Source organism: Marinobacter orientalis (assembly GCF_004792665.1).
Taxonomy (GTDB): Bacteria; Pseudomonadota; Gammaproteobacteria; order Pseudomonadales; family Oleiphilaceae; genus Marinobacter; species Marinobacter orientalis.
Window position 1 is genome coordinate 453751 of record NZ_SRZX01000001.1, and the last position, 57671, is coordinate 511421.

At 55.2% G+C, this 57671-nt stretch carries 56 protein-coding genes, 1 tRNA gene and 2 pseudogenes (2 of these 59 only partly in view); 27 read left to right on the forward strand and 32 right to left on the reverse strand.

Translation table 11 applies throughout. The features are described from left to right. The 5 genes from sufD to DIT72_RS02235 all read left to right on the forward strand — a co-directional run. A protein-coding gene (gene sufD, locus DIT72_RS02215; RefSeq protein ID WP_135953565.1) for a Fe-S cluster assembly protein SufD crosses the window boundary here: on the forward strand, positions 1-1101 show its 3' portion. 186 nt of this gene lie to the left of the window's left edge; only the last 1101 of its 1287 coding nucleotides appear in the window; the start codon falls outside the window, past its left edge; the stop codon is at positions 1099-1101. Positions 1102-1107: 6 nt separating this feature from the next. Next, positions 1108-2361, forward strand: coding sequence for an aminotransferase class V-fold PLP-dependent enzyme (locus tag DIT72_RS02220; RefSeq protein ID WP_135953566.1), 1254 nt, complete (start codon positions 1108-1110; stop codon positions 2359-2361). 13 nt (positions 2362-2374) lie between these two features. Beyond that, complete coding sequence (locus tag DIT72_RS02225) at positions 2375-2728, forward strand: HesB/IscA family protein (protein WP_135953567.1); 354 nt, start codon at positions 2375-2377, stop codon at positions 2726-2728. Positions 2729-2913: 185 nt separating this feature from the next. Beyond that, positions 2914-3456, forward strand: a complete 543-nt coding sequence (sufT, locus tag DIT72_RS02230; protein WP_135953568.1) for a putative Fe-S cluster assembly protein SufT — start codon at positions 2914-2916, stop codon at positions 3454-3456. After that, positions 3456-3917 carry a SufE family protein gene (locus tag DIT72_RS02235; RefSeq protein WP_135953569.1) on the forward strand — a complete coding sequence of 154 codons (462 nt, stop codon included), beginning with the start codon at positions 3456-3458 and terminating at the stop codon, positions 3915-3917. Before sufT ends, DIT72_RS02235 begins: the two co-directional genes overlap by 1 nt. 18 nt (positions 3918-3935) lie before the next feature. Here the strand turns inward: DIT72_RS02235 and DIT72_RS02240 are convergent, their stop codons facing one another. Next, the gene (locus DIT72_RS02240; protein WP_135953570.1) at positions 3936-5126 is read right to left on the reverse strand and encodes a flagella assembly protein FlgT; all 1191 of its coding nucleotides are present in this window, start codon (positions 5124-5126) and stop codon (positions 3936-3938) included. Between the two features lie 14 nt (positions 5127-5140). Continuing rightward, the gene (locus tag DIT72_RS02245; RefSeq protein WP_135953571.1) at positions 5141-5683 is read right to left on the reverse strand and encodes an LPP20 family lipoprotein; all 543 of its coding nucleotides are present in this window, start codon (positions 5681-5683) and stop codon (positions 5141-5143) included. A gap of 255 nt (positions 5684-5938) precedes the next feature. On the opposite strand from DIT72_RS02245, the gene DIT72_RS02250 reads away from it, so the two are divergent. From DIT72_RS02250 to DIT72_RS02275, 6 genes are all read left to right on the forward strand, one after another. Next, positions 5939-7198, forward strand: coding sequence for a conjugal transfer protein TraF (locus DIT72_RS02250; protein ID WP_135953572.1), 1260 nt, complete (start codon positions 5939-5941; stop codon positions 7196-7198). Positions 7199-7330: 132 nt separating this feature from the next. Further along, positions 7331-8440: a multifunctional CCA tRNA nucleotidyl transferase/2'3'-cyclic phosphodiesterase/2'nucleotidase/phosphatase gene (locus DIT72_RS02255; protein ID WP_135953573.1), complete on the forward strand. Its 1110-nt coding sequence runs from the start codon at positions 7331-7333 to the stop codon at positions 8438-8440. 8 nt (positions 8441-8448) lie between these two features. After that, positions 8449-9195 (forward strand): pteridine reductase, encoded by a 747-nt coding sequence (locus DIT72_RS02260; RefSeq protein WP_135953574.1) that lies wholly within the window; start codon positions 8449-8451, stop codon positions 9193-9195. A gap of 91 nt (positions 9196-9286) precedes the next feature. Beyond that, entirely contained in the window at positions 9287-10465 is a 1179-nt protein-coding gene (locus tag DIT72_RS02265) for an acetyl-CoA C-acetyltransferase (protein WP_135953575.1), read from the forward strand. 7 nt (positions 10466-10472) lie between these two features. Next, a complete protein-coding gene (trmL, locus tag DIT72_RS02270; protein WP_135953576.1) occupies positions 10473-10937 on the forward strand; it encodes a tRNA (uridine(34)/cytosine(34)/5-carboxymethylaminomethyluridine(34)-2'-O)-methyltransferase TrmL in 465 nt (154 codons plus the stop codon). Positions 10938-11073: 136 nt separating this feature from the next. Continuing rightward, the gene (locus DIT72_RS02275) at positions 11074-11676 is read left to right on the forward strand and encodes a type 2 periplasmic-binding domain-containing protein (RefSeq protein ID WP_168355005.1); all 603 of its coding nucleotides are present in this window, start codon (positions 11074-11076) and stop codon (positions 11674-11676) included. On the opposite strand, the gene secB is transcribed toward DIT72_RS02275, so the two are convergent. Together secB and DIT72_RS02285 are read right to left on the reverse strand one after the other, a co-directional pair. Next, positions 11670-12170, reverse strand: coding sequence for a protein-export chaperone SecB (gene secB, locus DIT72_RS02280; protein ID WP_135953578.1), 501 nt, complete (start codon positions 12168-12170; stop codon positions 11670-11672). The two genes, DIT72_RS02275 and secB, sit on opposite strands and share 7 nt — an antisense overlap. Positions 12171-12205: 35 nt before the next feature. Beyond that, the gene (locus DIT72_RS02285; protein ID WP_135953579.1) at positions 12206-12622 is read right to left on the reverse strand and encodes a rhodanese-like domain-containing protein; all 417 of its coding nucleotides are present in this window, start codon (positions 12620-12622) and stop codon (positions 12206-12208) included. 147 nt (positions 12623-12769) lie between these two features. On the opposite strand from DIT72_RS02285, the gene gpmM reads away from it, so the two are divergent. The 4 genes from gpmM (at position 12770) to DIT72_RS02305 (ending at position 17771) form a co-directional block, all read left to right on the forward strand. After that, complete coding sequence (gene gpmM / locus DIT72_RS02290) at positions 12770-14317, forward strand: 2,3-bisphosphoglycerate-independent phosphoglycerate mutase (RefSeq protein WP_135953580.1); 1548 nt, start codon at positions 12770-12772, stop codon at positions 14315-14317. Between the two features lie 41 nt (positions 14318-14358). Next, positions 14359-15450 carry a murein hydrolase activator EnvC family protein gene (locus tag DIT72_RS02295; RefSeq protein WP_135954704.1) on the forward strand — a complete coding sequence of 364 codons (1092 nt, stop codon included), beginning with the start codon at positions 14359-14361 and terminating at the stop codon, positions 15448-15450. Between the two features lie 105 nt (positions 15451-15555). Next, the gene (locus tag DIT72_RS02300; RefSeq protein WP_135953581.1) at positions 15556-16947 is read left to right on the forward strand and encodes a S41 family peptidase; all 1392 of its coding nucleotides are present in this window, start codon (positions 15556-15558) and stop codon (positions 16945-16947) included. Positions 16948-16973: 26 nt separating this feature from the next. After that, the gene (locus DIT72_RS02305; protein WP_407657964.1) at positions 16974-17771 is read left to right on the forward strand and encodes a divergent polysaccharide deacetylase family protein; all 798 of its coding nucleotides are present in this window, start codon (positions 16974-16976) and stop codon (positions 17769-17771) included. Here DIT72_RS02305 and hisF read toward each other — a convergent pair. The 5 genes from hisF to DIT72_RS02330 all read right to left on the reverse strand — a co-directional run bounded on the left by hisF (position 17768) and on the right by DIT72_RS02330 (position 21141). After that, complete coding sequence (hisF, locus tag DIT72_RS02310; protein ID WP_135953583.1) at positions 17768-18541, reverse strand: imidazole glycerol phosphate synthase subunit HisF; 774 nt, start codon at positions 18539-18541, stop codon at positions 17768-17770. The two genes, DIT72_RS02305 and hisF, sit on opposite strands and share 4 nt — an antisense overlap. Positions 18542-18549: 8 nt before the next feature. Continuing rightward, positions 18550-19287 carry a 1-(5-phosphoribosyl)-5-[(5-phosphoribosylamino)methylideneamino]imidazole-4-carboxamide isomerase gene (gene hisA, locus DIT72_RS02315; RefSeq protein WP_135953584.1) on the reverse strand — a complete coding sequence of 246 codons (738 nt, stop codon included), beginning with the start codon at positions 19285-19287 and terminating at the stop codon, positions 18550-18552. Further along, positions 19281-19922: an imidazole glycerol phosphate synthase subunit HisH gene (gene hisH / locus DIT72_RS02320; protein ID WP_135953585.1), complete on the reverse strand. Its 642-nt coding sequence runs from the start codon at positions 19920-19922 to the stop codon at positions 19281-19283. The genes hisA and hisH overlap by 7 nt, the downstream gene beginning before the upstream one ends. Before the next feature lie 50 nt (positions 19923-19972). Beyond that, the gene (hisB, locus tag DIT72_RS02325; protein WP_135953586.1) at positions 19973-20566 is read right to left on the reverse strand and encodes an imidazoleglycerol-phosphate dehydratase HisB; all 594 of its coding nucleotides are present in this window, start codon (positions 20564-20566) and stop codon (positions 19973-19975) included. Positions 20567-20679: 113 nt separating this feature from the next. Then, positions 20680-21141: an SRPBCC family protein gene (locus tag DIT72_RS02330; RefSeq protein ID WP_135953587.1), complete on the reverse strand. Its 462-nt coding sequence runs from the start codon at positions 21139-21141 to the stop codon at positions 20680-20682. Between the two features lie 197 nt (positions 21142-21338). Between DIT72_RS02330 and DIT72_RS02335 the strand changes: the two genes are divergently transcribed. The 5 genes from DIT72_RS02335 (at position 21339) to DIT72_RS02355 (ending at position 26503) form a co-directional block, all read left to right on the forward strand. Then, a complete protein-coding gene (locus tag DIT72_RS02335) occupies positions 21339-23525 on the forward strand; it encodes an AsmA family protein (protein ID WP_135953588.1) in 2187 nt (728 codons plus the stop codon). Then, the gene (gene mutY / locus DIT72_RS02340; RefSeq protein WP_135953589.1) at positions 23522-24586 is read left to right on the forward strand and encodes an A/G-specific adenine glycosylase; all 1065 of its coding nucleotides are present in this window, start codon (positions 23522-23524) and stop codon (positions 24584-24586) included. The genes DIT72_RS02335 and mutY overlap by 4 nt, the downstream gene beginning before the upstream one ends. A 93-nt stretch (positions 24587-24679) precedes the next feature. Then, complete coding sequence (locus tag DIT72_RS02345; protein WP_135953590.1) at positions 24680-24949, forward strand: oxidative damage protection protein; 270 nt, start codon at positions 24680-24682, stop codon at positions 24947-24949. 89 nt (positions 24950-25038) lie between these two features. After that, positions 25039-25114: transfer RNA gene (locus DIT72_RS02350), tRNA-Phe, on the forward strand. A 165-nt stretch (positions 25115-25279) separates the two neighbouring features. Beyond that, the gene (locus tag DIT72_RS02355; protein WP_135953591.1) at positions 25280-26503 is read left to right on the forward strand and encodes a tyrosine-type recombinase/integrase; all 1224 of its coding nucleotides are present in this window, start codon (positions 25280-25282) and stop codon (positions 26501-26503) included. A 119-nt stretch (positions 26504-26622) separates the two neighbouring features. Here the strand turns inward: DIT72_RS02355 and DIT72_RS18540 are convergent, their stop codons facing one another. Further along, positions 26623-26790: an ADP-ribosylglycohydrolase family protein gene (locus tag DIT72_RS18540; RefSeq protein WP_135953592.1), complete on the reverse strand. Its 168-nt coding sequence runs from the start codon at positions 26788-26790 to the stop codon at positions 26623-26625. Between the two features lie 221 nt (positions 26791-27011). Then, positions 27012-28043, reverse strand: a complete 1032-nt coding sequence (locus tag DIT72_RS02365) for a DUF4268 domain-containing protein (RefSeq protein ID WP_228260711.1) — start codon at positions 28041-28043, stop codon at positions 27012-27014. A gap of 365 nt (positions 28044-28408) precedes the next feature. Between DIT72_RS02365 and DIT72_RS02375 the strand changes: the two are divergent. Further along, a pseudogene (locus tag DIT72_RS02375) lies at positions 28409-28637 on the forward strand (ATP-binding protein); the annotation flags it as partial. A 30-nt stretch (positions 28638-28667) separates the two neighbouring features. On the opposite strand, the gene DIT72_RS02380 reads toward DIT72_RS02375, so the two are convergent. The 3 genes from DIT72_RS02380 to DIT72_RS02390 form a co-directional block, all read right to left on the reverse strand. Then, a complete protein-coding gene (locus tag DIT72_RS02380; protein WP_135953594.1) occupies positions 28668-29252 on the reverse strand; it encodes a hypothetical protein in 585 nt (194 codons plus the stop codon). Between the two features lie 19 nt (positions 29253-29271). Beyond that, positions 29272-29763, reverse strand: a complete 492-nt coding sequence (locus DIT72_RS02385) for a DUF2273 domain-containing protein (protein ID WP_135953595.1) — start codon at positions 29761-29763, stop codon at positions 29272-29274. A 136-nt stretch (positions 29764-29899) separates the two neighbouring features. Next, positions 29900-30589, reverse strand: coding sequence for a hypothetical protein (locus DIT72_RS02390; RefSeq protein ID WP_135953596.1), 690 nt, complete (start codon positions 30587-30589; stop codon positions 29900-29902). Between the two features lie 460 nt (positions 30590-31049). On the opposite strand from DIT72_RS02390, the gene DIT72_RS02395 reads away from it, so the two are divergent. Further along, entirely contained in the window at positions 31050-31655 is a 606-nt protein-coding gene (locus tag DIT72_RS02395; RefSeq protein ID WP_135953597.1) for a recombinase family protein, read from the forward strand. Positions 31656-31676: 21 nt separating this feature from the next. Here the strand turns inward: DIT72_RS02395 and DIT72_RS18400 are convergent. Next, positions 31677-32609: pseudogene (locus DIT72_RS18400) on the reverse strand (ADP-ribosylglycohydrolase family protein). 261 nt (positions 32610-32870) lie between these two features. Further along, the gene (locus DIT72_RS02405; protein WP_135953598.1) at positions 32871-33347 is read right to left on the reverse strand and encodes a DUF4124 domain-containing protein; all 477 of its coding nucleotides are present in this window, start codon (positions 33345-33347) and stop codon (positions 32871-32873) included. Positions 33348-34174: 827 nt separating this feature from the next. Between DIT72_RS02405 and DIT72_RS02410 the strand changes: the two genes are divergently transcribed. Beyond that, entirely contained in the window at positions 34175-35332 is a 1158-nt protein-coding gene (locus DIT72_RS02410; RefSeq protein ID WP_135953599.1) for a YaaC family protein, read from the forward strand. 129 nt (positions 35333-35461) lie between these two features. On the opposite strand, the gene DIT72_RS02415 is transcribed toward DIT72_RS02410, so the two are convergent. Genes DIT72_RS02415 through DIT72_RS02425 form a run of 3 tightly spaced genes read right to left on the reverse strand, consistent with a single transcriptional unit; the run spans position 35462 to position 38299 of the window. Then, entirely contained in the window at positions 35462-36679 is a 1218-nt protein-coding gene (locus tag DIT72_RS02415; RefSeq protein WP_168355006.1) for an RDD family protein, read from the reverse strand. Next, the gene (locus tag DIT72_RS02420; protein WP_135953601.1) at positions 36595-37203 is read right to left on the reverse strand and encodes a hypothetical protein; all 609 of its coding nucleotides are present in this window, start codon (positions 37201-37203) and stop codon (positions 36595-36597) included. Before DIT72_RS02420 ends, DIT72_RS02415 begins: the two co-directional genes overlap by 85 nt. Continuing rightward, entirely contained in the window at positions 37196-38299 is a 1104-nt protein-coding gene (locus tag DIT72_RS02425; protein WP_168355007.1) for a tyrosine-type recombinase/integrase, read from the reverse strand. Before DIT72_RS02425 ends, DIT72_RS02420 begins: the two co-directional genes overlap by 8 nt. Before the next feature lie 430 nt (positions 38300-38729). On the opposite strand from DIT72_RS02425, the gene DIT72_RS02430 reads away from it, so the two are divergent. Beyond that, positions 38730-40010, forward strand: a complete 1281-nt coding sequence (locus DIT72_RS02430; RefSeq protein WP_135953603.1) for a PQQ-dependent sugar dehydrogenase — start codon at positions 38730-38732, stop codon at positions 40008-40010. 71 nt (positions 40011-40081) lie between these two features. On the opposite strand, the gene DIT72_RS02435 is transcribed toward DIT72_RS02430, so the two are convergent. Genes DIT72_RS02435 through DIT72_RS02455 form a run of 5 tightly spaced genes read right to left on the reverse strand, consistent with a single transcriptional unit; the run spans position 40082 to position 46436 of the window. Beyond that, positions 40082-41728, reverse strand: a complete 1647-nt coding sequence (locus DIT72_RS02435) for a BCCT family transporter (RefSeq protein ID WP_206081046.1) — start codon at positions 41726-41728, stop codon at positions 40082-40084. Between the two features lie 33 nt (positions 41729-41761). Next, complete coding sequence (arcC, locus tag DIT72_RS02440) at positions 41762-42664, reverse strand: carbamate kinase (protein ID WP_135953604.1); 903 nt, start codon at positions 42662-42664, stop codon at positions 41762-41764. Positions 42665-42693: 29 nt separating this feature from the next. After that, complete coding sequence (argF, locus tag DIT72_RS02445; RefSeq protein WP_135953605.1) at positions 42694-43695, reverse strand: ornithine carbamoyltransferase; 1002 nt, start codon at positions 43693-43695, stop codon at positions 42694-42696. An 18-nt stretch (positions 43696-43713) separates the two neighbouring features. Then, positions 43714-44943, reverse strand: coding sequence for an arginine deiminase (locus DIT72_RS02450; RefSeq protein WP_135953606.1), 1230 nt, complete (start codon positions 44941-44943; stop codon positions 43714-43716). A gap of 47 nt (positions 44944-44990) precedes the next feature. Further along, entirely contained in the window at positions 44991-46436 is a 1446-nt protein-coding gene (locus tag DIT72_RS02455) for a YfcC family protein (protein WP_228260712.1), read from the reverse strand. A 249-nt stretch (positions 46437-46685) separates the two neighbouring features. On the opposite strand from DIT72_RS02455, the gene DIT72_RS02460 reads away from it, so the two are divergent. Further along, a complete protein-coding gene (locus tag DIT72_RS02460; protein ID WP_135953608.1) occupies positions 46686-47657 on the forward strand; it encodes a calcium/sodium antiporter in 972 nt (323 codons plus the stop codon). A 28-nt stretch (positions 47658-47685) separates the two neighbouring features. Here DIT72_RS02460 and DIT72_RS02465 read toward each other — a convergent pair whose 3' ends face one another. The 8 genes from DIT72_RS02465 to dctP all read right to left on the reverse strand — a co-directional run bounded on the left by DIT72_RS02465 (position 47686) and on the right by dctP (position 55969). Beyond that, positions 47686-48126 (reverse strand): DUF4124 domain-containing protein, encoded by a 441-nt coding sequence (locus DIT72_RS02465; protein ID WP_135953609.1) that lies wholly within the window; start codon positions 48124-48126, stop codon positions 47686-47688. A gap of 95 nt (positions 48127-48221) precedes the next feature. After that, positions 48222-49430, reverse strand: a complete 1209-nt coding sequence (gene glcF / locus DIT72_RS02470) for a glycolate oxidase subunit GlcF (RefSeq protein WP_135953610.1) — start codon at positions 49428-49430, stop codon at positions 48222-48224. Positions 49431-49587: 157 nt separating this feature from the next. Continuing rightward, the gene (glcE, locus tag DIT72_RS02475) at positions 49588-50652 is read right to left on the reverse strand and encodes a glycolate oxidase subunit GlcE (RefSeq protein WP_135953611.1); all 1065 of its coding nucleotides are present in this window, start codon (positions 50650-50652) and stop codon (positions 49588-49590) included. Next, positions 50645-52117, reverse strand: coding sequence for an FAD-linked oxidase C-terminal domain-containing protein (locus DIT72_RS02480; RefSeq protein ID WP_135953612.1), 1473 nt, complete (start codon positions 52115-52117; stop codon positions 50645-50647). Before DIT72_RS02480 ends, glcE begins: the two co-directional genes overlap by 8 nt. 39 nt (positions 52118-52156) lie before the next feature. Continuing rightward, positions 52157-52582, reverse strand: a complete 426-nt coding sequence (locus DIT72_RS02485) for a GlcG/HbpS family heme-binding protein (RefSeq protein ID WP_135953613.1) — start codon at positions 52580-52582, stop codon at positions 52157-52159. Positions 52583-52604: 22 nt separating this feature from the next. Continuing rightward, positions 52605-54140 (reverse strand): TRAP transporter large permease, encoded by a 1536-nt coding sequence (locus DIT72_RS02490; RefSeq protein ID WP_135953614.1) that lies wholly within the window; start codon positions 54138-54140, stop codon positions 52605-52607. Then, on the reverse strand, positions 54137-54841 hold the full coding sequence (locus tag DIT72_RS02495; protein WP_135953615.1) for a TRAP transporter small permease subunit: 705 nt from the start codon (positions 54839-54841) through the stop codon (positions 54137-54139). The genes DIT72_RS02490 and DIT72_RS02495 overlap by 4 nt, the downstream gene beginning before the upstream one ends. A 102-nt stretch (positions 54842-54943) precedes the next feature. Next, a complete protein-coding gene (gene dctP, locus DIT72_RS02500; RefSeq protein ID WP_407657965.1) occupies positions 54944-55969 on the reverse strand; it encodes a TRAP transporter substrate-binding protein DctP in 1026 nt (341 codons plus the stop codon). 369 nt (positions 55970-56338) lie between these two features. Here dctP and DIT72_RS02505 point away from each other — a divergent pair, with 369 nt between their 5' ends. Together DIT72_RS02505 and DIT72_RS02510 are read left to right on the forward strand one after the other, a co-directional pair. After that, positions 56339-57088 (forward strand): FCD domain-containing protein, encoded by a 750-nt coding sequence (locus tag DIT72_RS02505; protein WP_135953617.1) that lies wholly within the window; start codon positions 56339-56341, stop codon positions 57086-57088. Between the two features lie 158 nt (positions 57089-57246). Next, positions 57247-57671: the 5' portion of an ABC transporter ATP-binding protein gene (locus DIT72_RS02510; protein ID WP_135953618.1), read on the forward strand. The gene runs 346 nt beyond the window's last position; the window shows 425 of its 771 coding nt (coding positions 1-425); it begins with the start codon at positions 57247-57249; the stop codon falls past the right edge of the window.

Sequence of the window (57671 nt, forward strand, 5' to 3'; positions counted from 1 at the left end):
ACGCTGCCGGCAACCGGTAAGGATGGCCTCAGCCTGTCACTGCCCGGTTACCGCGTGGTCTTCCGTAATGGTGTAATGGTTCCGGAGGCTTCGGATTTTCCCGATCTTGATGGCATCCTCATTCAGCGTTTCGGTGATCTTGATGACAGCGATGCGGCTGCCCTTGCCGAACGCCTGGACAATACTCTGGACAGTCGCGCAGTACAGATGGCAAGGCTCAACTCGGCCCGCTTTGAAGATGGTCTGTACATCCGCCTGGACAAAGAAGCCGTGCTCGACCACCCACTGTTCGTCGTGCACGAAGTAACCGGCACGGCTTCCGGCTCAGCCTACCCGCGTATCTATGTAGAAGCGGCGCGGCACAGCCAGATCACGCTGGTGGAGGAGTATCTCTCCAGTGGTGACGAGCCGGTCATGGTCGATTCAGTGACAGAATTCACACTGGGCGACGGTGCCAATGTCACCAGCGTGCGCCTGGTAATGGAAGGCGAGAACGTCCAGCACATTGGCGCTACCGGTGTCCGCCAGGCAGCCAGCTCCCGCTTTGAAAGCCATTGCGTCGGCTTCGGCGGACCGCTGCGCCGTCATGACCTGATGGTTCGCCTCGAAGGTGAAGGCGGCGAGTGCAAACTGAATGGTGTGGTGGTTACCCAGGGCAAGCAGCACTATGACAACCACACCTCGATTGAGCACGTGGCTGCCCACTGCAACAGCGAGGAAACCTACCGCAACATTGCTGCGGACCAGTCCCATGCTGTTTTCAACGGCCGCATCCATATTCATGAGGATGCCCAGAAGTCGAACGCCAACATGAACAACAAGAATCTGTTGCTCTCTACCGGCGCGGAAATCGATACCAAGCCCGAGCTGGAAATTTACGCAGACGACGTCAAGTGCGCCCACGGCGCCACCATTGGCCAACTGGACAGGAAATCCCTGTTCTACCTGGTTTCCCGGGGCATCGGGCGCCGCGAGGCCAATACGCTTCTGACTATGGCGTTCATTAACGAACTCGTTGAACAGATTCCGGTCCAGGCAGTCAAAGATGCTGCCCAGCTCCGGCTGAACGAGTTTTTTGACCAGACATTTGAGGAGGCCTGACCGGTTATGACAGACCTTTCCGTGGCAAACAAGGCTGGCAAGGCGACATTTGACGTCGATGCTGTGCGGCGGGACTTTCCGATTCTTGATCAGCAGATCAACGGCAAGCCCCTGGTATATCTGGACAACGGCGCCTCTGCCCAGAAGCCCGTTGCCGTACTGGATGCCATGGATCGGTACTACCGGGAAATCCACTCCAACGTCCACCGGGGCGCCCACACGCTGGGTGACCGTGCGACCAGTGCGTTCGAGGGTGCCCGAGAGAAAGTCCGGTCATTCCTGAACGCAGAAAGTACCCGTGAGATTATCTTTACCCGAGGCACCACCGAGGCCATTAACCTGATAGCCAATGGCCTGGCGGGGCGTCTCAGGCCGGGTGATGAAATCCTGGTCAGCCATATGGAGCACCACGCCAATATCGTGCCCTGGCAGATGATTGCCGAACGCACCGGTGCCAGGGTGCTTCCTGTACAGGTCACACCGCAAGGCGAGCTGGATCCGGACTCGTTCAACAGCCTGCTGGGTGACCGCACCCGGATACTGGCGCTGACCCACGTTTCCAATGTCCTGGGCACCATTAACCCGATTGCACCGCTTATCGAGCAGGCCAGGGCCCGCGGTGTTATCACCGTGATCGATGGGGCCCAGGCAGTGCCCCATTACAAACCGGATGTGCGGGCGCTGGGCTGCGACTTCTACATGTTCTCGGCCCACAAGCTGTTTGGCCCCACCGGCGTCGGCGCGCTTTACGGCAAGGCCCAGCTGCTCGAAGAAATGCCTCCCTATCAGGGTGGCGGCGAGATGATCGAGCGGGTGTCTTTCGAGCGCACCACCTGGAACACCCTGCCCTACAAGTTTGAAGCAGGCACTCCGGCCATTGCCGAGGCAGTTGGCCTGGGCGCCGCGATTGATTACCTGGACAGCCTTGACCGCACCGGCCTGGAGGCAGCGGAAAACGCACTGCTTGCCCGCGCCAACGAGCTGGTGGAAACCGTTCCCGGCATGGAAGTGATTGGTACCGCCAGCAATAAAGTGCCGGTAATGTCCTTTAAAATCGCCGGCCTGCACCCCAGTGATATAGGCACCCTGCTGGACCAGCAGGGCATCGAGATCCGCACTGGCCACCATTGCGCCATGCCGCTGATGGACTTTTACGGGGTTCCCGGTACAGCCCGGGCGTCCTTTGCGTTTTACAATACCCAGCAAGAAGTGGAACAATTATTCACTGCCCTGCAGAAAATTCAGCGCCTGTTTGCCTGATGGAGGTGGAAACATGACAGCCGAAGTCTTCACACCAACCGTAGCCGTCACCATGACGCCAACTGCGGTGAAACATGTCCGCAAACAACTGGACAAGAGGCCCGAGGCGAAAGGTATCCGCCTGGCCATCAAGAAAAGCGGCTGTTCCGGCTTCAAGTACGAAACCCAGTGGGTGGAAGAAGCCGGCACGGACGACAAGGTGTTCCACATCGACGGTGTGGACCTGTTTGTAAAGGAAGAACACCTGCCAATGGTGAATGGCATCGAGATTGATTTTGTGACAGAAGGGGTCAACTCCCTGTTCCAGTTCCGCAATCCGAATGCGACGGCCGAGTGTGGGTGTGGGGAGAGTTTTACGGTTGCCTGATATGGTGGTGTCGGATTACGGCTTCGCCTAATCCGACCTACAGTGTGCTCCTCAGAGTACGCGGCACCAACAAACGTAGGTCGGATTAAGCAACGCGCAATCCGACAAGCCTGACAAACGTAGGTCGGATTAAGCGAAGCGCAATCCGACAAACCAGCTAGAGAGAAAACGAGGCCCCAAACGGCATGCAAGAACGGGAAGTGGTCCTGACCAAACGCGAAGTAGAGGCACGCCTGGTGCCTACCGGCACGGAAATCATGATTCCGTCGGATACTTTTGTGACCATCACGCAGTCACTGGGTGGCAGCTTTACCGTTGCTGTAAACGGCAACCTCGCTCGCATTGAGGGCCACAACGCCGATGCGCTGGGCAAGAAGCCCCTGGAAAGCAGCTTCGAAACCCCCGAAGACGGCACCGTGAACGAAAACCAGGTCTGGGAAGCCATGAAAAACTGCTACGACCCGGAAATTCCGGTCAACGTGGTGGATCTCGGCCTCATCTACGACTGTAGGATTGAGAACGATCCCGAAGACGGCAACCATGTATACGTCCTGATGACCCTGACCGCCGCCGGTTGCGGCATGGGCCCGGTGATCACCGAGGACGTCAAGACCAAGCTCGAGCATGTGCCCAATGTCGACAAGGTGACGGTTGAACTCACCTTCGATCCGCCCTGGAACAATGACATGCTCACCGACGAAGCCAAGCTCGAACTGGGGATGTTGTAATGACCGCTTCTGAGCAGGACTTTCTGGACAATCCGCTGGGCAAAGACACCACCCTGGAAGATGTGGTGGATGGCTTTGAATTCCTGGACGACTGGGAAGAACGCTACGCGTTTATTATCGATCTGGGCAAACAACTGCCACCATTCCCGGATGACGAGCGCAGGGAAGAGAATTACGTGCACGGTTGCCAGAGCCAGGTGTGGCTGATTCATCACTACGATGAACAGAGCGGCAGGCTGTATCTGTTGATCGATTCCGATGCCATTATCGTTCGCGGCCTTGCCGCTATCATTCTGGTGGCGCTGAATGGCAAGACACCCAGAGAACTGCTGGCAACCGACATCGACGAGCTTTTCGAGCGGCTGGATCTGTTCCGCCACATCTCACCCACCCGTGGCAACGGACTTCGGGCCATGGTAGGCAGGATCCGCGATATTGCGGCGGAAACGGCTGCAGCCTGACCGCGCCTGCAAAAGCGCTTACCAGACGATGGCCACATCATCCCGCTGGATGTTGATCTGTCCGCCAGAGACGGGAATCCTGCCGTTACTGAAATCCGGGTGGACGTTGTTCAACGTGATCGTCGTACGGCTATCCTGCAGCTCCGGGGTGGCACCAGGAGAATCGAAAAAGCGGTTACTGCGGTAAAGTTTCAGCTCATCACCCGGCCGCAGCCCGGCAGTGGCACCAGAATCCAGAGTCACCCTGTTGCCGTCCACGCGGGTTACCCGGGTAATGAAAGGCTGGCAGGCCAGGGCATCATTCACAGCAGCGGTCATATCCCTCATCAGGCTACCAACGGCCCGGCCATAACCGGTTTCCTGAAAGCCGGCCGAGCCGAAACCGTCGGAGGAGCCCGGGCCGGCATCCCAGCGCGCTTCGGTTGCGAAACGCTCCTGGTAGACCGGTGACCCACTGAATCCGTCATAAATCATCAGGTCTGCCACGAATCGCCGATTCTGGTTCACCGCGCCAATCCCCCGCTGCATACGGTCGATAATGGAACTGCCCCAGGCGTCCGGATCGGACACGGCCACATCACGAATCACCCCGGCGACCACGAACTGCACACCCAGCTCCCGCGCCACCTGCACGACGTTGGTAAGACGGTTATCAAATTTCTGCTGTGTCGGCGCATTCAGAAGATCGCCGAACAGACGCTGAGTGGTGGCACCGAAAACCTGCAGATTGCCGGCATCCCTGAGATCCGCCTGCAGCAATTGCGGCAAGATTTCGCCGGCGTCATCAATACCGCCAATACGCGCCTGATCCGGATACACCATGGGGAAGCCGGTCACCGCAACCCGCTTTTTCAATCCGCTTGCCTCACCCGCGCTGCAACTTCCGCTTTCCGACATGTCGGCCCGTACGGTCATCCTCAGCAGATTGCCCCGTCGATACTCATCTATCACCTCCACCGACCTGGCTCGAGACAAAGAAGCGACCTGCAGACGGGACTCGGTAACCACACCGTTTTCCATGGTATCGCGGCTACTGATCCGGGCCTCATACTGCAGGGACAGATCCCGTAGGGCCGCTTTTCTGGCCTCCTGCCTGGCACTGTCCACATCATTATTGTGGATAGTGGCATGCCCTATGGCCTCGAGCACCACGGCCTGAACATTGGCCGCAAGCATCAGCGCTGTAATAACCACAATTACCGGTTTCATGAAGAATTGCTCTCTCAGTCGAGGTAGTAGAGGGAGTCCACGCCCCGGCTCTGCACATCACCGACGCTGTCATTGTCTCCGGGCATGGGAATCGGACAAAGGTCCCGTACCTCCCGGTCGGAAACACGGGAGACACAGGCGCGGAACCTGGGCTCCAGCTTCAGCTCCATCACGGTTTCCACAACGCCGTCGCTGTGCTCATTCACAGCCACCATTTTGGCGCCACGGATATAGCTGTCCACATAGGTGCGGAACATGTCGTTCTGCAATGCGAAGTCATTCACCGTAGAGCTGCCGTAAATCACCGTGCCATAAACCCGCTCAGCAAGATTACGGTAGGCATCCAGCTGAGACGCCCGTCGGGCCAGCAGGCGTTTGCGGGTATTCAGCCTGTCCTTCGACACATTCTCATAGGTACCAAACCCGCTGACCCGAACCGTAATCGGGTCCAGTTCGGTCTGCTGCCCGGAGGTGCCCGGATCCCGTTGCTGCCCGATCGGGGCACAGCCCATTATTGTCACCATCAGCGCAGGTATCAGTATCCACCGCAGGGTCATGTTGATTCTCCGAAAAAACACCAGTTCTCCGCTTCCATGAAAAATTCGGGCCAACCTTTGTAACTGGCTGAAATCTATAAACTCCACACCAGGAAATGCGGTTTCTGTCTCGCCAGGGCGGCAAAAAACCACCGCCATTTACACTCCGCAAACAAACCGTTACCTCACAACCGATGTGTCGCCAAACCGACTGGATTAGTCTTAGGCTCGCGTAATTTTCGAACCGACAATCCAAATGCATCATCAGGACCCATCATGACCGAAAACCGTCTGAGCAAGCTCTCTCTGGCCATTGGCCTGTCCATTGCCACCACCTCTGCCATGGCCAGCCCGCAAACCTTCATGTCGTCGCGCTCCTTTGCCATGGCTGGCACCGGTGTCGCTATTGCTCACCCGGCAGCAGCAGGGGCTTCCAACCCGGCCATGATGGCTGCCGAGCACCACGACTGGTCCGACGATTTCGGCCTTATCCTTCCCTCCGTCAACGCTCGTTTTGCCGATGAAGAAGAGACCATTGACCAGATTGATGACATTCAGGACACGATTGACCGCTTCCAGCAACTGGACAAGAACTCCAGCGAAGAAGAAGCCCGGCAAACGGCCGGCGAGCTCAGACAGCAACTGAACAACTTTGATCGTGACACTGTCAGAATCGATGCCGGCATTGGTATCGCTCTGGCTGTGCCAACAGATTCCGTTTCCATCGGCTTTTTCACCAACGGCAACCTGCGCGCGACCGTGCGAGGTGAACTTGACCAGGACGACGACCAGCTGCTGGCGACCCTGGAGAATGCAGATCCCGCAACCCTGGCCGGGGCCGACCTTGACCGTGACCTGCAATCCCGTGGCAGCATCCTGGCTTCTGCAGTTACCGAGGTCGGCATTTCTCTGGCCACCTCCATTGACCTGCAGAATGACTCGCAGTTACAAATCGGGCTTTCACCGAAATACGTTCAGCTCCGCACCTTTCAATACACCCAATCGGTATCCGGCTTCGAGGACGATAACTTCGACAATGACGAGAACGAAACCGACAAAAGCGGATTCAACCTGGATGTCGGCGCCGCCTATGCTTTCGGCTCCCGCAACCAGTGGAACGCTGGTGTGTCGATCAAGAACCTGATTCCCATGGAACTGGACTCGGCCGCAAACCGCCCTGATGAAGACGAACGGACCCTGGAGCTGAACCCCATGGTCACTGCCGGCATCGCCCATAAAGGCGACTTCCACGTTATAACCGCGGAAGCGGACCTGACCAAGAAGGAAGCTTTCGGCTACGAGGACGACACCCAGTGGGTCGCCTTCGGCGCGGAATTCGATGCCTTCCGTTACGCCCAGCTGCGCGTCGGCGTGCGCCAGAACCTTGCCAGCAACGACGACAACAACGGCATTGAAGAAGATACCCAGTTTACCGCCGGGATTGGCCTGTCACCGTTCGGCGCCCGCCTGGACATCGGCTCGCTGGTCAGCGACGCGGACGTTGGTGCCGCCATCGAACTTGGCGCGGCGTTCTGATCCGCTCAGGATAACCCCGCTTCTGAAGCCCGGCTCCGTGCCGGGCTTTTTTGTGCCCCCCGGGTTTGCCAGTGCCGGGCCTTACCCTGATAATCCTCCCACAAACATTCCACAAGGAGCACTACCCGATTCATGAAAACCTATCTGGTCGGCGGCGCAGTACGTGACGAACTTCTTGGCCTGCCGGTAAAAGACCGGGACTGGGTAGTCACCGGCGCAACCCCGGACGAGATGCTGAAGCGGGGCTTCAAACAGGTCGGCGCGGACTTCCCGGTGTTCCTGCACCCCCATACCCGCGAAGAATACGCACTGGCGCGAACGGAGCGGAAGCAGGGGCAGGGCTACCACGGATTTTCCGTCTACAGCGCTCCCGACGTTACCCTCGAGGAGGACCTCAAGCGCCGGGATCTCACCATCAATGCCATGGCCAAATCCACCAACGGCGAGCTTGTAGACCCTTTCGGAGGCCGCGAAGACATCCGGACCCGCAACTTGCGCCACGTGTCTGAAGCCTTTGCCGAAGATCCCTTGCGGATTCTTCGCACCGCGCGGTTTGCCGCAAGGCTGCAACCGCTGGGTTTCACAGTGGCAAAATCCACCATGGCGCTGATGCAGCAGATGGTCGACGATGGTGAAGTCGAACACCTGGTGCCGGAACGGGTCTGGCAGGAAATCCAGCGGGCACTGCATGAAAACGAACCCGGCACCTTCTTCGAGGTCCTTCGGGATTGCGGGGCGCTGGCGTACATCATCCCGGAACTGTGCCAGGAAGATGAATTCCAGGCCGCAATTTCGGCACTTCGCTGTGCACACAGTAGTGGTGGCGAGACCGCTGCCCGATTTGCGGCACTGATGTCGCCACTGCCCATGACTGAAGCCCGCAACCGAAGCGCACAACTGAAGGCCCCGAACGATTGCCAGGACCTGGCCCGACTGACCACCAGTCTGATACCACAGATTCACGCCATGAACAGCTACCGGGCGGATGAGCTACTGCGGATACTGGATGAAGCCGATGTCTGGCGACGGGCCGACCGGTTCGCAGGATTACTACTCACCCTCAAGTGCGCCCTGCCGGAAACCGAACATGAAAAACTGGACTGGCTGGAATCGGCACAGCGTGCCGCCACAGCTGTTCAGGCAAAGGAATTGATGGCGCAGGGGTACAGGGGAAAAGAACTGGGCGAGGCAATCCGCAAGGAGCGATTGCAGCGAATTTCCGAAAGCAACCACACACATTGAGACACACCATGGATTCACCAACCCCCGTAGTGCTCATTACCGGCGCGGCGCACCGGCTGGGAGCCCATACCGCCAGGCACCTTCATCAGCGCGGCTGGAACCTGGTCATCCATTACCGTTCCCGGGAAGCCGAAGCCAACAGACTTTGCGTCGAACTGAACGGAATCAGGCAGGAATCGGCCGTGATTGTCCAGGCCGACCTCGCGAGCCCGGAGCAGACTGAAAGCCTGGCCAACAAAGCTGTCTCTGTGTGGGGCCGGCTTGATGGCCTGGTAAACAACGCGTCGGCGTTCTATCCCAACCCGACCGTAGAAGCCAGCGCAGACGACTGGGCCACAATAATGAACACCAACCTGCGAGCGCCCTTTTTCCTCGGCCAGGGCTGTCTGCCCGCCCTGAAGGAGTCTCGCGGCGCCATCGTCAACATGATCGATATCTACAGCCAGCGCCCGCTTGCAGATCATCCGCTATACTGTGCCAGCAAGGCGGGCCTGGCCTCGCTAACCATGTCCTGGGCAAAAGACCTGGCACCGGAGGTACGCGTTAACGGCGTCTCACCGGGCGCCATCCTCTGGCCAGAAGGGGACGCAGCCATCGATGGGGCCTATCAGCAAAGCATACTGGCCAGGACACCACTTGCCCGCACCGGCGCCCCTGAGGATATAGCAGGCGCAGTTGCCTTTTTACTGTGCGACGCACCTTTTGTAACCGGCCAGATCCTGGCGGTGGATGGGGGGCGCAGCCTTAATATTTGAGCCGATATGGCCTGCTTTCTTTGGCACTTTCCGGCTTTCCGCTACAATGAATGCAGCTGTACAAATCTTGCCCAAAAACTGGAGATATGCCATGCGTGATGTTGTTATTGTAGCTGCGAAGCGTACTGCCGTCGGCAGCTTCGGTGGGGGGCTTTCCAGCCTTCGTGCCGATCAGCTCGGCAGCGCTGTAATCAAGGCCCTGCTGGAAGAGTCCGGCGTCGCTGCCGACCAGGTCAACGAGGTGATCCTGGGCCAGGTGCTGACAGCCGGCTGTGGCCAGAACCCGGCACGACAGGCCTCCATCAACGCCGGCATTCCTGCCTCGGTGCCGGCCATGACTATCAACAAGGTGTGCGGCTCCGGGCTCAAGGCCGTCCATATGGCAGCGCAGGCCATTGCATGCGGCGACGCCGAACTGATGATTGCCGGCGGCCAGGAAAGCATGAGCCAGGCACCCCACGTACTTCCGAACAGCCGCAACGGCCAGCGCATGGGCAACTGGAACATGGTGGACACCATGATCTCCGATGGCCTGTGGGATGCGTTCAACGACTACCATATGGGTGTGACTGCGGAAAACATCGTGGAGAAATACGGTATCAGCCGCGAAGAACAGGATGAGTTCGCCGCCGCCTCCCAGCAAAAAGCCTCTGCAGCGAGGGATGCAGGCTATTTTGACGGCCAGATTGTTCCGGTCACCATTCCCCAGCGCAAAGGCGATCCGCTGATCGTGGACAAAGACGAGACCCCTCGTGCGGGGGTTACCGCGGAGGGCCTGGGCAAACTGCGTGGTGCCTTCAAGAAGGATGGAACCGTCACCGCCGGAAATGCGTCTTCCCTGAACGATGGCGCCGCTGCGGTTATTGTCTGCAGCGCCGACAAGGCCAGGGAGCTCGGGCTTACGCCGCTGGCTACTATCAAGGCCCATGCCAGTGCAGGTGTTGACCCCACCATCATGGGTACCGGTCCGATTCCTGCCACCCAACGCTGCCTGAAACTGGCAGGCTGGTCAGTGGACGATCTGGACCTTGTAGAAGCCAATGAGGCCTTTGCAGCCCAGGCCATTTCCGTCAACCGCGACCTGGGCTGGGATACAGCAAAGGTCAATGTGAACGGTGGTGCCATCGCTCTCGGGCACCCCATTGGGGCTTCCGGCTGTCGGATCCTGGTCAGCCTGCTGCATGAGATGGCCCGCCGGGATGCGAAGAAGGGACTGGCAACCCTCTGCATTGGTGGCGGCATGGGCGTTGCCCTCGCCGTGGAGCGCTGATAACGTAATGCTCGATGTGGTATTGTTTGAGCCTGAAATACCGCCGAATACCGGCAATATCATCAGGCTCTGTGCCAACACCGGCTGCCGGCTGCATCTGATTGAACCCCTGGGGTTCACCCTGGAAGACAAGCAGATGCGGCGCGCCGGGCTGGACTATAGCGAATATGCAACCGTCACGATCCACGCAGACTACGAGAGTTTTCTGGCCAGCGAACAACCTTTGCGGCTGTTCGGACTGACTACCAAAGGCTCCCGAGGATATCACCAAGTAACCTACCAGAATGGTGATTACCTGATGTTCGGCCCGGAAACCCGGGGCCTGCCAGCAGACATTCGCCAGGCACTTCCGCAAGCGCATTGCCTGAGAGTGCCAATGCGCCCGGAAAGCCGCAGTCTCAACCTGTCAAACACGGTTGCTCTGGTGGTCTATGAAGCATGGAGGCAGTTTGATTTTACAGGAGCTCAGTAATCCCCGTCAGGTAGCAGTTCTGGTTCTTGCAGCCATTTTGTTGCTGCTTACCACCAGCGCCCGGTCCGGGTACAGACCGGGCGGGGAATCGGGCCGGCTTATAACCACTCCTTCGGCCACATCCGAGGTGTCGGTTATGTTCGGTAAGAAAATTATCAGGCACCTTTATACCAGTTGCGGGCTTGACATCAGTTACCTGGACGTGCCTGCGGCCCGTGCAGTGATGATGGCGGAAAAAAGCCAGTCAGATGGCGAGCTTGCCCGAATCCCCATGGCGGTGAGAGACGATGCACCATTACTCCCGCTGCGCACCCCCATCGACGAAATACGCCTGGTGCCACTGTTCCTCAACCATGAATCCGCCACAGCTCACGCCGACCTGACCGGAAAACGAATCGGGTTTCTCAATGGCTACCGGATGATTGCCAGTGTATTACCGGAAGATGCTACGCCAGTGGCCACCAGCGATACCTTCCAACTGGTCAGCCTGCTTGAACGCAAGCGGATTGATGTCGCGCTGACACTGGAATGGGATGCGCTGGCCGCCAAATATCACAACCAGGATATGGTGATCGGCGAACCGCTACTGGAATCTTCCCTCTACCACTGGGTTCACGAATCCCGGGAGCAGGACATTGCCTGCCTCTCCGGAGCACTCGATGACATGAAGGCAGACGGGAGACTTCAGCGAGCGATCCGTGAAGGCATCGAATCGGGCTCGCCAAATCAGGATCAGTGAGTCTTCTCTTCGCCGGTTTCGCCTGATGCCTCTTCCTGCTTGCGCTTCAGCGCCTGGGCATAGATGGCGTCAAAGTTGACCGGCGCCAGCATCAGTGCCGGGAAACTGCCTTTGTTGACAACACCGTCGATTGCTTCCCGTGCATAGGGAAACAGGATGTTCGGGCAGTACGCACCCAGCATCTGGCCGAGTTGAGGACCTTCAATTCCTTTCACCAGGAACACACCCGCCTGCTGGATCTCGACGATGTAGGCGACCTTTTCGTCGATTTTCGCTGTCACCGTCAGGGACAGAACCACTTCATACTGGTTGTCGCTGATCTTGTTATGGGACGTGTTCAGGTCCAGGTTGACCTGTGGCTTCCACTGGTCCTGAAAGACCGCCGGGGAGTTTGGGGACTCGAACGAGAGGTCCTTCACATAAATGCGCTGAAGCGCAAACTGGGGTTGTGCCTGGTTTTCGTTGCCTGCTGCGGCCTGATCATTTTCAGCCATTTTCATGTCCTTTCTTCGATTAGGGGATAGAACCGTTACTTCTTAACCAACGGCAGGTTGCTGCCTTTCCAGTCGGCGATACCACCGTTCAGACGGACCACATTGTTGTAGCCTTCAGCTTTCAGCTGCTTGACAGCCATTGCGGAATGCTGGCCCATCTTGTCGGCTACGATGATCTGCTTGTCCTTGAACTTCTTCAGCTCCGAGGCGCGGCTTTTGATACTATTGAGGGGAATATTGATTGCACCGGTAATCCGGCCCTCGTTAAACTCTTTACGATCACGGATGTCGACAACGACAGCTTCATCGCGGTTAATCAGATTTACCGCACCCTGGGCCGATATTTTTGCACCGCCACGACGGGACTCCAGCACCAGTATGGCAAGCAGGAAAGCGACAAACAGAGACACCAGAATGTAATGGTTAACCGCAAATTCGAACACCCTTTCCATGAAGACACCTTGCTGAATAGTTTGTGGCGGGATTATACACACCCTGCCCCGCGGACAGAAGATAACCAGAGTGGCCGGAGGGGACCAAAATGTTTAGAATCAATGTTTGTTTTAGTAAATTTACCAAAACCACCATCGGATTGAGTGATGACTGCCAAGCGTAAGCCTACTGCACTGATTATTCTTGACGGTTGGGGTCACCGTGACCCCGCTGACGATAATGCCATCAGCAATGCCAATACGCCGTTCTGGGATAAGCTATGGGAAAAACAGCCAAAAACGCTGATTAACACCTCCGGAATGTTTGTTGGCCTGCCCCAGGGACAGATGGGCAATTCCGAAGTCGGCCACATGAACCTGGGTGCCGGGCGGGTGGTTTACCAAAGTCTGACACGTATCGACAAAGACGTGGAAGAAAGTAGTTTTACGCAAAATCCCACGCTGTGCGCCGCCATGGACAAGGCCATCAACAATGGCCGGGCTGTCCATCTGATAGGACTGCTCTCCCCCGGTGGCGTGCACAGCCACGAGGAACACATTCTTGCAGCTGCGGAAATGGCTGCCGCGCGAGGCGCAAAGGAAGTCTACATCCATGCCTTCCTGGATGGCCGCGACATGCCGCCGCGCAGTGCCAGGGCGTCGCTGGAAAAAACTGCCACCAAACTCAAAAACCTCGGCGTTGGCCGGGTCGCTTCCATTGTCGGCCGTTACTACGCCATGGACCGGGACAACCGCTGGGATCGGGTTGAAGAGGCCTACAATGTGATGACCCTGGGCGAGGCCGAGTTCACCACGTCCGATCCGGTGACCGCTCTGGAACTGGCCTATGAACGGGGAGAAAATGACGAGTTTGTGAAAGCAACCCGCATCAGGGCCAATGGCGATACCGAAGGCACCATCGATGACGGGGACACCGTGATTTTCATGAATTTCCGTGCCGACCGCGCCCGGGAAATGACACGCTGCTTCGTGGATAAAGATTTCGACGGCTTCGAGCGACGCAAACGTGCCGAGCTGGCAGACTTCGTCATGCTCACTGAGTACGCGGCTGACATCAAAACCTCCTGCGCCTACCCGCCAGAGCAACTGACCAATGGCCTGGGTGAGTATGTTTCCAACCAGGGCAAGACCCAGCTTCGAATCGCCGAGACCGAGAAGTATGCCCACGTCACCTTCTTTTTCAATGGCGGCATGGAAACCCCGTTCGAGGGTGAGGATCGCATCCTTGTGCCCTCACCCAGGGTAGCCACCTACGACCTGCAGCCGGAAATGAGTGCGCCCGAAGTAACCGACAAGCTGGTGGAAGCCATCAAGAGCGGCAAGTACGACCTGGTCGTGTGCAATTATGCCAATGGCGATATGGTCGGCCACACTGGCAAGCTGGATGCCGCCATCAAAGCCGCCGAGTGCATCGACCAGTGCGTCGCCCGCGTTACCGAAGCACTTGAAGAAGTCGGTGGCGAAGCGCTGATTACCGCAGACCACGGCAACTGCGAACAGATGAGAGACCCCAAATCCGGCCAGGTTCATACCGCCCATACCACTGGCCCGGTGCCGCTGGTTTATGTCGGCCCCCGCAAGGTATCGCTCAGGGATGACGGCAACCTGAGCGATGTGGCACCGACGTTACTGAGCCTGATGGGCCTTGAACAGCCGTCTGAGATGTCCGGCCACAGCCTGGTGGAGATCGATTGATTGCACGTCTGTGGCTGGCGCTGGCATTGCTTGCAGTTGCCATGCCGGCACTGGCGGAGCAACAGGTTACACCTGGCCAGATAAAAGCACTCAGGGAAGAGATCGCCGACATCGATGACTGGCTGGCCGACGCAGAAGAGGATCGGTCCTCGCTGGAGCAGCAACTCTCCGGTATTGAGCAGGAAATCGGGCGACTTACCCGAGAGCGTCGTGAACTCCGCGAGCAGGCCAGGGAGCAGCAACAGCGCCTGTCCGAACTCAGCGAGGAAGAGGCGGAACTGACCCGGACACTGGAAGGCCAGCGCGAGAGCCTGAAAAAACAGATCCGCGCCGCCTGGATGGAGGGTGACGCGCCTGCCGTTAAAGTTCTGCTCAACGAGATTGATCCGGACAAGGTTGCCCGCACCATGACCTACTACGAATACCTCAGCCGCGACACTATTGACCGGCTGGAGGCATTCGCTGCCAACCTCCGACAGCTGAAAGAAACACAGAAACAGGTCAGGGCCGGCCGACTGCGGCTGGCAGAGCTGGAGGAGGATGTCGCTAGCCGCCAGCAGAAGCTGGCTTCCAGCAAAACCCGACGGGAACAGACCCTTGCGGCCCTGGAGACAGACATCAGCGATCGCAGGAATGAGCGAGAAGAGCTGGAAGCAGACCGCCGACGGCTGGAAAAGCTGCTGAAAGAAGTGGAAGAGGCCATCGCCAGCATTCCCACTCCCAATGAATCAGACCCGTTCGGATCACTCAGAGACAAACTGCCCTGGCCGGCAAAGGGCAAGGTTGTCAGCAGCTTCGGTGACAGTTATGCAGATGGCAAGCTCCGCTACCGGGGCTTGCTGATCAACACCGCTGACGAAAGCGAGGTCAAAGCCGTTCACTACGGGCGCGTCGTTTTTGCCAACTGGCTCAGGGGTTTCGGCCTGATGACCATTCTCGACCACGGCGACGGATACATGACTCTCTATGGTCACAGCAGCAGCCTGTTCACCAGCCCTGGTGACTGGGTCGAAGCCGGTGAAGCCATTGCCCAGGCAGGCCGCACCGGTGGCACCGACAATCCTGCCGTGTACTTCGAAATCCGCCACAACGGCAAACCTGACAACCCGCTGCGCTGGCTGGGCAAACGCTGAGCCCGCTCATAATACCCTAAAGGCTGACAAATCAGCCTGGTAACGCCATACTGTTGGGCAATACTCGGGAAGCAACCAGTCATTGGAATAACACAGGATATGTGAATGAGACGGGTCAGATATTTTAACCATGCCGCAACCATCAGCGCACTTGCCTTTGCCGCCTGCCTGACCGCCCTGCCCGGCCTTGTTCACGCCCAGGAAGTCGATGAAGAAACCCGGCGCCTGCTGGAAGGCATCCAGCACGGAGAACAGGTTGAAATTGGACTTCCGGACCCGGAAGAGCAGTTACCTCTTGATGATCTGCGGAAGTTCGCGGAAGTATTCGGACGCATCAAAGACGCCTACGTAGAGGAGGTTGACGACCGCCAGCTTCTCGAGAGCGCCATCAAGGGCATGCTGTCAGACCTGGACCCCCATTCCACCTACCTGGCTCCGAAAGACTACGAACAACTGGAAGAAAGCACCTCCGGGGAATTCGGCGGCCTCGGTATTGAGGTGGGCATGGAGGACGGCTTTGTGAAGGTTATCTCCCCCATTGACGATACGCCCGCACAGGAAGCCGGCGTGCAGGCTGGCGACCTGATCATCAAACTGGGCGACCAGCCGGTCAAGGGCATGTCGCTGGAAGAAGCCGTCAAACTGATGCGCGGCAAGCCCGGCACCGTGCTCACGCTCACCATCATGCGTGAAGGTGAATCCGCTCCCATCGAAATTGATGTCGAGCGTGACGTTATCAAGGTTACCAGCATCAAGTCCCGCATCGTCGAGGACGGCTATGGTTACATCCGGATTACCCAGTTCCAGGCGGATACCGGTTCACAGTTCACCAAGGCGCTGGAAGACCTTGAAAAGCAGCAAGGCGGCGACTTGGACGGCCTGGTTATCGACCTGCGCAACAATCCGGGGGGCATCCTGCAGGCTGCCGTCGCAACCGCAGACGCCCTGCTTGATGAAGGACTGATTGTGTATACCGAAGGCCGGATCCAGAGCTCACGCCTGCGCTTCAATGCCAAAGCGGGGAAGGTAATGCCGGATACCCCGATCGTGGTTCTGATCAACGGCGGCTCCGCATCAGCCTCGGAAATCCTCGCGGGCGCACTGCAGGATCATCAGCGCGCGGTGGTCATGGGTACCCAGTCATTCGGCAAGGGCAGCGTCCAGACCGTCATTCCGCTGGATGAAACCCACGCCATCAAGATGACAACCGCCCGCTATTACACACCTGACGGTCGTTCTATCCAGGCCAAGGGCATCAAGCCGGACATTGAAGTAAGGCCTGCGGAGCTGACCGAACTGGATGGCCAGCCGTTCTTTACCGAGGCGGATCTGAGCGGCCATCTGGAAAGCCGGGGCGAGGACCGGGAAGCCACTGACGGGGAAACCGAGGCTACCCCTGCAAGCAGGGACTTCCAACTGCGTTCGGCACTGAACCTGCTGAAGGGGCTGGAGATTCTCGACAAGCGTAACAAGCCGGAACAGGAAAGCGTGGATTGAAAGTATTAGCCTCGCTGGTTGTTGCGATCCTCGCGGCGTCCTCTGCAAACGTCGTAGGGGGGGAACCGGACAGCTCACGGCAGCTGCCGCCTACCATCGCCATCATTATCGATGACATGGGGCATAACCTGGTAGAGGGCCGCAGGCTGATAGGGCTGGAACAGCCGATCACGCTGGCCTTCCTGCCCTACCGCAGGCACACGACCGAACTGGCAGAACAGGCGCATCTGAAGCAGAAGGAAATCATGCTGCATGCTCCCATGGCCAACACCCGCAATATCGGCCTTGGCCCCGGCGGCCTGAGCCCCGGCATGAGCAAAGGCAGCATGGCGACAACCCTGCGCCGCGCACTGCAGTCCATCCCCCATGTCCGTGGTGTGAACAACCACATGGGCAGCCTGCTCACCCAGCAAATAGAAGCCATGGACTGGGTGATGACGGAACTGGGCCACTACCCGGTGTATTTTGTCGACAGCCGCACCATCGCTTCCTCCATCGCCGGCCAGGTGGCTGCTGCCTATCGCATACCCACCCTCACCCGCGACGTGTTTCTCGACCATGAGCAGACCGAAGAGTACGTGGACAAACAGTTCCGGCTGCTGATCAAGCGCGCAAAAGAGAACGGCAGTGCCGTCGGCATCGGTCATCCCCACAAGGTAACCGTGGATTACCTGGAAAAACGGTTACCGGAACTGGATGAGGAAGGCATCGCCATCGCCACCGTCAGTGGTGTGTGGGCCATGAGAAATGGTAACCGGCCAATGTTTGCGGAAGGAGAGAAGCGGGCAATTCGGCCGGCGCTGGCAAACCAACTCGCCCCTTAATCCCGAACCACGATCCCCTGCGCCTTCATAAACGCCTTGGCCTCGGGAATCGTATGCTGCCCGAAATGAAAGATAGACGCCGCCAGCACCGCATCCGCACGCCCCTTGGTCACCCCATCCGCCAGATGCTGGAGCTCACCAACGCCGCCTGAAGCAATCACCGGCACCGCTACCGCCTCACTGATAGCGCGGGTAAGCCCCAGATCAAAGCCCACCTTGGTGCCGTCCCGGTCCATGCTGGTAAGCAGCAGTTCACCGGCACCCATGGCGGTCATTTTGCGGGCCCATTCCACGGCATCAAGGCCTGTGGGCTTGCGGCCACCGTGGGTGAAAATTTCCCAGCGCGGCTCTTCACCCTCAACACTGACTCTCTTGGCATCAATGGCTACCACGATGCACTGGCTGCCGAAACGGTCGGCGGCCTCGCGAACAAATTCCGGATTGAATACCGCAGCGGTGTTGATGGAGACCTTGTCGGCTCCGGCATTCAGGAGTTTGCGGATATCCTCCACTGTACGCACACCGCCGCCGACTGTGAGCGGAATGAACACTTCAGCGGCCATGCGCTCCACGGTTTCATAGGTGGTATCGCGGCTTTCGTGGCTGGCAGTGATGTCGAGAAAGGTAATTTCGTCGGCGCCCTGCTCGTTGTATTTGCGAGCCACTTCCACCGGGTCGCCGGCATCGCGGATATCCACGAAGTTAACACCTTTTACGACGCGGCCTTTGTCGACGTCGAGGCAGGGAATGATGCGTTTCGCCAGAGCCATAATTCGTTTTACCCCTTCAGGCTGTCACAAAAGGCCTGGGCTGCGGCCACATCAAGTGTGCCTTCATAGATAGCCCGTCCGGTAATGGCACCCAATATGCCCTTGTCGGCCACGGTAGCCAGGCGCCTGAGATCGTCCATGTTGGTCACGCCGCCGGAAGCGATGACGGGGATACCGCCTTCTTGCGCAAGGGCTGCGGTAGCTTCCACGTTAACACCCTGCATCATGCCGTCCCGGCTGATATCGGTATAAACGATCGCGTCCACACCGTCGTTGGCAAAGCGTTTCGCCAGGTCGGTCGCCATGACTTCGGACACTTCCGCCCAGCCGTCAGTCGCAACGCGACCATCTTTGGCATCCAGGCCGACAATGATATGGCCCGGAAATCTCCTGCACATCCCGGTGACGAATTCCGGTTCCTTGACAGCTTTGGTGCCGATAATCACCCACTGTACGCCGGCCTTCAGATAGGCCTCAATGGTTTCGGCAGAACGGATGCCACCACCGATCTGGATCGGCAGGTCCGGGTATTTGCGGGCGATGGCCCGGACGATTTCACCGTTGACGGGCTCACCGGCAAAGGCGCCGTTCAGGTCCACCAGATGCAGGCGTCGGGCGCCCGCTTCCACCCAGCGGGTTGCCATGTCAACGGGGTCGTCACCGAAGACAGTGGAGTCGTCCATGCGGCCCTGGCGCAGTCTCACGCATTTGCCGTCTTTCAGATCTATGGCCGGGATGATCAGCATTTTCCAGTCCAGTTTGTGAAGTTTTTCAGTAACTGCAGTCCTGCCCTTGCACTTTTCTCCGGGTGGAACTGCACTGCAAATATATTGTCTCTCGCCACTGCGGCGGCCAGGTCGACGCCGTAATGGGTACGGCCGGCGATGTCCGGGTTGCCTTCCGCTTCGGCGTAATAGCTGTGCACAAAATAGAAACGGTCGCCATCGGGAATGTCGTTCCAGAGCGGGTGGTCCATGGTCTGGTGGACTTCGTTCCAACCCATGTGGGGGACTTTCAGGCGTTCGCCGTTTTCGGTGAGGTTGTCGCCGAAAAAACGCACTTCAGACTGGAACAGGTCAATACAATCGACCCAGCCGTTTTCCTCACTGCGGGACATCAGCGCCTGCATGCCGACGCAAATGCCGAGCAGTGGCCGGTCGGCAGACACTTCCCGCACCAGGTGGTCAATACCCAGACGGCGAATCTCTGCCATGCAGTCACGAATAGCGCCAACACCCGGCAGAATTACCCGGTCCGCACCGCGGATCTGGTCGGCGTTGTCAGTGACCAGTACACGGGTATCGGGTGCTACGTGCTCAACTGCTTTGCTGACGGAATGCAGGTTACCCATGCCGTAGTCGATAATGGCAACGGTTTTCATGTGAAGTGAGACTTCCTGAATCGTGGTTTCTGTCTTGATTTCAGGGCCGCTTACAGCGACCCCTTGGTGGACGGAGTAATACCCGTCATGCGCTCGTCCATTTCGATGGCCATGCGCAGGGCGCGGCCGAAGGCCTTGAACACGGTTTCAATCTGGTGGTGGGTGTTCTTGCCTTTCAGATTGTCGATGTGCAGGGTGACCATGGAGTGGTTTACAAAGCCCTGGAAAAACTCGGCAAACAGGTCCACGTCAAAACCACCGACAGCGCCACGGGTGTAGGGCACATCCATCATCAGGCCGGGGCGGCCGGACAGGTCGATCACCACGCGGGAGAGGGCTTCGTCCAGCGGCACATACGCATGGCCATAGCGGCGGATGCCTTTCTTGTCACCAACTGCCTGCCTGAAGGCCTGGCCCAGGGTGATGCCAATGTCTTCCACGGTGTGGTGGTCGTCTATGTGCAGGTCACCCCTGGAGACGATGTTCAGGTCCACCAGCCCGTGACGGGCAATCTGGTCCATCATGTGCTCAAGGAAAGGCACGCCGGTGTCAAAACTGGACTGGCCGGTGCCATCAAGATCGATCTCAACGGTGATCTGTGTTTCCAGGGTATTTCTTTCTACCCGAGCCTTGCGTTCGGCCATGGAGACTCCAAAGTCGTCAGTCGGCAAATGCCGGAAAATTGTCTGCGCGCATTATACCTTCTATCGCTTCCCGCGTCCTGTAACGGCTTTTATGGCGATGATAGCCGCAGGCATCAGACCGCCTTCTTCAGGTTTTTCATGTAGGTGTCCACCAGGCTGTTGAACTCGTGCTTGATAACCGGGCTGATCGCCAGCTTCAGCAGGCTGGGCAGCGGCACAGTCAGTTCGGCACTGGTCTGGAACTTCACCGAGGTGGTATTGTCATCTTTCGCCTTCAGGGTCCAGGAGCCCTTTACCACGCCATTGCCTTCCCCTTTTACCGGTTCCCAGGTGATTTTCCCGTTTTCCCGGTCGGCGTGATACTTACAGGCGTAAATGGACTGAATTGCATGCTTGTCCACCCCTACCTTTTCCATTTCCCAGCGGTAGGTATTATCGCCCAGATCCACCAGCTTGCGCACCTTGGGGAAATGGCTGGCTGACGCCGGGACATCTGACAGGAGATCAAAAACCTTGTCGTATCCGGCCGGCAGATCCAGTTCACGGTTCAGCTCAATAGAGACAGTAATAGCCACTGCTTGCTCCTTATTATCATTGTAAGACGCCCACTACATTGCCGTATAAAAAATCGTACAGACATAAGATACCTATTTTGGCTGATCACTAACGCATTGTCATACATCCGGGCTTTTATTTTGTTACCCCTGGGTTATGCTTGGGCTGATAATCCGCCCAGAAACCGGACACGAATTAACGGAAGGACGCCAGAATCATGAAAGCTGTACGTTATGTGGCTCTCGCCATTGTCGGCCTGATCATCCTTGCTATTACAGCCGTAGCCATCGCGGTTGCCGTCATTGACCCCAACACCTACAAGCCGCAAATAGAGCAAGTGGTTGAAGACTCCACCAACCTCGACCTGATCCTGGCTGGCGATATTGGCTGGTCTTTCTTTCCTCTGGGGCTGGAGCTCAATGACGTTGAAGCAACCCTGGAAGAGGAGCGCCTTGTCCGCCTTGACAGGCTGGTGGCTCGAGTCAGCTTCTGGTCACTGGTGACCATGTCGCCCCGGGTAGACACATTTGCGCTGAGCGGCCTGGACGCCAACCTTTCTGTTAACGAGGAAGGTACCGGTAACTGGACACGCATAATGCCGGAAAGCGAAGCGCAGCCGGAGCAGGAACAGCCCGTAGAGGAGGAAACTGCTGAAGAAAGTACTGGTGACAGCGCGCCGCTTGACTTCAATGTGGAAAGCGTGGAAATCAGCAATGCCAGCATCCACTACCAAGACAAGGGCACCGGTCAGGCCTTCACTCTGGAAGACTTCACCCTTTCCGCCAGCGAAATTGCCCCGGGTTCCAGCTTCCCGTTGAGCACGGCGTTCCGGTTTGTCACCAATCAGCCCCGGTTTGAAGTTGATGGCGATATCAGCGCCCGCGTCGCGGCCAACGAAGCGCTTAACCAGTTTGGCGTATCCGACCTTGAGGCAGTCTTTGACATGAGCGGCGACCCATTCGGTGGAGAGTCCGTCCGCGCCGAGCTGGCCGGCTCACTGGAAGCCAATCTGGAGAACGAAACCGCAACCCTCAGCGGCTTTACCGCCAGCCTGGCCGATCTTACGCTGAATACCGATCTGTCGGTTAACGGCTTCGGTGACCAGCCCCAACTTGAGGGCAGCCTCAGTATCGACGAATTCTCACTGAAAGCCCTGCTTGCGGCCCTGGGCCAGCCGGCCATTGAAACTGAAGACCCGAACGTAATGAAGGCTGTTGCCTTCTCCACCAATATCGGCGGCCCTGCCGGCACCGTGGAACTCAGCGACCTGTCCATCACCCTGGACGACACTACATTCGAGGGGAGCGCCAGCTATGCCCTCGCCAACAGTGCTATCGGCCTTAACCTGCAGGGCGATGCCATCAATGCCGACCGCTACCTTCCGCCCGCCAGCGATGAAGATGCAGAAGCTGCGGCCGAAGAATCGCCACAGGGAGACGGTTCGGCGCAAGAAGGCGAACTGCTGCCACTGGAAACTGTTCGGTCGCTGGTACTGGATGTCAAGCTCGGTTTGGGAGAGCTGATTGTCAGCAACCTCACCATCAGCGAGATCAAATCGGCCATCACCGCAAACAACGGCGTGCTCAAGGTGGAAGACTTCAGCGGCAAGCTCTATGACGGCTCGTTTGGCGCCAATGTCACCCTGGATGCCCGCTCTGACAATCCGCAATGGACAATCACCAAGGACATTAACAATGTCCAGACCCTGCCCTTGCTGACCGACCTTGCGGAACTGGACATGCTATCCGGCGGCGCCAACATTGATGTGAATGTTAAAACCAGCGGCAACCGCATCCCGGCACTGCGCAACAACGCCAACGGGGAGATCAACTTCAGTCTGGCCGAGGGTGAGTTCACCCGGATGAACCTCACACGCATGGCCTGCCAGGGCATTGCCATGGTCAACCAGGAAAGCCTCACCACCTCGGACTGGGGCACCAGCACCCCGTTCAACGACATGAAGGGCACCCTCAGGATCGACGGCAATACCCTGAACAACACCGATCTGGTGGCTGCCCTCGCGGGCATGAGGCTGGAAGGTGACGGTACTGTGGACCTGGCCACTTCCAACCTTGATTATGAAATTGGTTTGCGCATCGTGGGCGAGATCCACCGGGATGAAGCCTGCCGGGTAACCGAAGTGGTGGAAGATGTAGTCATTCCTGTTGAGTGCCGTGGCGACTTTGCCGAAGACCCGGCCGGTCTGTGCTCCTTCGACGGCTCCCGCTTCCGGGACGCATTGAAAACCATCGCCGCCAACGCCGCAAAAGCCAAAGCCCGGGAAGAAGTGGATGAGGCGAAATCCAAAGCGGAAGATAAGGTTTCCGAAAAGCTGCAGGAAAAGCTGGGCGAGCAAGGCGGTGAGAAGGTAAAAGACGCCCTCAAGGGTCTGTTTGGCCAATGAGCGACAGCTTCGCCCGCCGGCTTCTTGCCTGGTACGACGAAAACGGCAGGCACAACCTGCCCTGGCATCATGACCGGAACCCATACCGGGTGTGGGTTTCGGAAATCATGCTGCAGCAGACCCAGGTCACCACTGTCATACCCTACTTCGAAGCCTTCATGGAGCGATTTCCGGATGTGGCAGCACTGGCGAATGCAGCGGTGGATGATGTGCTCAGCCACTGGTCCGGCCTTGGTTACTACGCACGGGCCCGCAATCTGCAGAAAGCTGCCCGGCAGGTAGTCGAACAACACGGCAGCGAGTTCCCGAAGGATCAGGAACAGCTCCAGGCCCTGCCCGGCATTGGACGCTCAACGGCAGCAGCCATTCTGGCCCAGGCCCATCAGCGCCGGGCCGCCATACTCGACGGCAACGTCAAACGGGTGCTGGCCCGCTACCACGCCATTGCCGGCTGGCCGGGCAAAACCAGCGTACTTGAACAGCTCTGGCAGCGCGCCGAAGAACACACTCCTGACAAGCGCATCCGTGACTACACCCAGGCCATCATGGATCTGGGCGCCACCCTGTGCACCCGCAGCCGCCCGGGCTGCGAACGCTGCCCGCTGCAAAGCGCGTGCAAGGCTTACGCCAGAGGTGAAACCGGCCTCTACCCCGGTTCAAAACCCAAAAAGACCAAACCCGAGAAAACCACCTGGATGGTGATACTGGAAGACCACGAAGGGCGCATCCTGCTGGAACGCAGACCACCCAGCGGCATCTGGGGCGGGCTCTGGAGCCTGCCAGAGCTGGACCCGGCGTATGGCCCGGAAGAACTGCCGCATGCCTGCGAACAGGCCTTCGGCTTCAACTGCGGCGAACCGGAACTGACCAGCGGTTTCCGCCACACGTTCAGCCACTACCACCTGCACATCCAGCCAGCACGGCTGACAGTCCACGCCACCGCGAGAATCAGCGACACCGAAAACCATCAGTGGATTCACCGGGACAAAGCCCTCACCCTGGGCCTGCCGGCACCCATCCGCATCCTGCTGACCTCGCCGGAACAGGCTGTTCTGCTCTGAGCCGGTCAGCCTTAACACCCGTCAACGCCACCACGCCGTGATCTGTTATCATCCGTGCAGATTCAGCAACACCACCTCCAAACAGGAGCAGACATGAGCCGCACCGTATTCTGTCGCAAATACCAGCAGGAACTCGAAGGCCTGGACTTCCCGCCCATGCCCGGCAAGAAAGGCGAAGACATCTACGAAAACATCAGCAAGAAAGCCTGGGAAGAATGGCAGGCCCAGCAGACCATGCTGATCAACGAAAAACACCTGAGCCTGATGGACCCCAACACCCGTAAGTACCTGCAGGCGCAGATGGAACACTTCTTTAACAACGAGCCATTCGACAAGGCCGAGGGGTATGTGCCGCCGGAGTAACAGGCTTATAAATTTTTCCGGTACCGGCCTTGACTCGACCTGCCTAAACCGGTTTAATAGCGCCCCGTTGCACAGCAGTACCGCAGCGCGCCCGGATAGCTCAGTTGGTAGAGCAGGGGATTGAAAATCCCCGTGTCGGTGGTTCGATTCCGCCTCCGGGCACCAACTATTTCAAGCCGAATCAAGAACTTACCAAGAGTAAGAGTTGATTCGGCTTTTTAGTTTCTGGCGACGCCAATACGCTCTAATACGTTGGTTTACGCTGGATTACGTTGGCGCCCTTCCCCTCCATTCCCCCTTCTAAATACCTTCAAACTACTGGAGGTATTAGTGACTACTGCAACAAAGAAACGTACAAGCGCATTCAGCGAGAAAGCAAAGAAAGAACTGGCACCGGGTCAGGAGATCAGCGAGAACGGACTTATTTATCGCAAGAGGAAGGACGGCTACGGCACCTGGAAGTATGATTTCACCCAGTCAGGTGAGAGACATAAAATGGTAATCGGCTCTGACCGGGATGGAATCACCCTTAGTCAGGCTCGGGAAATCATCTCCGAAGTCAGAGCGAGGGCAATCACAGACCGTGTCAGCGGGATTACTGGACGATCGACGCAGTCCAACCGCCCGTTCAAAGATGTCGCCCATGAGTTTCTGCGGTGGGGAGAAACCCACTATCAGGACCATCGTCATAATGTCAGCCGAATGAAGAAACATCTGCTGCCGCTCTTCGGAGATACTCAGTTGGGGGATATCACCACAGCGATGATTGAGACCATGAGGAGCGACCTCAAAAGAGACGGTATGAACCCTCAAACGGTTCAGAGGATAGTGAGCCTGCTTTCTGGCACGTTCGACTTTGCGCAGAAGTCTGACTCGAACCTGGACAACCCGACAACCAGGCTCAGCCGCGTAAAGCATCAGAAGCAAGAGATCATTCCATTCACGAGGCAAGAAACCGAGGCTCTTCTGAACGTTGGTGCCCGGCAGTACACCACCGTTACCAGGGGACCAAACAAAGGTCAGAAAACCGAAATCAAAGCCAAGACAATAGAATCAAGGGTTATCATTGGTTTGGCACTTTTCGCAGGTCTTAGGGCATCCGAGGTGCTCGGGCTGACGTGGGAGAACGTTGACTTGGAGAAAGGAAGGCTCCACATCAAACAAGTCGCGAAAGAAGGCATCATTCGGAAATCCACCAAAAGCTACAAACCGCGAGTACTGTCAATTACGAACTCGCTGAAACCGCTTCTCGAGGACCTCAGACAGCTGCACGCTAAGGCTGGCAGGGAGAAAGGTTTATTACTGTCTACCGACGGAATAAAGCCCTACAACCAGATACAGGTGATGTTCGGACGCATGCGTAAGCAGGCAGGAATTGAAGCGGGCAGAGGCTACCATGTTCTTCGTCATACCTTTGCTACACGCGCTTCAGAAAAGAACATCGACCTCAAAACAATTCAGAAATGGCTGGGGCACGCGAGTATCACAACAACTATGGAATACGTTCATTCGACAGAAGAGCATCTTGAAACCGCAGCGCAAAAGTTGGACTGACCAAGCCTCGTGAGTCTTGACGGGGAAGAGTGGCTGACGAGACGCTCTTCCTTATTTGAGACTTCAAACAGCCTCATTGCACCACCTTTAATTAATTCTCTCACCGCCAGCTCGCAGCTTCACTCGGAGGAAATTGAGGCAAATCCGTAAACCGTACCTGCAAACAGTCCGTACATTGACTCCGCTGTATCTGAATCGTCACCAAGATTCATGACTTTTAGTAAGCGAGACCGGAAATCATCGGTGCTACTCAGTGCCCACTGCACCACCGCCAGTATGTCAACCACCTAACCACAGCCTTGAACCTCAGGCACTCACGGTCACTATTTGCTCGAAAGTTCCAGGTATCGAGAACTCCAGCGTGGTGCCCAATGCATCAACGACCACCAAGCCAATAAAGACGCCTTTATATCGATGTCGGAGAGAAATATCTATCCACTTGGTACTTGGACCCCGAGAAATTTGGCATTACCGTTCCGCCTCTCAATTAAGATTCTCATCAGGCTACTTACTCACCAACAACACCAGGCGCTAACTGACTCCTCCGCGCGGTCCAAATCTCTCGTAATGGCCCCTTAACAGCAAGCTCCAACCGATACATGGAGTCAACCATAAATTGGATCATGCTTTCCCACTGCTCACGGTCAAAAATATTGCCGGGCGTTTCTGCCTTGATCCTACAAGCTTTTCTCCCTTCAAGCGGCTCCCATTCCAGGACCCCGCCAAACACATTTTCAATCTCCTCTCTTCTCGCCATAAATTGTTCGAAGATATATTCATTCTCTGCTTTATCAGGTCGGTCAATATAAAGCTCGGCTCTACCATATTGCCGGGTTGCCACGAAGTGCAACCCAATCCCTCCAACGCCCGAGCCAGCGCCTATCCAACTAGAATCTCCGGGGCTAATGCTTTGATAAAGGCTGGAGGGCGTTGCATTCATCGCTTCTATTATCCGACCCCAAAACTCTCGCCGGATCACATGGCGATGCTTCTGCTCAACTTGATCTTCTATGTCGTCTTGAGCCTTCTCTGCCATGCCAATCATGTATTCCTCTGTATCCTGGGTCGGAATGATCTGTTCGACATTGAGGAATAGTTCATCGCCCATGGCGTAAGGAGTGGCACGAAAACAGTGCAACCGCACTTTAAAGTTCAGCAACCAAAGGACGGTACTTGTCACTTCCTTTCGGAAGTTTGCAGCAATTAACATGATCCTCTGAGTTACGCCTTTGTTAAGTGTTATATCTGCGAAGTCTTGGTTGTCGAAGAATTCAGACAACAAGTCCTCGGCTTTGGTGCCCGGCTGAGACCTATCGAGGTACTGCTGATAAATATTGGCAATGTTCGATTTGGAGAGCCTTGAGCAGTAGGAAGCGTATTTTAATGCTTGCCAGGTAACGTCGCGTCCTGAGTCGTCCAGCTTGTTTTCAATAATCACGAGCGCGCCCTGCTTATCCAGTGCCAGCAGATCAAGACGCTCCTGAGTATCGTTAAAGCCAGAGAACTCTTTCTGAATGATCAATAAGTCCTCGCCAAGCACACCCGGCTGCTTCGCTATCCACTCCTGTAGATGTTCCCGTTCCCGGAACCCGAGTCCAGAAAACGACTTTTCCTCCAACCTTTGGATACTGTTCGATGATCTGTTGATCCGATACATAACTCACCCGCTCAGTTTCAGGGCATTAGTCCGCAACTATTGGCTACATTGCTGATAGTCGAGCATCGAATTGGACGCCCCCGCCAAACAGCCATGACGCATCAGATGACATAACTCATAAATGACAACGTAATCCACCATCTGGTTAGGTGCCATCATAATCTGTCAATTAAATTCCCATTTGCCCTTGGAAGTACAGCTAATCTAGCGTGATTGGAAGGTTTTGACACCCATAATGGCCGGCTCCCAAATCCACCATCGCCACCCGCCAGTTGCCCCTTGAGACATCACATGGCGTGGTGAGTCGGTGACGCTACCTTGGCAGATGCCATTCTGGACTGCCTCGTTCACAACGCCTACAAGATCAATCTCAGAGGCGAATCCATGCGAAAACGACAGGCGGAGCGTGAGGTCAGATTAAGCTATGCAAGTGATAAGTTTGGTTGTTTACTTGACGAAAGAGCGTTGTATTCGTGAGTTAACAAGCAGGGAAGTTATTTTTTTGAATCAATTTTTTGAAGTGTTAATCTTACTTGATGCCAAGATTTCATTAATCGTGTCAAATACAAATTCAACAGTCAGATTTCCTTTCTCTATTCCGGTCAATAATTCAGTAGATTCCCTTTGCGTTAATTTATGATTTTTAATCAGAAGCTGTATTCCTTCTATTACCTTCCTCATCTTATCATTGGACTTGTGTGTATGCAGGGATTGATCTTGTAACTGCCTAACCCTTTGCTGCAATTCATTGATATTCATTTTCTTGATTGCGTCACTTTTACCCCCACTACTAACCAGTTTACTAATTCCATATCCGACTGCTCCCCCAACCACAACACTACCCACAACCCAACCGACAGGAGTTGTTGTTACAAAGATGCCACCCAAAATCGATCCGAATGTTGAAGAACCAAATATTGTAGCCACACCAGCAGCACTTGCAGTTGCGCCAGCCACTCCAGCGCCCGCAATACCACCCAAACCTGTAGCGCCTAATTCTCCAAGAATACCAATCCTATCTCTAGGACTTTTCTTCATTTTCTCTAAGGCTCTTATATAGTCGTCAACACTCAATTCGTATCTTTTTTTCATGACTGTCAGTGACCGAAAATTATTTGTTAAACTCTATACGGAGAGAGTTGAATATATTTGCGAATAATTCAAAGAATTTTTTTGCAATCAGTATTATTTCTTGGCTTACTCCTATTACGCCGTCCGTTGGTTTCTTTCCTTGATCTATTCGATAACCGGCAATTCCACCAACAAGTATAGAAATTGCTGTTGCGAGTGGTGCTAAAATTGGTCCGAAAAATGGAATCATACTTATTAACGCTCCAACAGCGGCACCAATTGCGACGCCTACGGCCAAATGAGAATTTTCTTTGATGAATTTAATTATTTCAGAAATAATTATTTTTCCAATATGTATAACTTGCTTAGCAACTACTATTGTTTTACCCCAGAGCTCATTTATTCGAGTAATTATTTCTTGGGGCAAGCCAAAATTGGTAAGCCTCGTAGTCAAATCCACCCTATCTAACTCAGTGGCATTTGAGTTTAGAATCAACACCCTTAGTTTTGCCTCGGGTTCTGATAGCGACATTGTTGCACCCTCCAAGATTGGTGGACCCTTACATCCAAAGATAGGATAGCCGGCTCTGGAGCGCCAGGGAAAGTACCCAGAATTCGTAAGCTTTTGGTGTCCGGAATCATTGAACTACCACAAGGGCTATACAAAGTTATTTTAAAAAAATCATGAACTCATTTACTCCACCTTTTACATATAGCAGTTGCCAGCGGTTACGAGCTTGTTCTGATCGATCATTAATGATCGCGATTTGATGTTTTTTTCTCCATTCAGTTGGGAACTGTGTTTGCGGAACCGTCCCTGTCGTATCCCAAGCATATTGCTCTGCCTTTATTTGCTGCTCAATCTTCTGATCGTCATCAAAAAAACGCACTCTAGTTTTTGGATATTTTTTATAAACGCTTTTAGCCAGTGAGACTATTTCGGCGCGACTGAGGTCTCGCGGGACAATGACAATCTTCCACGTAGCCCAAGAGGTATATTCTCCCCAGAATGAAGCATTTATGATCTCGGAACTGTTGGAGATGAGAATATCATTTTGTTGATTAACGCCATGCTCGACGGAAGAAATAGACCGATTTTCGATTGAATCAAAACGTCCTGTAACTGCGTCGAACTGATTGGTGTCAGGCTCATTAACTTCTGGCGCTTGTGTCCACGACTTGGAGTTCGTATCGCTTTCAACGAGCGAGGGAGTCAGCGTTACTGAAGCAATCAAAAATGCGAAAAACATCCAATATCGATCGACAAATGAAAGCCGGCGACAAAACCCTCGAACAGCATTTTTCTTAGATGTTGCGCTCCTCGCATAGCCGTATGGCTGTTTGCCTTGTTCCGGCATCGTTTCATCCCTTGTTTTTCTTGAGGCTTCAGATATCAAAGTAGACTAGGCCACTGTCGTATGCCATTGCAGGCTATAGCGCGACAATTAACTTGGCCGGTCCGGCGACAACTATCTTGGCCGGTTGGTCTGACGGGCTCCGACACAGCAGAACGGAGGAGTCGCCAGTCGCGATCCCCGAAATGACCGGTCACGTTCGCCGGAATACGCATCCAGCAAGTGCACCAGTCCCACGAGCGAGAGCTTAACTGACGAACACGTAAAAACCCGTTGGCGGAAGTCTGGGGCAGCATCGTGCTCCGTAGCTATGAAACTCTGGGTGGCTATGACGAATTGGTTCTCAAGGGTGTACCTGTAGAGAACCAATACTAAGCGTCCAACATCGTGGTTCGATAATTGGTTTGTTTAACCTAAAGCGAACCGATAATATGAAACCATCTAAAACGAACCGCGGGGAATCATGTACGTTAGGGCATACCTGAGAGCATCCACAGAAGAGCAGGACGCGCTGAGAGCACGAAAGCAGTTGGAGCAGTTTGCTGAGGAGCGAGGGCTGACCATTGCCGCTTGGTATATCGAAAATGAATCAGGGGCTAGCTTGGCGCGACCTGAGTTATTTCGTCTGTTGGGAGACTGTTTGCCGGGCGATGTGTTGTTGGTCGAACAAGTGGATCGCTTAAGCCGTTTGAACACAGTAGATTGGCAACGACTCAAAAGAACAATTGCAGATCAGGGAGTGAGGGTAGTAGCACTGGACCTACCCACTTCCTGGATGATGATGGAACATGGCGACGAGCTTACAGCTCGAATGATGGACGCGCTAAACAGCATGATGCTCGATATGTTGGCCGCCATTGCCAGAAAAGACTATTCGGATAGAAGACGTAGGCAAGCTGAGGGAATCGCCAAGGCAAAATCGGAAGGACGATATCGAGGACGCCCTGCGGACACTGAGCGACATGACCTGATCTCGGATATGATCAAACGAGGCATGACCTGGTCTCAGGTGGCAAAAGCAACGGGAGCCTCACGTTCCACAATATCAAGAGTACTGAATAACCAATGAAGAGGGATGGCGGAATCCCTCTCATTGCGAGCACTCGTATAGCCTGCCCGCATAAACTTCTATCACTTCCCGCATCGCAAGTTTGTTAATCCACTCTGAAGGAATCGCCTCTACCCCATAGACAGCACCTGCCAGCTGCCCGTAAACCGCGCCAGTGGTGTCTGCGTCCTCGCCAAGGTTCACCACCTTCAGCAAGCCGGATCGGAAGTCCGTGGTATTACTCAAAGCCCATAAGGCAGCTTCCAGGGTGTGAACAACATACCCACTCCCGCGAATTCTCGGAGGCTTTTGATCCCGATATGATCCTGAAGCTATTGCTGCAATTGTAGGAGTGAGCGGCTCATCTTCAAAAACTTCGAGAGAAGCTGGATTCGACACCAGTAGTTGGCTTTTGCTAACACCGTTGAGCGCAAGTGCGATCAGCACTGCATAGTAGCGACATGCGTCTACTGCCTCCAAAGCGGCATGGGTAGTTTTTGAGCTCAACGCGGCATAGTAGGCAGCCTTCCTTAGATCAGTCCGCCAGCGCATAGGGACTGGCGCCAGCCGCATCAATCAACCGTTTCCGGCGGTCGAGGGGTCAATGGAGCCAGCGTATGGCTCCCCCCAACGAAGAAAGTTATCCAGTGCGGTGGTAGTTGCCGTTCCGATGTCAAAGCATTCTCCAGTCGCGCTCAGGTACCCCTCATCGCGCCATCGAACGTAACGACGCATTTGGTCCAAGGTATCAAAGCCGCCTGTGTCCAAAATGCTTTCAGCGAGACACAATGCCATGGAAGTGTCATCGGTCCATTCACCAGGTTTGAGTTTGAAAGGACCGCCACCGTTCATGTCTGAAATCGGCTCGAAGGTTCCAGGTATCGAGAACTCCAGTGTGGTGCCCAATGCATCACCGACGGCCAAGCCAATCAGAGCGCCCCGATATCTTTCTTCTAGCGAAATATTCTTGTTCATTCAGTTATAAAATCACGATCAAAAGAGGTTTTACTGACTCGCCCACCGCATCAACTGTGGCTGTAAGATTATGATTCACGGAGCGACTCTCGGCACGTCTGATAACAGGGCACTTCACAGAAGAAAAACCCGCTCTGCTACACCCCGATGTGGCGAAGCCCCACTCCGGTCAGGGTTACAGGCGCCACATGGAATGGGTGGCAACCTTCAGCAATTAACGCAGCGTCAATTCCCGACCGCTTGAAGTCGCGAGAGTTCAACTCAGTCTCGCAAGCATTTCCAGGCGCGCCTTTTCGAGAGTTCGCGGCGATCCTCTCGGAGTCGATTCCCTTGGCCAACCGAATATCCGCCCGCTCGCAGACGGCTATCTATCCAGGCAATTCTGTCTTCATAGTTTTTACACCGCACTTGCTGACGCTTTTCTTCCCTGAGCTCCTGTTGTTCCTCCCACTGAGTTTTTGAGTCTATTACGCGGGGAGCAACAGGCTTCATTTTAGACGGTACGGGCTTAGGGTTTTTGATTTCCTCGACCCTCTTCTGCGTGCGAATGTTTTCACGCATTGGAATAACGGTCGTGCCATTGGGTCTCACGGGCTTTCCATCTGGTCCAGGGGGCTCATCGGAAAAATGAGTAACACCATTCTCATCAGTCCATTTGTAGTAATCGGCTGAGGCGCACGTAGCAAAAACCAAAAAGATAACCACGGCAAGACGCTGATAAACAGCTGATAGGGACATCTTCACTCCTTTGAAACTCCGTTAGGAAGCTTACAGAGGGAGTTAACATAGTGTCCACTAGATTGTTTTTTTGGGCGTAAGTATAAAAAGCAGTACGGGGAAGAACCCTTCCGAGCCATCGACTCTACATCATAAGGCATCTGAGTCGCCTATTGATCCCTCCGGGCGATGACCCTGGGCATGACCGAATGCGTTATGCCATAAACCCCGCCACGAACGGCACAACCCTGCACCGTCTTACCTTTACTCAAGTAACTCCACTTACCCATGAATGGTGTCTCCGTTGAGTATGCGGTAACGTCGAGTCGCACCGGTATCGCATGGGGAAGCTGTTTGGCAACATTCACATCGATGAATCCTAACCATGGTAGGAACTTGCGCTCTCCTGACCTCATGAGAACGGGCACAAGGTCACCTGGTTGATCTTCGAGAGTGACGTTCCGCTTGTTGAGTGTGTACTTGACTGCAGGCATAGGCATAATACTGTATGTTTAAACAGTATTCTGTCTTGTGTTGGAAATTTTGGCAAGTGACCGGCGCAGAATGAACGAGCGGGTCGCCCTGTGCTACGCTTTGAAAACGCAATCATGAGGGTGACTCGCGTGAGCACTTGCGTCGGCGGGGTAGAACCTGGTAGCCCGAAGATGAAGAAAACGCAAAAGAAAGGAAACTAGCCTGAAAGCAGGATAGGTTTCAGCCTAGCGGCAAGAATCGCCAATTCCTGGTATGGAGACCGACGAGGGGAACGACAAAAACAAAAGCGCTGGCCGTCGTAGTGTGTGGTGGCGGTTTCGGGCAAATGTCAAGTTAAGAGGCACAAACTGTATATGGAATGGATAACAACCGACAATGTGGAAAAGGAAACTTGGAGGCGATTATTAGAATTTGCAAACGATGAGTTTTCAATAGCCAAAATTGAAGAAAGACACGGCCCCATAAACAAAAAAAATGAAAAAAACTATAAAAAACAAGCCACTCAAATAAGACTCTGCCTTCTCCAAGCAAAGGAATACTTGGATTCTTGCCGCAACTCTTCTCTTATAACTTCGCCTAACCTTTTATATTATTCTTCCGTTTCATTATGCTCCGCAACAATGCTAATTAATGGAACTGGAAATAAATCATTGGACTACTTACGAGCTCACGGGAAAGCGAAAAATCATGGTTTTTCAAAGGTAGTGGAAGAAAAGAATTTTTCGGAAAAGACCAATCTTCTTAATCAAGTATTCCTAAAAATTGAAAAAGAGGGATTTTTTAAAGAATGGTATGAAACCATGCCAAAGACTGAAGCTCAGCATACACAGTTTATACAAAGTGATTTGGATCAAGGAACCCTGACTGGTATCACAAGTCTAGGATCGAGTACTTTTGTCAGTTTCGAAGCTTTTTTAGATCAAGCAGTGTCTCTTATAGACCTGATTAAACGAATTCCAGACCTATCGGAGGATCTAAGGAGGCTTGGGATAGAGACTCCTAATTCAAGAATGAGTGAAATGATCGTAAATAATAACGGCCATTTACAGCGGTCATGGAACATTCATAATTGTTATTCAGAAGCCCACCTAAACGGCATACTGTCCGAATTCGTGGTCCACGAAAATCCTGAAAAAATTAGCTTCAAAACACAAATTTCCAGCAACAAGAAGAGCGCTATAGTGTCAATCTCCTACAAAAATGACACACCTTTGAAATACAGCTCTCCTGAGAGCCGCTGGACGACTCAAGGTCGTACTTATTGCTACCCTGGGGGACTAGAGGTCCCAGAAATCGTTGATTGCTTTGGAATCTTATACCTTCTGGGTATGATTTGCAGGTATTATCCTGATTTATGGATAACAACTATTGATAGACATGCTATTAGCTCAAAAATAATCGAAAACACTATTGAAACCATGAAACAAAAATTTCCCATTCTTGCTCTCGAAATTTTAAGTAAGGACAGAATTGTAATATCACCTCATTTGGCCCCTTGGCAAGCCCGGTAGCTCTTTATAAGACTCGAAGTGCGCAATTAAGGCGGCTGACTCATTTACTGAGTTCTTTGTCAGACCCATCTCTGATAGTCACACCACTCCGCAGATTGCTAGGATATCCGGGGACTTGCCGAAAGAACTTTAACGCAAGTCATTGACTTCATTTATTGACATTGTCTCTAGCTCCGAAAAGGTTCTTTCTGAGGTAACTCCTATCAAAAAAAATGGGGCGATTCGGTAATTAGCTTCGGGAGAAAACACCATTACGGTGGGATCCGGCTCAGCCTCATATGGATTCAATCCGGCTAGACGCCAAGTATATATTTTTAAAGAAAAAATACCAAAAAATTGCTCAAAATAAAGAAAGCCAACAAGACTACCCGGGGTGCCAGTTTTCTCGTGTTGTCGCAAAAACAAGTTCCGGCTCAATGAGTCCATGAAAAACCCATTAAAAACTCCACTAAAAGAAACCCGAACAACATTCGACGGTATCATGATATCAGGCACGGGTAGTTTTTCACCGTTATTAAACCAAAACCCCAGCTTATCTTGGATCTTAGAAATGCTTTTATGCCCCGTAAACCCATGCCAACCATCGTAAAATTCGTAAAAATCGTTTTTACTAGTATCAAGGTCAGCCACATCGACAGAAAATATAGAAGCACTTTCATGCATGGAAGGTATCGATCGAGAAAAAGAATTCGTGTAGATTAATGAATCGTCATTATCAACATAAATAAAAACCGCAATAGAGACCAAGACCACGAAAACAAAGGAATAAAAAGCTGCGCGCCATGAGTAAGGATCAAAAGACTTCTTTCTTTTTGAGATAACAGCTGTACTAAACAGAAGGTCAGCAAATACCTGCTTACCTAAAGAAAACAAAAAAACTGAAATATTTAAAATTAAAAAAATTAAGCCCGCCAGATAGAACTCGAATCGTATCTGTGACTCTCCCCAAAAAAAACGATAGAAAAACGCAAATATTAGTGCCAAAACTGGAATAAAAAGGAAAAGAAAAAAGCACCGAGCCATAATAACAAATGAGTCCACAGGTTTTAAATCAAAATCCACCAACCTTAAACCAAAGAAATATCTTCCAGCTGTAACGCCTTTGAAGAAAATTTCGATAATCGAAAATATAAGAGGAACAAACAAAAAATAAAAAAAGTATGAAGGAATGTTTACATCAAGAGTAATCGCCAAAGAAAAAGTTACAATAGCTGCAATTATTGCAACAAAGACCATATCAACCCAAAATGCAAGAACCCTTCTCATTCTTCCAAGGCCTTTTTGTAGTGAGGTAAAACCCTGTAGGAAGTAAGCAAAATAAGCAGTGCGAAAATCAGTGGCACCCAAATGTAGCTCCACTCATACGCAAAAACCCAAGGACCAGTAACATACCCCTTGCTTTCAATATATATGTCAGTAGTCGAGCTATAAAATTTGATAGGAGAGGTAAATACAGGGTCGGAATATTCACCCAATAATTGAATCCTAAAGTTATGACCAGGAGGAATGCTCTTAAGACCGTCAAAATATATGCCGTCATCAGATATTTGATATGAAAGACTATCACCGATCTCATTAATCAAACGCTTAGACGAAGTTTTATAAGAGACAGAAGTTACGTTAGAAACACCAATAACCGCTAATTCAATATCTGAAATAATGGCTCCAGACTCGTTCTCCACAACAATGTCAAATATCGTTTTTCCTTCTGAGTTTGGAGAAACATCTGCAAAAAATTCATCAGTAGAGTAACTAATCATTACATCAGGAAAAAAAGGGGCAGAAAGCCAGCCCAAAAAAACAATCAGAGCAAGAATCAACTCCTTAGCTTTCAGAACAGTCTCTATAACCTTATTCGAGGATTTAAACATCAGAAAACGCCACCAATCCTATTATTTTGGATAAAACTCTACCAAAAGCTAAGGATAATTTCAGAACAAAGTGGGAATTCACCATAATCGCGCCCACTAAGAGGCATAATATCGCAAAACCAAGGATAGGAAGGGCGCCAGAACTCTCCCTGAAGTCACACCACTCTGCAGGTGTCGCGCTTGCCAGGCATCCTTGCCGGCGGTGAGCTCCGGTCTTCCTGACCAAACAGCTCGGCGTCAATCTGACCTCACCAGGTCTTGCCGCCGTAAGAATTTGGAACGCCAATGCTTTAGCTGGAATCGTGTCTCTTGCCAAAAGAAGGTCCCAAAAACGCGGCAAGTTTTTGTAGCCCACTGTCGGCTGATGCTCCTCTGTGTGAACAGTTTCGGGTTTCGGCAGATGCCGGTCTAGGTTGTTTTTCCAACGAGCCGGATTCCGGTTATTTTTCAGGATGCCCTCTCCCTCGACAAGATCACAGACGGTTTCAATTACGGCCCTGATCCGTTCAGCTGTCGAGTGGCGTGTAAACCAGATGGGCTCAATGACCTGTATGACGTGGCGAGCCTCAAGGTCGGCCATTAAAAGCTTTCCGATGACCGGTCCACAGTATTCAAACAGGTATTGTTCGAGACGACGGCTTTGCTTTTTTGCCTGAGCACCGGAGAACTCAAAGCACTTCTTTTGATAATATGCCCGAGCTACATCTTCAAATGTTTTTTGTCTGGTTTGCTCTGCAATAAGCGCTGAACGGGCAGCCCTTCTCGCCGCAATAGGATCGTATCCCTCAAAGCGAATTTTCTCTTTAATTTCTCTAGCTTTATCCCGAGCTTGAGCAAGAGTCACTTCCGGGAACCCACCAAGGCCCAAATCAATTCGTCGCGCTCCGACCATCGTACGAAGAATCCAAGATCTTGCCCCTGAGATCTGATTCTCTCCAGGTGGGCGGCAATAAAGATACAACCCGGAAACTCCCCCTACTGCGTGTAATGCCGTACAAGGAGCACCAACCTCGTTTTTACCACCTGGTTTTTTTACGGTGCCATGTCCAAGTCGTTTGACCTGAAGGGCGCCCATCTCAACTACCACCTTAGGCATTTCTGCATCCTCCGACCCTATATACCCCATCATCTGTCCCAACATAAACCGCGCTATTCAGTGCGATTTCATGAGACAGAAAGATACAGGAATTTGACAGACTAGGAAGATTTAATAATACAGATCAGATAGTTAGATACAGGATAAGACAGGATGCGAGACGGAATCGGTGCCGCCTCCGGGCACCATTAGAATTCAGTGACTTAGCCCGCCTTGTGCGGGCTTTGTTGTTTTCTGAGTCATCGTTTATCTTCCCCACCTTTCCTTCCTTTCCATTCAGTCGATGTCAATTACGCCCCGTACTCCTGCGGCGACTTTATTGAACAAAACTTGACCAATCAACCGGCAGATCTACACTCATTTTGATGAACGCGCATTCCTTTAACTGGCACGAACTGGAAACAAACAACAATGATGGGAGTAACCTGCAATGCCTAATAAACTACCCAGGCCTTCGCTTGGAGCATTCGCCGCCTCCGCCCTGATTGCCGGCTTGCCTCTAGCGGCAAACGCCGAAACTCCTGATATTGAACAGAGCACGGTGTTATCCGGTCTGGAAAGCCCATGGGATATGGCTTTTCTGCCTGATGGCGCCATGTTTTTCACTGAAAAATGCCGCGGTCTGTCGGTGCGACTGCCCAACGGGGACGTCAATAATCTTCTGGGAATGAGTAACACCGATGGCTACGCCAGTACCGCAGACGATCTGATCTGTGAGGGTCAGGCCGGGATGAACGGTGTCACTATCGATCCTGACTTCGCTGACAACCGGACCGTCTATGTCTACTCGGCATCCAGTATCAATAGCCCGCCCACCAACCGGGTCGTCCGGGTGACGGTGAACGAAGATCTCACCGAAGTCGGAAACCGCACTGATATCGTCAAGAATATTCCTTTCAAAGAGGCGGCCACCGACCACCCGTTCGGTGACCCCGGTGCGCATAACGGCGGCCGCATCCGTTTCGGTCCGGACGGTTATCTGTATGTACCCACCGGCGACAATCACAACAGCGCCCTGCCCCAATCCGGGAATAAGCTTGGCGGCAAGGTATTGCGCATTGACAGAAATGGCGAGGCGGCACCCGGTAATGCGGAAGCAACACCGGAGGGCTTCGATCCGCGGATCTTTACTTACGGGCACCGTAATGTGCAGGGCATTGCCTTTCATCCGGAAACCTCCCAGCCGATCATAACCGAACATGGCCCCTGGCATACCGATGAGATCAATGCGTTGGTGCCTGGCGGCAACAGCGGCTGGGACCCACGTCCCAATATGGCCGGTCGTGGCGATTGCCCTGACGACTACTGCGGTTATCAACCCAATCAGAACGAGGCCATGGATCCGGAGAAACGGTCACAGTATATGCCAATGACGGATACCGAGACCTATCCTGACGCGATAACACCGATGTGGGATAACAATGGGCTCTCCCAGGGCATCAGCAGTGCCGCGTTCCTGACCGGCGAAAAATGGGGTGACTGGAATGGTCGTCTGGTTGTCAGTTTCCTGGGGATCGGTTTCGGCGAAACACCCGTTGGTCAACGTATTAATGTGATCGACCTTGGAGAGGAAGGCACTTCCGTAGAGGATGTGGCCGAGATGCCGGTGCCCGAAGGCTCGGCCCGCTTCCGCGCACTGGTGCTTGGACCGGAAGGTGATCTGTTTACCGCTGTGGATGAGGGTCAGATCTACCGGCTCACTCCCAACTAGGCCTGCCTTGACCGCACTGCCCGAAGGCAGTGCGGTTTTAATCGGGCAGCCGGCGAAAGATCATCACCGAATCAGCGCGCTCCCGGAGCTGGCCCATCCTCCGGACCAGTCTCTTCATCCTTCCTCTCAGGCTCTATCAACCCTGCTTCAGCCAGTTGCGCCGCCCTTTCCCTGTCGTGCTCTTCCAGCAGATGCATCATGCGTCCACGGGTAATCGCCTCGTGAAGTTCTATCTGACGCTGCTCATTGCGCAACGACCTGAGCAGGGAAACGGCCATGAAGATCATCAGTACCATGAACGGAAACGCCGCCAGAATGGAAATCGTCTGCAGTGCTGCCAGGCCACCACTGACCAGAAGTACGCCGGCGACCAGCACCTGAACCAGGCCCCAGGTGACTCGCAGCCAGCGTTTGGGTGTGAGCGTACCTTTACTGGTAAACATTCCCAGAACAAAGGTTGCGGAGTTGGCAGAGGTGATGACAAACAGGACGATCAGCACCAGCATCAGGGCACTGATGATGGCCGTTCCGGGCAGGAAATCCAGGGTCGCGAAGAGAGCGGAACTCATTTCACGGGTGACGGCTTCGCCGAGAGCTGCGCCTTCAAACAATTCGAAATAGAGCGCCGAACCGCCAAAGGTGGAAAACCAGAAAATGCTCAGCAGCACCGGGGTTCCGATAACTCCGAAGACAAACTCGCGGATGGTTCTGCCGCGGGAGATACGTGCGATAAAGCTGCCCACGAATGGTGCCCAGGACAAGCCCCAGGCCCAATAGAAAATAGTCCAGCGCTCAACCCAGTCATCGCCGGTGTATGGGGTCATCACCAGGCTCATGCCCATCATGTTGGCAAAATAGTCGCCAATGGCATTGGTCATGGCAGCGGTAATGAAGTCAGTGGGGCCGAAGAAGAACACGAATGCCAGCAGGAACGCTGCCAGTACCATGTTGGCATCACTGACGTAGCGCACACCACTTTCCAGCGGAGCCAGGGCGCAAAGCAGGAACACCACTGCAATCGCCCCCAGGATGATCAGCTGCTCATTGGCGCCAAAGCTGATGTCGCTCACCGACACCAGCCCGCTATTGATCTGGATCACCCCGAGCCCCAGCGTGGTTGCAACGCCAAATATCGTGGAAATGACCGCCAGGGTATTAATGGCGTGACCGAAACCACCGTCTACACGGTGGCCGAGAGAGGTTCGAAACGTCTCGCTGATCAGCCCGGGACGTTGCATGCGAAACCGCACATAAGCAATAGCCAGCCCTACCACGGCGAAGTTGGCCCACTGATGAAACCCCCAATGGAACAGGGAATAACGCATGGCGAGGCTGGCTGCGTCAGGGCTCTGGGGCTCGGCACCACCGAACGGAGGCGCCATGAAATGGCTCATGGGTTCCGCCACCGCCCAGAACACAAGGCCTACACCCATGCCGGAGGAAAAGATCATGCCCAGCCAGGTCGGATAGGGAAACTCCGGTGCCTCCCCGTCAGCGCCGAGGCGGATATGGCCATAGTCACTCATCGCCACGGCAATACAGAACACCAGGAAACCGGTGGTGGCAAACAGATAGAGCCAACCGAAATGTACCGTCGTGAATTCCAGTCCGGTATCAGCCCAAACGGCGAGCTGGTCCGGGATAAGAATCCCTACGGCGACAAAAAGCGTCAGCAGTACGATGGAAATGTAAAATACCCAGCCTGGACGATTATTCATGCTCAGGATATCCATGGTCCGGTAAGTTTCTCATCAGACAACACTTGTTCCCGCCCTGCGTTCAAGAATCGCCAGCGCATCCTCCAGCCGGCCAATGCCGCTGACACCACCACTTTCGGCAAAGTTGCCCGCTGCCGCCATTTTCGGCCCCATGGAGCCAGCCGGGAGGTCCAGATCCCGGGCTTCATCGAGACTAAGCTCACGGATAGGGGTGGCGGTATCCTTGCCGAAGTCACGATAGATGGCATCCACGTCTGTCAGTAACAGCAGGGCATCAGCACCCAGTTGACGTGCCAGTAACGCACTGGCGGCATCCTTGTCGATTACCGCTTCCACGCCGATCATGCTGCCGTCATCCCGGCGCAGAATGGGGATGCCACCGCCTCCGGCGCAGATCACCACAACGTCCTGTTCCAGCAGCAACTGGAGCACCCGGACGTCGGGAATTTCCAGGGGCCTGGGTGAGGGCACAACCCGCCGCCACTTGTCGCCATCCCGGGCTATGTGCCAGCCTGCGGCCTCGGCTTTGGTTTCGGCCTCTTCCTTCTCATACACCGGTCCGACAAATTTTGTCGGTTTTTTGAAGGCGGGGTCGTCCTTGTCCACCAGCACCTGGGTGAGCAGGGTTGCCACCGGGCGGTCATGTTCCAGGGCATTTTCCAGCTCCTGTTCGATGATATAGCCGATCATGCCCTCTGTTTCGGCACCCAGTACGTCCAGTGGATAGGCCTCCTCCGGCTTGTAGGCAGCACCCTGCAGTGCCAGCAAACCGACCTGGGGGCCATTGCCATGGGTGATGACCAGCCGGTGGCCGGCCCGGACGATTTCAGCCAGTGAGTCTGCGGCAATTTTCACGTTGGCGCGTTGGGCCTCTGCTGTCAGCGGTTCACCGCGTCGCAACAGGGCATTACCTCCAAGGGCGGCGACTACGAGCATGTCAGATTCCTCCTGTCAGGCTTTTCAGATCAGTTTCCGAGGGTGGCAACAAGCACCGCCTTGATGGTGTGCATCCGGTTCTCCGCCTGATCAAACACGATGGAAGCGGGGCTCTCGAAAACCTCGTCGGTGACTTCCATGGCCTCAATGCCGAACTCGTCCCGCATCTCCTTGCCCACGGTCGTCTCGGTATTGTGAAACGCAGGCAGGCAATGCATGAACCTGACCCGTGGATTGCCGGCTTTCTCCATCAGGGTGGCGTTGACCTGGTAGGGCTGCAACAGTTTGATCCGCTCCGCCCACTTCTCCCGCGGCTCACCCATGGACACCCACACGTCCGTGTAGACAAAATCCACGCCCGCCACCGCGGCGTCAGTATCCTCGGTGATCATGATCCGCGCGCCGGTTTCACTGGCAATGGCCCGGGCCTCGTTCTGGATAGCCTCGCTCGGCCAGCAGGCTTCGGGGGCACACAGGCGTACATCCATCCCCATCTTGGCACCGCCGATCAGCAGGCTGTCGCCCATGTTGTTGGCGGCGTCCCCGATGAACACAAACGCCACATCCCGCAGTGGCTTTTCCACGTTTTCCTGCATGGTCAGGAAGTCCGCCAGTATCTGCGTGGGATGAAACTCATTGGTCAGCCCGTTGTAAACCGGCACGCCGGCGTATCTGGCCAGCTCCTCGACGACCGCCTGGCCGAAGCCACGGTACTCGATGGCGTCATAGACCCGGCCCAGCACCCGTGCAGTATCTTTCACCGATTCCTTGTGACCGATATGGGTACCCGTAGGCCCCAGATAGGTGACACGGGCACCCTGGTCAAACGCCGCAACCTCAAACCCCACCCGGGTTCGGGTGGAGTTTTTTTCGAAGATCAGTGCTATGTCCTTACCCTGTAATTGCGGCACTTCGGTGCCGGCGTATTTGGCGGTTTTGAGGTCGGCTGAAAGCTTCAGCAGAAAACTGATTTCCTTGGGTGTAAAATCCCGCAGGGTCAGGAAATGCCGGTTCTTGAGATTGAAAGCCATGGTTCTGCTCCTTCCTTGTCAGACTGCGTCTCGTATTGTCGGGCAGCTCATGCAGCGGCCACCGCCCCTGCCCCGGCCCAGTTCTGCGCCGGGAATGGCAAGCACTTCTATGCCGGCGGCCTCCAGAGCGGCATTGGTGTCGTCGTTGCGGTCGTAGCCGATGACCACGCCGGGGCTCAGTGCCAGTACGTTATTGCCATCGTTCCACTGCTCCCGTTCCCGCTCGGCGGGGGTATCACCGCCGGTGGCGACCACTTCCAGGGACGGATAATCGAGTACATCCGCCACAACATCAAACAGCGGCCGGGTGTCCTGGCAGAAAGACAGGTGCTTGTCACCCTTGCCCGGGCGCAGGTCGTAGCACACCATCTCGTCGGCCACTTCCTTGAAGCTGGTCACCACATTGCCACCGCAGAAGGTGAACACGGTATCCAGGTGCATGGCCGAACGGGTCTTGGGAATCTGGCAGGCGACTACCCGCTCTGCGCTGCCGTTGGCAAAAAGCGCCCTGGCCAGTTGGCCGATGGCCTGGGGAGAGGACCGTTCGCCCATACCCACCAACACCACTCCATTGCCCACGGGCATGACGTCCCCCCCTTCAAGGCTCGCCAGAGCGTGGTCCTTGAGAGGGTCCCCCCAGTGCACGTTCACATTGCCGGCGAACTTCGGGTGAAAACGATAGATCGCGCTCATCAGTAAGGTTTCCGGTTTGCGCGCTGCCCAGTACATGGGGTTGAGGGTGACACCGTTATAGATCCACGCGCTGTTGTCCCGCGTGAACAGGAAGTTTGGCAGGGGCGGCAGCACAAAGCCGTGGGGTCCCAGGTGGTTGCCGAACAGCCCGGCAGGGTCGAACGGCAGATCCCCCACTTCCAGCCCGCCGATCAGGAATTCCGCCAGGGTCTGGCCGGGAAGTTCATCCATCCAGGCGCGCAGGTCGGACACCATGCCTACCCCGATATGGTTCCAGGTAATACGGTTATCCAGAATCCAGGCCCGCGCTTCTGAGATATCAAGAGTCTCCGCCAGCAATTCGTTAACATCCAGCACCTCCACCCCCCGGGCGCGCATCAGCCCGGCGAATACGTCGTGATCTTTCTGGGCCTGCTTGACCCAGAATACGTCGTCAAACAGCAGGGCATCACAGTTGGAAGGTGTCAGGCGCCTGTGGGCAAGCCCCGGGCGGCAGACAATAACCTGTCGCAGGGTGCCGGTTTCGGAATGGACTCCGAGAGTTTTTTCAGCCATGTCGCATGCTCCTTTGCCTTGGGTTTCAGAGAGGTTTACAGCAAGGATTACAGAAACGCGCCGATACTGATCACCACACTGATGAAAATGGCCAGGATCAGCAGCAGGGGCCAGATGAATACCAGCCAGCGGTCATAAGAAACACGGCCGATAGCCAGCCCACCGATGACGACAGCGAAGGTCGGGTTGATCAGGTTCACCAGTCCGTTGGCTGACTGGTACGCGGTGACCACCAGGTCGCGCCCCACATCGGCGAAATCCGCCAGCGGCGCAAGAATCGGCATTGAGAGTACAGCCAGGCCGGAGGAGGACGGCACGAAGAAGCTCATGCCCACCTCAATCCAGAACATCAGGTTGATAAACGCCAGTTGGGGCAGCCCTCCAAGGGTGGTCTCGGCACTGTGCAGGATAGTGTCGGCAATCATGCCCTGTTCCATGATCACCACAATGCCTCGTGCCAGACCGACAACCAGCGCAACACCGAGCAGGTCGCGGGCACCGTCAACAAAACTGCTGGTCAGCTTTTTCTCCCCCAGCCGGGCAATGATGCCGATCACAATGGCGGCACCAAAGAACAGCGCGCCCATTCTGGCCATCCACCAACCCTGGGTCGAAACACCCCAGATCATCACGATGAAGGTAAGCGTGAAAATGACCAGAGCAATTTTCTGGATACCGGTGAGCTCAAAATCTTCGATCTCGTCATGGCCCTGGAGGAAAATCCTGCGGTGGGCATCTCGCTGGCCGGCGACCACGGAGCGGGACGGATCATCCTTGACCCGACGGGCATAGCGCATGACATACGCGGCACAGATCAGAAGGCCACCCACAAGCAGCACAAACCGCAGCACGATGCCGTCCGTAAAGGGGATGTCAGCGGCATTGGAGGCAATCACCGTTGCAAACGGGTTGATGGTCGACCCCAGCACTCCGATACCGGCACCGATAAGGATAATGGCGACCCCGGTGACGGCGTCATAGCCTGCCGAAATGATCACCGGAATCAGGATGGCATAGAAAGCCAGGGTCTCCTCTGCCATGCCGTAGGTTGTGCCACCGAGTGCAAACAGTGTCATGAGTATCGGGATCATCCATATCTCACGGCCCTCCAGCCGGTGCATGGCACTGCGAATCCCGGTGTCGATCGCGCCCGTGGCGTTCATTACACCCAGAAAGCCACCGAGGAAGAGTATGAACAGGGCAACATCAATGGCATTGGCCGCATAGCTGTCCGGGTCGTAGAAGCCGGCCGTGGGCGCCAGCATGACATCGACAAAGCCCTGGGGATTGGGCTCGACGGTTTCATAGGTGCCGGGCACAGCAACTTCACGCCCGACTTCTTCGTTCATGGAACGTTCGTATTGGCCGGCTGGAATAATCCAGGTTAACGCTGCGACCACAATGATCAGCAGGAAAAGAATCGTATAGGCGGTGGGGAATCGAGTTTCCAGCTCTTCTTCGGGGTTCGATGTGGAGGATTTGTCATCAGTCACAAGGCTTCTCCTTTGCATAGTGATTTACTGATGGGTGACGGGTCTATCCATCAATGCAAGTATGGACGTCATCGCCAGTTCGTAAAGTGGCCGGCATCAACCCGGAATGAAGCGGGCAGCGCCGCTACTCCCTATCCGCATAACTGCTGAGGTAGCAACACCGGCATTTGGGTCTAATATGCTCCCGCATCGGAATGGCTTATACCATTGATCCTCTTACCTCCTACGCAACACATTCAGGGAACTGCCATGCTGCTTTCGTTTCTGGCTATTGCCGTCGGGCTTGCACTTCTGGTCTGGAGTGCCGGCAAATTTGTCGAAGGTTCTGCGGCAACGGCCGGGTACTTTGGTATGCCTCCGCTGCTGATCGGCATGGTGGTGGTTGGTTTCGGCACTTCCGCGCCGGAGATGGTGGTGTCGGCTCTGGCGGCAACCCAGGGTAATCCGGGCCTGGCACTGGGCAACGCCTACGGCTCCAACATTACCAACATTGCCCTGATCCTGGGCATTACCGCCCTGATCAGTCCCATTGCGGTTCACTCCCAGGTGATGCGCAAGGAGCTGCCAATTCTGGCGGCAGTGACGGTGCTGGCTGCCTGGCAGTTGTGGGACGGTGAGCTGACATTCGTCGATGCGCTTGTGCTTCTGGGCGTGTTTCTGCTGTTAATGGCCTGGTCCATTCGCCAGGGTATGACCCGGAAATCCGATGCCCTGGGCGCCGAGATTGCCGAGGAAATGAGCCACCGCTCCATGCCCCTCCGCAACGCGGTGCTGTGGCTGATCGCCGGCCTTCTGGTGCTGATCGTCAGTTCGCGGATTCTGGTGTGGGGCGCCGTTGAGATTGCCCATGGCTTTGGGGTGAGTGACCTGATCATCGGCCTGACCATTGTCGCGGTGGGCACTTCCCTTCCGGAACTGGCATCGTCTGTTATCGCCGCCCGCAAGGGGGAACACGATATTGCCCTGGGCAATATTCTGGGTTCCAACCTGTTCAACACCCTGGCGGTTGTAGGCATCGCCGGCACCATCAGCCCGATGACAGTAGCGCCGGAGGTGTTCTACCGGGATATTGCGGTGATGTCCGCCCTGACCTTGTCGCTGTTTGTGCTGGGCTACGGCTTCCGCGGTCCGGGGCGAATCAACCGGATTGAGGGTGGTTTGCTGGTAGCCTGCTTCCTGGGCTACACGGCCTACCTGATCTCAACCACGTTTACCGCCTGAGCACGCCCGAACCAGCAAGCGGGCTCGCTCAGTCAAGCAAACACTGCCGTGACAGCTTCTGGCTGACTTCCCGCCGCTTTCGTCGCAGGCGGTTGCCCTGGTCGTTGGAGTAGCCGGCCCGCAGCTGCTGGTGAATTCGCTCCAGTTTTTGCCGATAGCCCTGACAGCGGGCGTTATTGCGTTCGCGCGCGCGTGCTTCCGGTTTGCCAGATGGCTGGCGGCCGTTGCCGGCTTGCAGACTGCGATTAACCTGCTCACTGATGGCACTTACCCGCTTCCCCCGGGTGATGTTCTCCCGCATGGGAACCAGCGAGGGGCGGTTCAGTTCCACCTGCTCGTGCTCACCTTCGCTGGGCTTCCTGTCGCTGAAGTGAGCTACACCCTGGTCATCAATCCAGCGGTATACTTCTGCTACCGAAACGGCGGGGATAAAGACAGATACAAAAACTGCGGCTTGCCTCCATGGCATGGGTTTCCACTCCCTGTGGTTTTGTTTGGTCGCGGAGGCAGTATAAACAAAACCACAGGCGATTGAGGGGTCCAGGCCTCAATTCGGGCACCCGGTCACGCGTCCAACAGTTCAATCCAGTGTTGAACCGGCACCTTCGCCTTTGTTTCCAGGTGCATCTGGCAGCCGATGTTGGCGGTAACGATGCGGTCCGGATTGTCCACGGTCAGGGCCTTGAGTTTGTTGTTCAGCAATCGCTGGCTGAGTTCCGGCTGGAGAATCGAGTAGGTGCCGGCGGAACCGCAGCAAAGGTGCTTCTCTCTGGTATCTGCCAGCTCAATTCCCGCTTTGCGCAATACCTGGTCAACCACGCCACTTTGCTGCATGGCGTGTTGCAGGGTGCAGGGGCAGTGGAAGGCTACCTTGCCGGCACCTTTGGGAATGTCCAGTTTTTCCAGATCCTGTTGCAACAGGAAGGCACCAAGATCGATGGTCAGTTCGCTGACTCTCTGGGCCTTGGCTGCGTATACCGGATCATCTTTCAACAGGTGGCCGTATTCCTGCACCATGGCGCCACAGCCGGAGGCAGTCATGATGATGGCTTCGGCCCCGGCATCGATGGCAGGCCACCAGGCGTCGATATTACGGCGCATGGCTTCTAGGGCCTTTTCGTGTTCCGACAGGTGGTGGTTCACGGCTCCGCAACAGCCGGCTTCCGGTGCTTCTACCATGGTGATACCAAGCCGGTCGAGCACACGGGCAGCAGCAGCATTGGTGTTCGGGGTTGCGGAAGGCTGAACACAACCGGCCAGAGCCAGCACGATGCGTTCATGGCTGGCCGCCGGCCAGGGGCTGACCTGTTTTCTGGGCGGTACTTTGGTGCGCAGTTTTGCGGGTAATACAGGGCGGAAGAGCTGACCCATGCGCAACATCAGGCCGAATAACTGGCGATTGGGGAGCACGCGAGCCAGTGACCAGCGAATCCAGCGCTCCCTGGCTGACCGGGGCATTTCCTGTTCCATCAGGCCACGGCTGATGTCTAGCAGTCGGCCGTACTTTACCCCCGAGGGGCAGGTGGTTTCGCAGCTGCGGCAGGTCAGGCAGCGATCCAGATGTTCCCGGGATTTTTCGGTGACTTCTTCGCCTTCGAGGAACATTTTCATCAGATAGATGCGGCCGCGGGGGCCGTCGCGTTCGTCGTTCAGCTCCTGGTATGTCGGGCAGGTGGCGGTGCAGAAGCCGCAGTGTACGCAGGCTCGCAGGATAGACTCAGCCTCCTGACCTTCTGCTGTGTTGGCAAATTGTTGGACTAGATTGGTTTGCATTGTTTACCTGCTTTCTGGGATTGGAGCACAAGTGTTCGGGTAACCCTGTCCTGAAACACGCTCAAGCACATCCATGTGGCGCTTGAGCTCCGCCATCCCTGGCTCCGCACAGTTTCAGGACAGGGTTACCCGATCACTTCCAGAACCTCTCGATACCTCACAACCAGCTATATAACCGGCCCGGATTAAAGATACCGTCGGGATCGAACGATTTTTTCAGCCGGCTCTGGAGTTCTTTCAGGGCCCGGGGCTGATTGTGCATGACTTCATCGGTGCGGTCGCCGCCGCGGAACAGACTTACCTGCCCGCCGGCGCGTTGCGCCATGGTTTCCATTCGGGTGATGTCGGCTTCGCCGCGGTACCAGCGCTGGGAGCCGGCCCAGTCGATCAGCCAGGGCCCGTCCAGCTCCGGGTTCCCGGCGGTGGAGCCGACAGAGAAACGCCAGAGTGGTTCATCGCCGGCAAAGAAGTCGTGTTGCATGTGCTGTAGCTGCTGCCAGAACGCATCGCCCTGTTCGGTGACGTCGCCGGACCACTTTTCGGCGGTGGCTTCCACGGCGGATCTGGCGCCAGCCAGGCGCAGATAGACTTTGCCGTCCACCCAGGCGGCGCCGGTGATGGGCTTGGGCTCCTTGGCGCGGCTGTTGATATAGTGGATAACGTCGTCCAGGGCCATGTCCTGCACCAGGGTCAGGGACATGGCCGGTTTTGGCATGACCTTGAGGCTGATTTCGGTGATAGCGCCAAGGGTGCCCATGGCGCCGGCCTGTAGCCGGGAGGTGTCGTAGCCGGCAACGTTTTTCATGACCTGGCCACCGAAGCGCAGGTGTTCACCTTTGCCATTGAGCAGGCGGATCCCCAGTACCTGATCCCGTACCGAGCCTGACCAGGGCCGCGCGGGGCCGGAGACGTTGCAGGCCAGGGTGCCGCCAAGGGTGGAACCTTCGCCAAATCTTGGCGGCTCGAAATGCAGGCACTGGCCTTCTTCGGCCAGGGTTGCCTCGATTTCCGCCAACGGTGTGCCAGCGCGGGCGGTCATTATCAGTTCGACCGGATGGTATTCGACAATGCCGGTGTGTTCGCCCAGTTTCAGTGTACCGGCGTCGGTATCGGCAGCCCGGCCCATGAAGGCCTTGGTGCCACCGCCTTCGATATTGAGTTTCTGGCCGGACTTTCCGGCCTGGAGAATCTGCTCCTTAAGCGTCTGCGAAATATCACCCATGCGCAGCTTCCACCGTGTCGTGCTTGTGTTGTTTGTGTTCCAGAGAGCGGTACTCCTGGCAGAAACGCAGGGCCGGTACACCCTTGCCCGGGTTAAGAATGCCCGCCGGGTCGAAGGCGGCCTTGACGTCGTGGAACTGTTGCAGTTCTTCATCGTTGAACTGAACCGCCATCTGGCGGATTTTTTCCACACCCACGCCGTGCTCGCCGGTGATACAGCCCCCCACTTCCACGCACAGGTCAAGGATGCGGCCACCGAAAGCTTCTGTGCTCTCAAACTCGCCGGGCACGTTGGCATCAAACAGGATCAGCGGATGCAGATTGCCATCGCCGGCGTGGAATACGTTGGCGACTCGCAGACCGAACTCCTCTGACATTTTTTCCATTTCCAGCAGCACATGGGCCAGATGCCGCCGCGGGATGGTGCCGTCCATGCAGTAATAATCCGGCGAGATGCGGCCCACGGCCGGGAAAGCGGATTTGCGGCCTTTCCACAGCAGTGCCCGCTCCTGCTCGCTCTGGGACGTTTTTACCGAGGTAGCGCCCAGCTCGCGGAACAGCGCCTCCGCCTGTGCGATATGTTCGTGGACCTCCTCTTCGGTGCCATCCACCTCGCACAGCAGCAGTGCCTTGGCCTCCCGCGGGTAGCCCGCCTGGGCAAAATCGTCCGCGGCTATGATGGCGTGGCCGTCCATCATTTCCAGGCCACCGGGGATGATACCGTGGGAGATGATGCCGCCCACCGCATCACCGGCTTTCTGTATGCTGTCGAAGCCGGCCATCACCACCTGTGCCACTTCCGGTTTGGGCAGCAGTTTTACCTTCACTTCGGTCACGATACCCAGCAGACCTTCAGAGCCGGTCATCAGCGCCAGCAGGTCCATGCCACACACGTCCAGAGCATCACTGCCAATGGTTACGCGCTCGCCCTCGGCGGTGATCATTTCCACGCTGAGGATGTTGTGAACCGTGAGACCGTACTTGAGGCAATGCACGCCACCGGAATTCTCGGCGACGTTGCCGCCGATGGTGCAGGCAATCTGGGAGGACGGATCCGGACCGTAATAGAGGCCGAACTGGTCAACCTCCTCGCTGATAGCCAGGTTGCGGACACCTGGCTGCAATCGCGCCGTCCGCGCGAGGGGGTCGATGTCCAGGATGCGGTTGAACTTGGCCAGAGACAATACCACGCCCTCTTTATGGGGCATGGCACCGGCGCTCAGGCCGGTACCAGCACCACGGGCAACCACCGGCACCTCGTGCTCATTACAGATGCGCATGATCCTCTGCACCTGCTCGGCGGTTTCCGGCAGTACCACCAGCATGGGCATCTCACAGTACATGGACATGCCATCGCATTCGTAGGGCTTCATGGTCTCGTTGTCAGTGATAACGAAATCCGGGTCTATAAACGCGCGGAACTGTTCCGCCAGTTCCGCTCTGCTGATTTTCGGCTTGGTGGTCATAGCGTTCTCTGTCGTAAATGGCTTCAGGTGTGACAGCCCTCAACCACGTTTGGTTTCGAAATAGTCGATGCCGGCCTGCGCACAATCCATGTCCTGCTGAGGTGTACCAGAGCTGATGCCAATACCACCCACCACTTCACCATCAACAATAACCGGCAGGCCACCGCCTACCGAGCTGATACGACCACCCACCTCGGTGTGGATTCCAAAAGCGAGCTTGCCCGGAACATTGACCGCGTTGTAATCGTGCGTGGCTTTCTTCGCTGCCGACGCGGTGAACGACTTGTCCTGGGCAATGGTCACACTGGTGATCTTGCCGCCGTCCATTCGCTCAAAAGCAATCAGGTTGCCAGACTCGTCGGTAATGGCGATACACATGGGTACGCCGATTTCCCGTGCTTTTTCAGCAGCCCCTTCGATGAGGAGCCGCGCTTCAGCAAGGTCCAGTCGTTTAATTGTCAACATAAAGCATTACTCCTTGAATTTATTAACCGTAAACCAGTCCTGGCAGCCAGGTTACGAGGCCGGGGATCAGGATACACATAAACAGACCGAATGCCTGAATAGCCAGGAACACCAGGGATGATTTGAAAATCGTGCCCATGGATATTTCCGGCGGGCATACGCCGCGGAGATAGAACAATGCGTAACCGAATGGCGGGCTGAGGAACGACATCTGCATATTGACCAGATAGAGCACACCAAACCACAGCACAACATCATCACCTGCCACCGGCGGAAAGCCCAGCAGCCCCGGGAACTCCAGCGCTTTGACAATGGGGATGAAGATGGGAACTGCCAGCAGCAGAATGCCCACCCAGTCCAGGAACATGCCCAGAACCACCAGCAGGAACATCAGCAGGAACAGAATGCCGTAAGGCGACATGCCGGTACCCAGGATGGCATCGGTTACAAATTGCTGGCCACCCTGCAGGATGTAGAAGCCGACAAAGACAGAAGCGCCGAACATGATCCACAGCACCATGGCGGACGCCTTGGTCGTGGTCACGGATGCTTCCCGCAGCGAGCCAACAGAGAACTTGCCGTGCATCATGGCCACCACAATGGCGCCAAAGGAACCGATACCCGCCGCTTCCACCGGCGTTGCGATGCCACCGAACAGCAGACCGAGCACCAGAAACACCAGGATCAGCGGAGCAATCAGGTTTTTCGTGAGAAGGAGCTTTTCCTTCAGGGAAATCCGCTCTTCCACCGGTACGGGCGGCCCCAGCTTGGGATTGATCCAGCTGCGGATCAGCACATAGGCGATGTACAGGGAAGACAGCATCAGGCCCGGGATTACCGAGCCGAGATACAGCTCACCGACCGATTGCTGCGCCACAACCGCGTAGAGAATCGCGAGGATTGAGGGAGGAATCAGTATGCCCAGAGTACCGCCTGCCATGATCGAGCCGAGTGCGATCTTCTGGTCGTAACCGCGCTTGAGCATCGCCGGCAGAGCGATGATGCCCATGGTGACAACGGCAGCACCGATAACACCCACCATGGCTGCAAGCAGAGTAGAGGCCAGGATGGTTGCTGTCGCCAGGCCGCCACTCAGGCCACCCATCCACTTGTAGACCACACTGAACATTTCCTCGATCAGGCCCGCGCGCTCAAGCATGGAGGCCATGAAGATAAACAGCGGTATCGCCGCCAGGTCAGAGTTGGTCATCATCGGGAAGATGCGCCCCGGCACCAGGTTCAGCATCAGTGCGTCGCCCACCAGGTAGATGAACATCACACCCAGACCACCGGTCACGAAAGCCAGCGGCAGCCCCATCATCAGGGCCACGGCGAGGGAACCGAACATCAGATAGGTCAAAGGCCCGATCTTGAGGTCAGAGAGGCTACCGGAAAGCTTGAACAGGAATTTCTCGTCGCTCCACGGATCATAGAAAAGAATGTTGATCATTTCGACACAGATGACAAATGCCACTGCCACTGTAGCGATAATCATCAGCCAGGTACTCAGCTTCCCTACAAGGTTACTGCCCGGCGCGGTTGTTGTATTTGTTGTCATGCGGTGCGCTCCCGGCCAAGACGGACAAACAGGACAATATCCTTGATCAGCTTGGATATGCCTGCGAGTAAGAGAAGAACTGACCCCAGCACCATCATGCCTTTCGCCGGCCAGTGCTGGATGCCCCAGGTCTCAACCGTGCGTTCATCCATGGCATAGGAATCCAGGAAGAAGGTCCAGGAGGTAACCAGCAGAATCAGGGCAAAAATGAAGAAGAACATGGAAGTAAAGATGTCCAGGCCAATTCTTCCCCGCACTGGCAGCAGGTTGTACATCACGTCCACCCTTACATGGGCGCCATGAAGCATGGCAAATGCGCCGGCCAGCATATACTGCATGCCCAGCAGCAGGAAGCTGGCTTCATGAACCCAGATGGTGGGCATGTTGAAGATGTAGCGCATGACCACTCCAAAGAAATAGAACACCACGGCATTGATTGTCCAGAACGACACGAACAGACCGGATTTATCGCAAATCCAGTCGACTATTCTGGTAAACCAGTTCCCCTCGAACTGGAGATAGATCAGCGGATCGTCCTCTTCCGCCTGCAATTCCCCCGGCGTCAATTCCGGTTCTGCAGCCTCGCCTCCGTGACCACTACTCCACTTGTCCCAGGCCATCATGATCAGCGGCATGACCGCAAGCCAGCCCCAATAGAACCAGTGCGGCATTACGAATCCGAAACCTTCAAGATCAGACATGTTGATACTTCCTCAGCCACAAAACAGGGAAGGCGGGAGACCCCTTTCCGGAGTCGTCCCTGACCTTCCCCCTGTTTCTTTTTTTATTGGTTCAGCAAGGTGTTACCGACCCGGAACACCTTCCAGATCAGACTCATCAATATAGCCGACGGTCTCGTTCATCATGTACTCGACCTGGATATCAAAGATGGCACGGGCATCTTCATCCTTGTTCGCCCACTTGTACCAGATCGGAATGGCTTTGCGGCGCCATTCAGTCACATCTTCCTGGCTCAGGCGGTTCACGGTATCACCCGCTTCCTTGAACTTCTCCATGGCCTCAATGTTGCGTTTCTGAATGGTCAGGTAATGCTTCTGGGAATAGATGCGTACTTCATCCTCAACCAGTTGCTGGAGTTTCGGATCCAGCGCGTTCCAGGCACGCAGGTTCACGGTCAGATCCATCAGGTCCACCGGTTGGTAGATAGACATCACGCCCGGAGGCCCGAACAGGATGTAATCAGTCACCTGGGAGAAGCCCAGTTCCCAGTTCACCGCCGGGCCCACGTAGTCGGCTGCGTCGATGGTGCCTTTTTCCAGGGCCGGGAAGATGTCAGAACCCGGCATGCTCACGGTGGAAGCACCGAACGCCTGGAAAACCTCGGCAACCATGCCACCGGGAACCCGTAGTTTCAGGCCTTTAAGGTCATCAAGGCTGTTTACCGGCTCTTTGGAATGAATGATATTTGAATCGTGCTGGATGGGGCCAACGTAGAACAGCCCGAACTTCTCGTAGATTTCCCGGGTCTTCTCGAGCATACCCAGGGAATAGAACATGATATCCCACTGGTGGGGCTGGTCAGGACCGGCCGGGTAGGAAGACAGGAACACTGACGCAGGAATCTTGCCAGACCAGTACAGGGTGAACGGGTTCATGCCCTGAAGAACCCCACTGCGAACCGAATCGAACAGTGAATTGCTGTCTGCGGCAACAGCCTTGGCAGGGAAACACTTGAAAATCAGTTCACCGCCGGATTTCTCTTCCATGCCATTACACCAGTCCTCGAACAGGTCGTAGCCGACCGTGCCCGCGTCCCAGACGGACTGGATCTTCCAGGTAGTTGCAGCCTGGGCCTGGCCGGCACCCATCAGCATGGCGCCTGCGAGGGCCGCACCTACAGCCGCGGTCTTGAGAAAGCTTCTGCGAGGTTGAGCCTCGCCAGTATCACACTTATTACGGATGTTATTGTTGGAATCCATCGAAACGTCTCCGTTGACTTTGTTGTTATGATCGTCATAGCAACGCCGGCACAGGCCGGCATTACCCTGATACTCGTAGCCATTGCCGGTTTAGTCCAGCACTAGAGGCACTGGTCATACCAGTTTTTGAAATACAAAAAATGGACGAAATACTCTGAATCAGCCATATTTAACGGGCCCGGCGCCATATCCGTAGCAGATGAACCGACAACAATCAGAACCAGTACTGGTCAGACCACAGAATACACAGGCATCGAAATGGCAATCTCCCAGGAAATCTCATACCGGCTGGAACGCCTTATTCTTGATGGCGGGCTGGCTCCGGAACAGAAAATACCCTCTGAGCGGCAACTGGCAACACGATTGGGAGTGTCCCGGGCGGTCATTCGCGAAGCCCTCCACGAACTTCAGGGCCGCGGTGTTATTGAAACCCGGCATGGCAAGGGCTCGTTCGTCGCCAGCATGTTTCCCCGTACTGACGACCTGGACCCGCAGAGCCCGCTGATGCTGCTTTTTGAGGGCCACCCGAGAACGCTGTTTGATCTGTTGGAAGTGCGGGAACAGCTTGAGGGCCAGGCCGCGTACCTTGCAGCAAAACGCGCCACCACCCTGGACCTCCATCGCATCACCAAGGCCTATACCGCACTGGAACAGACTGACCCGCTTACCAATGCCAGGCCAGACCATAACTTTCACCAGGCCATTGTGGAGGCTTCCCACAATCCGGTGCTGGTACACGTACTGAACGGTCTCAAGAACCTGATGTTGCTGACCGTACAGGCGTCGGTGGCCAACCTGAATCCGCGGGAGGAAATGCGCAACAAGATCTCCCGCCAGCACAAACGCATCTACCAGGCGGTGATGGCAAAAAAGCCCGAAGCGGCCAGGCGCATCGCCATGTCCCATGTGCGTTTCGTCAGCGATGCAATGCGGGGGATTGAACAGCAGGGCACCGCCATTATCCGCGAACCGTTCAACGGTCCGGCGTCGATCGGCACCTCACCATAAAACGCATAATCGGCAAAAAACTTGCGTCAAACATTCATTCATCCACAATTGATTGACGGACCGGCAGTGAACGCGGATCACCGCCGGGCGGGTATTGATTTTCCGGGCCACTGTCCGTAAAACTTGCGCCTTTGTTCAGACAGCCTCAGGAGTTATTCATGGCGGAAACAGCGCCTCTGATCTGCAGGGATATTTGCAAGACCTTTGACCAGCTGGAGGTACTCAAGGGTATTTCGCTGGAAACCAAGAAAGGTGATGTCATATCCTTGATCGGCAGCTCCGGCTCCGGCAAGAGTACGTTTCTGCGTTGCATCAACCTGCTGGAAACGCCCACTTCCGGCGATATTATTGTGCATGGCGACCCGATCCGGTTCACAACCAACCGCAAGGGCGAGCGCATTCCGGCAGACAACAAGCAGGTTGAGCTGATTCGCGCCCGCCTGTCCATGGTGTTCCAGAGCTTCAATCTCTGGTCTCACATGACGGTTCTTGAAAACATCACCGAAGCCCCGATCCACGTCCTCAAAGTTCCCAGGAAGGAAGCCATCGAAAGGGCCGAGGCCTATCTCAACAAAGTCGGCAT

Coding starts and splice junctions, on each gene's coding strand:
- hisF (WP_135953583.1), bottom strand. CDS start 18,541: ATGGCTCTGGCGAAACGCATCATTCCCTGCCTCGACGTCGACAAAGGC.
- DIT72_RS02385 (WP_135953595.1), bottom strand. CDS start 29,763: ATGTCGCTATCAGAACCCGAGGCAAAACTAAGGGTGTTGATTCTAAAC.
- DIT72_RS02380 (WP_135953594.1), bottom strand. CDS start 29,252: ATGAAAAAAAGATACGAATTGAGTGTTGACGACTATATAAGAGCCTTA.
- DIT72_RS02250 (WP_135953572.1), top strand. CDS start 5,939: ATGACCGAAAACCGTCTGAGCAAGCTCTCTCTGGCCATTGGCCTGTCC.
- DIT72_RS02465 (WP_135953609.1), bottom strand. CDS start 48,126: ATGCCATGGAGGCAAGCCGCAGTTTTTGTATCTGTCTTTATCCCCGCC.
- DIT72_RS02395 (WP_135953597.1), top strand. CDS start 31,050: ATGTACGTTAGGGCATACCTGAGAGCATCCACAGAAGAGCAGGACGCG.
- DIT72_RS02480 (WP_135953612.1), bottom strand. CDS start 52,117: ATGACCACCAAGCCGAAAATCAGCAGAGCGGAACTGGCGGAACAGTTC.
- DIT72_RS02405 (WP_135953598.1), bottom strand. CDS start 33,347: ATGTCCCTATCAGCTGTTTATCAGCGTCTTGCCGTGGTTATCTTTTTG.
- sufT (WP_135953568.1), top strand. CDS start 2,914: ATGCAAGAACGGGAAGTGGTCCTGACCAAACGCGAAGTAGAGGCACGC.
- dctP (WP_407657965.1), bottom strand. CDS start 55,969: ATGGGTGCCGGCCAGGCCCAGGCTGCAACTACCTGGAAGATCCAGTCC.
- DIT72_RS02265 (WP_135953575.1), top strand. CDS start 9,287: ATGCGTGATGTTGTTATTGTAGCTGCGAAGCGTACTGCCGTCGGCAGC.
- DIT72_RS02255 (WP_135953573.1), top strand. CDS start 7,331: ATGAAAACCTATCTGGTCGGCGGCGCAGTACGTGACGAACTTCTTGGC.
- mutY (WP_135953589.1), top strand. CDS start 23,522: ATGAGCGACAGCTTCGCCCGCCGGCTTCTTGCCTGGTACGACGAAAAC.
- DIT72_RS02335 (WP_135953588.1), top strand. CDS start 21,339: ATGAAAGCTGTACGTTATGTGGCTCTCGCCATTGTCGGCCTGATCATC.
- arcC (WP_135953604.1), bottom strand. CDS start 42,664: ATGCTCGTAGTCGCCGCCCTTGGAGGTAATGCCCTGTTGCGACGCGGT.
- glcE (WP_135953611.1), bottom strand. CDS start 50,652: ATGGGTGATATTTCGCAGACGCTTAAGGAGCAGATTCTCCAGGCCGGA.
- DIT72_RS02225 (WP_135953567.1), top strand. CDS start 2,375: ATGACAGCCGAAGTCTTCACACCAACCGTAGCCGTCACCATGACGCCA.
- DIT72_RS02495 (WP_135953615.1), bottom strand. CDS start 54,841: ATGTCTGATCTTGAAGGTTTCGGATTCGTAATGCCGCACTGGTTCTAT.
- hisB (WP_135953586.1), bottom strand. CDS start 20,566: ATGGCCGAACGCAAGGCTCGGGTAGAAAGAAATACCCTGGAAACACAG.
- DIT72_RS02245 (WP_135953571.1), bottom strand. CDS start 5,683: ATGACCCTGCGGTGGATACTGATACCTGCGCTGATGGTGACAATAATG.
- trmL (WP_135953576.1), top strand. CDS start 10,473: ATGCTCGATGTGGTATTGTTTGAGCCTGAAATACCGCCGAATACCGGC.
- DIT72_RS02300 (WP_135953581.1), top strand. CDS start 15,556: ATGAGACGGGTCAGATATTTTAACCATGCCGCAACCATCAGCGCACTT.
- DIT72_RS02435 (WP_206081046.1), bottom strand. CDS start 41,728: ATGAATAATCGTCCAGGCTGGGTATTTTACATTTCCATCGTACTGCTG.
- DIT72_RS02425 (WP_168355007.1), bottom strand. CDS start 38,299: ATGCCTAAGGTGGTAGTTGAGATGGGCGCCCTTCAGGTCAAACGACTT.
- DIT72_RS02220 (WP_135953566.1), top strand. CDS start 1,108: ATGACAGACCTTTCCGTGGCAAACAAGGCTGGCAAGGCGACATTTGAC.
- DIT72_RS02450 (WP_135953606.1), bottom strand. CDS start 44,943: ATGGCTGAAAAAACTCTCGGAGTCCATTCCGAAACCGGCACCCTGCGA.
- DIT72_RS02260 (WP_135953574.1), top strand. CDS start 8,449: ATGGATTCACCAACCCCCGTAGTGCTCATTACCGGCGCGGCGCACCGG.
- gpmM (WP_135953580.1), top strand. CDS start 12,770: ATGACTGCCAAGCGTAAGCCTACTGCACTGATTATTCTTGACGGTTGG.
- argF (WP_135953605.1), bottom strand. CDS start 43,695: ATGGCTTTCAATCTCAAGAACCGGCATTTCCTGACCCTGCGGGATTTT.
- DIT72_RS02240 (WP_135953570.1), bottom strand. CDS start 5,126: ATGAAACCGGTAATTGTGGTTATTACAGCGCTGATGCTTGCGGCCAAT.
- DIT72_RS02285 (WP_135953579.1), bottom strand. CDS start 12,622: ATGGAAAGGGTGTTCGAATTTGCGGTTAACCATTACATTCTGGTGTCT.
- DIT72_RS02505 (WP_135953617.1), top strand. CDS start 56,339: ATGGCAATCTCCCAGGAAATCTCATACCGGCTGGAACGCCTTATTCTT.
- secB (WP_135953578.1), bottom strand. CDS start 12,170: ATGGCTGAAAATGATCAGGCCGCAGCAGGCAACGAAAACCAGGCACAA.
- DIT72_RS02345 (WP_135953590.1), top strand. CDS start 24,680: ATGAGCCGCACCGTATTCTGTCGCAAATACCAGCAGGAACTCGAAGGC.
- DIT72_RS02485 (WP_135953613.1), bottom strand. CDS start 52,582: ATGTTGACAATTAAACGACTGGACCTTGCTGAAGCGCGGCTCCTCATC.
- DIT72_RS02460 (WP_135953608.1), top strand. CDS start 46,686: ATGCTGCTTTCGTTTCTGGCTATTGCCGTCGGGCTTGCACTTCTGGTC.
- DIT72_RS02295 (WP_135954704.1), top strand. CDS start 14,359: ATGCCGGCACTGGCGGAGCAACAGGTTACACCTGGCCAGATAAAAGCA.
- hisA (WP_135953584.1), bottom strand. CDS start 19,287: ATGCTGATCATCCCGGCCATAGATCTGAAAGACGGCAAATGCGTGAGA.
- DIT72_RS02410 (WP_135953599.1), top strand. CDS start 34,175: ATGGAATGGATAACAACCGACAATGTGGAAAAGGAAACTTGGAGGCGA.
- DIT72_RS02390 (WP_135953596.1), bottom strand. CDS start 30,589: ATGCCGGAACAAGGCAAACAGCCATACGGCTATGCGAGGAGCGCAACA.
- DIT72_RS02420 (WP_135953601.1), bottom strand. CDS start 37,203: ATGTTTAAATCCTCGAATAAGGTTATAGAGACTGTTCTGAAAGCTAAG.
- DIT72_RS02490 (WP_135953614.1), bottom strand. CDS start 54,140: ATGACAACAAATACAACAACCGCGCCGGGCAGTAACCTTGTAGGGAAG.
- DIT72_RS02430 (WP_135953603.1), top strand. CDS start 38,730: ATGCCTAATAAACTACCCAGGCCTTCGCTTGGAGCATTCGCCGCCTCC.
- DIT72_RS02235 (WP_135953569.1), top strand. CDS start 3,456: ATGACCGCTTCTGAGCAGGACTTTCTGGACAATCCGCTGGGCAAAGAC.
- DIT72_RS02275 (WP_168355005.1), top strand. CDS start 11,074: ATGTTCGGTAAGAAAATTATCAGGCACCTTTATACCAGTTGCGGGCTT.
- glcF (WP_135953610.1), bottom strand. CDS start 49,430: ATGCAAACCAATCTAGTCCAACAATTTGCCAACACAGCAGAAGGTCAG.
- hisH (WP_135953585.1), bottom strand. CDS start 19,922: ATGAAAACCGTTGCCATTATCGACTACGGCATGGGTAACCTGCATTCC.